The sequence below is a fragment of the Nocardioides sp. NBC_00850 genome (assembly GCF_045207335.1).
In the GTDB taxonomy this organism is placed as follows: domain Bacteria; phylum Actinomycetota; class Actinomycetes; order Propionibacteriales; family Nocardioidaceae; genus Nocardioides.
In genome coordinates, this window is the sequence record NZ_CP108845.1 from 2,703,492 (window position 1) to 2,760,306 (window position 56,815).

Sequence of the window (56,815 nt, forward strand, 5' to 3'; positions counted from 1 at the left end):
CTCCGGCTGCCGTCACTGGCCGATCGGCGCATCGAGGCGGAGGCCGAGGCGAAGGCGAAGATCCCGGCGCTGCCGACGACCCGGGAGGACACCCGGATGTCGAACGACCGCCGCGAGGTCTCCGGCCGGGAGACGACGGTCAGCCGCAGTGGCGAGCGTGGGGGAGAGGCGGCGACCAACGCGCTGAGCGAGGTCGCCACGATCGAGTCGCTGATCGAGCGGCCGACGTCGGTCAGCGGCGGTGCCCAGAAGGCGGTGCTGCGCTACGTACAGGACGACGTCACTGTCTACGCCTCCTACGGAAAGCGCGCCAAGGAGCTCGGCGAGCTGAAGCTCGGGCGCGCGGTCTACTACACCGGCCGCGACGAGGGTGGCCGCCAGGAGATCGTCCTGGAGGGCAACCCGGTGTGGATCCCCGAGGGCAACCTCGGCAAGACCAAGCCTGAACCCCCGCCCGAGCCCACTCCCACGCCGACCCCGACGCCCTCCCCGACGCCGTCGGAGGACGCCCCGGCGGGCCTGGACTTCTCCGCCTGCGGCGACTCCTCGGTCGAGGACGGCCTGGTCTCCGACGCGGTCGACCTCTACCGCGCCGTCTGCAACGCGTTCCCCGCGGTCGCTTCCGGCACCACCTACGGCTACGACCCGCACGGCGAGCACATCAGCGGCAAGGCACTCGACTTCATGACCGACGACAAGGAGCTCGGCGACGCCATCGCCGCCTACGTCCAGGAGCACGCCACAGCGCTGAACATCTACGACATCATCTGGTACCAGCGCATCTGGACCCCGGTCCGAGCCGACGAGGGCTGGCGCCCGATGGAGGACCGCGGCGACCCGACGGCCAACCACTACGACCACGTGCACGTGGCCGTCAACTAGATCGCCGAGTCGGCGCGTCTTGACGCGCCGACTCGGCGGGATTTCTGGTCAGGACAAGCCGACTCGGCGGGCTTGGCGGCTCAGAGGACCGCGCCTCGTGGCGCTACTTCCACCGTGGAGATCCCGCGCGCGTACAACAGCAGCAGTCGGTCGCCGTGCCGACAGCGGATGACGCCGGTGTCGCTCGACAGCACGGTGGCGAGGTGGTCGATCGCCTCGGCCTCGCTCGCCGTCTCGACGTCGTCGTAGATGACGTCCATGCTGTCACCGCCGATGAGTCTTACGCGAAGGACGATGCCGGCCATGATGCCCGCCTCTCGACCGGCATAAAGCGGTGTCCGGATGGAGGCCTCAGGTCCGGTCAGTCACCCCAAATCTACGCCGGGCCGCCAAGGCGAGATCAGACCAGCGCGCTCAGAGGGGTGGGCTTGCGGCCACCGACCTGCTCGACGACGTCGGTGACGGTGGCGAGCTTGCCGAGCCGGGTCGCGGTGCCGAACGAGGTGAGCAGCGGGGCGATGAAGTCCGGGAGCCCGGCGGAGACCAGGCCGGCGGTGTAGGCGTCGTCGTCGACCTGGACGACCTCGACCGGCTTGCCGGCCTTCTCGGTGGCGAGCTCGGCCAGATCGGCCGCGGTGTAGGCGTGCGGGCCGGTGACGTCGTACGCCTTGCCCTCGTGTCCCTCGCCCGTCAGGACCCCGGCGGCGACGGCCGCGCAGTCGGCCCGGGTGACGTAGGCCGCGCCGCCGTCGCCGGTGTTGGTGACCAGCTGCCCGGTCGCGGCGGCCTGGGCGACGGAGTCGACCTGCATGTCGGCGTAGAGGTTGTTGCGAAGCATGGTCCAGGCCAGGCCGCTCTCGCGCAGCGCGTCCTCGGTGGCGGCGTGGTCGGCGACGACGCCGGCAGGGTTGTCCGCGGTCGGCCCGGAGACCGAGGTGTAGGCCATGTGGCGCACTCCCGCCTTGACGGCCGCGTCGATCGCGGCGAGGTGTCCCTCGACGCGGGCGCCGACGGCGTCGGTCGAGATCAGCAGTACGCGCTCGACGCCGGCGAAAGCCTCGGCCAGCTCGTCGGGCTTGCTGAAGTCGGCGGCACGGACGTCGGCACCGCGCTCGGCGTAGTCGGCGAGCTTGGCGGGGTCGCGGGTGAGGAGCACGACCTCGGCGGGGTCGACGGTCGTGAGGAGCTGGTCGGCGACGAGGCGGCCGAGCTGGCCGGAGGCACCGGTGATGGCGATGGTCATGGGAGTCCTATCGGTAGTGCCGTAACTGTAGTCACGGCGGTGACGGTTTTATAAATGTAGTCATACCGATGGCAATAAGGCAAGATGGGGGTATGGCCGCCCCGACGAACACCCGTTTCGCGGTGGCCGTCCATGTCCTGACGTACCTCGCCTCGTGCGCTGCCGCCGGCCGCACGACCCCCGTCAGCTCCGACGAGCTCGCCGGCAGCACCGCGGTCAACCCGGTCCATGTGCGCAAGGTGCTCGGTCCGCTGCGTACGGCCGGTCTGGTTCGCTCCCGTCCCGGCGCCCACGGGGGATGGGAGCTGGCGGTCGACCCCAAGACGGTGAACCTCGCCCAGGTGTGGCAGGTGCTGCAGGGCGACGATCAGGTCCTCGGCATCCATGGCCCCAACCCCGCCTGCGCGGTGGGCGCCAACATCCAGGGTGTCCTCGTCGACCTCGACCGCCGAGTGGCCCGCGCCGTCCTCGACGAGCTCTCGGGGATCACGCTCGACGACGTCATGTCGACGGCCGGTTTCAACGCGGAGGACTTCGCGATCCTGCTGCCCTGAGGGCCGTTTTCGCGCTTGACCGCAACGACCACAACGTCCGTTACGACGGCAACGTTGACCTGTGGTGCGCGTCACCCACAGTCTCGGGTGTCACCACGTGACGGTCAGCACACGGCGTAGAGAACCAGGATCGGCAATGCTCGTAGCACTCGGCTTCATGATGGTCGCCCTCTTCATGTTCCTGATCATGTCCAGACGGGCGACCCCGGTCGTCGGCCTCATCGCGGTGCCGGTGGCGTTCGGCATCGCCGCGGGCGCCGGGCTGGGCATCGGCGACATGATCGTCGACGCGGTCAAGGAGCTCGCGCCGACCGCAGCGATGCTGTTCTTCGCGATCATCTTCTTCGGGATCATGATCGACGTCGGCCTGTTCGACCCGCTGGTCAAGCTGATCCTGCGAATGGTCGGCTACGACCCGATGCGTCTGGTCGTCGGGACCGCTGTCCTCGCGATGGTCGTCTCGCTCGACGGCGACGGGTCGACCACGTTCATCATCGTGACCTCCGCGCTGCTCCCGCTCTACCTGAAGCTCGGGGTGAGCCCGGTCGTGCTCACCGTCGTGGCCGGCCTCGCCAACGGCGCGATGAACATCCTTCCGTGGGGCGGTCCGACGGCCCGCGCCGCTGCTTCGCTCGGTGTCTCCCCGTCCGACGTGTTCGTGCCGATGATCCCGTCGATGATCGCGGGTCTGGCTGTCGTGCTGGTCTTCGCCGTGCACCTGGGATACCTCGAGCGCCGCCGGATCGGGTCGCTGGAGCTGACCGAGATGACCCAGACGACCGAGGCGAGCGTGCTGGTCGGCGCCGGTGTCCCCGCCTCGGTCACGGCTGGTGCGGGAGGCGACTCGGGCCGCGGCTCGGGCCACGACGAGGAGAACGAGGACGCGGACTGGTTCGCGGACGGGCTCGACCCGAAGCGCTCGACGCTGCGACCGGGGCTGTTCTGGTTCAACGCGCTCCTGACCGCCACGCTGCTGGTCGTCCTCGTGCTCGACATCCTGCCGATCCTGGTGCTCTTCATGGTCGCCGCGGCCATCGCGCTGGTCGTCAACTTCCCGCAGGTCAAGGAGCAGCAGGAGGCGATCACCCGGCATGCGCCGAGCATCGTGTCCGTGGTGGCGATGGTGTTCGCCGCGGCCGTGCTGACCGGAGTGTTCCAGGGCACCGGCATGGTCGAGGCGATGGCGCGATGGCTGATCGACATCATCCCGCCCGCGCTGGGCCCGCACATGGCGGTGATCGCCGGCGTACTCAGCCTGCCGTTCACCTTCTTCATGAGCAACGACGCCTTCTACTTCGGCGTCCTCCCGGTGCTCTCCGAGGCGGCGTCGACCTACGGCATCGCTCCGGAGGAGATGGCGCGCGCCTCGATCACCGGTCAGACCTTCCACATGCAGAGCCCGCTCGTGCCGGCCATCCTGCTGCTGGTGACCTTGGCGCGGGTGCCCCTCGCCGATCACCACAAGAAGGTGCTGTGGCGCGCAGCCGCGGTGTCGCTCACGATGCTGGCCATCGGGGTGCTGACCACGGCGATCCCGTTGTAGCCGATAGCCTCCTGGATGTGGAGCTATATGGGGCCGCCGACCGCGAGCGGATCGTCGCCGAGCCGCCCAAGCGGGTGGTCGCGCCGGAGCGTACGCAGTTCGAGCGCGACCGCGCCCGCGTGGTGCATGCCGCCTCGACTCGGAGGCTGGCGGCGAAGACTCAGGTCGTGGGCCCGCAGGCCGACGATTTCGTACGCAACCGGCTGACCCACTCGCTCGAGGTGGCCCAGGTCGCGCGGGACTTGTCGCGCGCCCTGAACGGCCCGGACTCGCCGCAGCCCGACATCGCCGAGACCGCGGCCCTCGCGCACGACCTCGGGCACCCGCCGTTCGGGCACAACGGCGAGAACGTGCTCGCCGAGCAGGCGAAGGGGATCGGTGGGTTCGAGGGCAACGCCCAGACGCTGCGCATCCTGACTCGCCTGGAGGCGAAGACCTTCGACGCCGACGGGCGCTCGGTCGGGCTCAACCTGACCCGGGCGACGCTGGACGCGTGCACGAAGTACCCGTGGGGCTTCGGTGAGCGGAAGGGGTCGAAGTTCGGGGTCTACGAGGACGACCTGCCGGTCTTCACCTGGCTGCGCGCCGCGGACGCCGGACAGCGGCAGTGCGTCGAGGCGCAGATCATGGACCTCTCCGACGACGTCGCCTACTCCGTCCATGACGTCGAGGACGGCATCGTCGCCGGCAAGGTCGACCTCGCCCGCCTCGACCTCGACGGCGTCGCCGCGACCGTGGCCGACTGGTACGTCCCGGGCTTCGACCGCGCTGTCGCGGTATCGACCATCGCCGATCTGAGTGCCGCCGGCTGCTGGATCCCCGAGGGCGCCGCGTACGACGCCTCTCGCCGTTCCCGGGCCATGCTCAAGAACCTGACCTCCGACGTCATCGGCCGGTTCTGCGGGGCGGTGCGGGAGGCGACGTACGCCGCCGGCGGCGGTCCCTACGTCCGCTACGGCGCGGACCTGGTGGTGCCGGAGCAGACCCGCCTGGAGATCGCGCTGCTGAAGGGGATCGCGGCGCACTACGTGATGCGCACCGACGAGCGGGCCGTGAAGATGGACCGCCAGCGCAACCTGCTCGGCGAGCTCCTCGAGCACCTCGTCGCCACCGGACCGGACGACCTCGACCGGCAGTTCGCCGACGACTGGCACGACGCGGCCGACGACGCCGCCCGGCTCCGCGTCGTGATCGACCAGGTCGCCTCGCTCACCGACATCACCGCGCTGGCCTGGCACGAACGGCTCTGCCGACGCCCTTGACCACCATTGCGGTCACGTCATTTAAGCGTTACCTTAAATGACGTGACCGATGTCTGGTACGCCGTCTCGGACTCCACCCGCCGCCAGATCCTGGCCCGGGTGGCCGCCGGGCCATGCTCGGTGGGCGAGATCACCGATGCCCTGCCGGTGAGCATGGCCGCGGTGTCCCAGCACCTCAAGATCCTGCGCGAGGCCGGGCTGGTGTCGATCACCCCGGCCGGTCGTCGCCGGATCTACCAGGCCCGGCTCGAGGGCCTGGCCGAGCTGCGCGCCGAGCTGGAGACCTACTGGACCCAGGCGTTGCATTCGTTCAAGCAGGTGGCTGAGGACAGCTACCGGGCAGAGACGACCGGAGCGAGGTCGGGCGGCGAGCTTGCTCGTCCGCACGCGCCGAGCGAGGGAGTCAGCGAGCACAGCGAGCAGAAGGAGCAGCCATGAGCACCACCCGCGACAAGACCTCCGTGGACCTGGAGATCACCGTCGACGTCCCGGTCGAACACGCCTTCAAGGTGTTCACCGAGGACTTCGACCGGATCAAGCCGCGCGAGCACAACATGCTCCCCGTCGAGATCGCCGAGACTGTGCTGGAGCCACGGGTCGGCGGTCGCGTCTACGACCGCGGTGTCGACGGCAGCACTTGTCAGTGGGCGCGCGTCCTCGCCGTCGAACCGCCCCACCGGCTGGTGATCTCCTGGGACATCACCCCCGACTTCCAGCTCGAGCCGGATCCGTCGCGGTGCAGCGAGGTCGAGTTCACCTTCACCTCAGTGGGAGCGGAACAGACCCACGTACGCCTCGAGCACCGGCACCTCGACCGGCACGGCGCCGGGTGGCAGGGCTGGCGTGACCGGGCCGCCGGACCCGACGCCTGGGGGATCTATCTGGAGCGATTCCGGGCTCTCGCGCAGGCGTGATCGGGGTGGACCGCACCGCGCTCGCGACGGCCGAACGGAAGGATCTCGCCGACTTCCTCGAGACGCTCGAGCCGAAGCACTGGGAGCGGCCCTCGCTGTGCAGCGGGTGGACGGTGCGAGACGTCGTCGCGCACCTGATCAGCTACGAGGAGATCGGGCTGGGCGAGTTCGCCGGGCGCTTCCTGCGCGCCGGGTTCCGGTTCGGCCGGATGAACGCCCGCCGGCTCGAGGAGTTCGGTGCCCGGGCTCCGGCCGAGCTGGTCGCCTACGTGCGGGCGCATGCCCGACCGTCCGGACCGACGGCGATGGCCGATGCCAGGATCGGGCTGACCGACGGCCTCATCCATCACCAGGACATCCGCCGGGCGCTCGGGCGGCCGCGCGAGGTGCCGGCCGAACGGCTCGCGCCGGTGCTCGACTTCGCGCTGATGGCCCCGCCGCTGCCGGCCAGGCGCAACGTACGCGGCCTGCGTCTGGTGGCCACCGACCTCGCCTGGTCCCACGGGAGCGGCCAGGCGGTCACCGGGCCGGGCGAGGCGCTGCTGATGGCGGTCTGCGGACGGGCAGACGCACTGCCCGAGCTCGCCGGGCCGGGGCTGGCGACGCTCGAGAGCAGGGTGCGGCGTACCGACTGACCCTGGAGCTAGGGAACGACGATCCAGAGCGCCGACGCGATCACGAAGACCGAGAGGCCGAGGGTGGTCTCCAGGACCGTCCAGGTCTTCAGGGTGGTGATGACGTCCATCCCGAAGAATCGGCTGACCAGCCAGAACCCGGAGTCGTTGACGTGGGAGAGGACGGTCGCGCCGGCCGCGATGGCGAAGACGAGCAGGGCGATGTCGAAGTTGCCCAGCCCCGCAGCAGCGACCTGCGCGGAGATCAGGCCGGCGGTGGTGGTCAGCGCGACGGTCGCGGAGCCCTGGGCGACCCGGAGCAGGGTCGCGATCAGGAACGCCTGCACGATGAGTGACATCCCGAGACCGGAGAGTGAGGTGGACAGCGCCTCGCCGATCCCGCTGATGCGCAGCACGCCGCCGAACATCCCGCCGGCGCCGGTGATCAGGATGATCGCGCAGATCGGGCCGAGCGCCTTGTCGACGATGTCGCTCGCCCGACCGATGGGGAACCGGCCAGGCGCGAGCACGAAGATCGCGACGAGCACGGTGATCAGCAGCGCGATCGGGGTCTGGCCGATGAGGATCAGGGCGCTGGCCCAGGTGGCGTCTTCGCTGACCGTCCCGGCGGCGACCAGCGTGCTGGCGACCGTGTTGAGGCCGATCAGGACGAGGGGCAGCGCCAGGAGGAGCACGACGGTGGCGAACGGCGGGGGAGTGGCGCCGCTCTCCAACACGTCGTCCGTCTCACCGGTCGCGAAGACGTTGGGCGGCTCCGGGTTGTATCGCGCGCCGAGCCTGGTGCCGACGAGGTAGGCGCCGGGGATCCAGGCCAGGACGGCGACCGGCACGCCGATCAGGAGGGTGAGGCCGATGTCGCCGCCGAGCTCCGTGGCGGCGGCGACCGGGCCCGGGTGGGGCGGCACGACCGCGTGCATCGCCGCGAAGGCACCGGCGGTGGGCAGGGCGTAGATGAGGATCGAGCCGCCGAAGCGCCGCGCGACCGCGAAGATGATCGGCAGGAAGACGACCAGGCCGGCGTCGAAGAAGATCGGGAACCCGAAGATCAGTGCGGCGACGCCGAGCGCGAGCGGGGCACGCTTCTCGCCGAACGCGCCGATGAGCGTGTCGGCGAGCACCTGCGCGCCGCCGGTCACCTCCAGCAGCCGTCCGAGCATCACCCCGAACGCCACCAGCAGTGCCACCGAGCCGAGTGTGGCGCTGAAGCCCGTCAGCATCGCCGCGGGCACGTCGGCGACCGGGATGCCGGCCACGACCGCGGTGACCGCGCTGACCAGCACCAGCGAGATGAAGGCGTGCAGCTTGACCTTGACGATCAGGACGAGGAGCACGGCGACGGCGACGGCGGCGATCAGGAGCATCACCCAAGTCGGGTGAGCGGGGGCCAGCGGATCCATGGCGGTCACCCTAGCGACGGGATGTGATTCAGGTCACCCCTACCGGGGTATGGGAGAGTCTCCCGGTGTGAGCGATCCCCTCGTCTGGCTGCCCTTCGACCCATCCGAGCTGGGCGAGGTGCCCGCAGGTCTCCGCTTCGAGCTCTTCGACCACACCCGCTTCACCGGTGGCGAGGTGGAGGTGCCCGACTCGGTCGGTGAGGTGGCCTTCTACCTGCCGCCCTACATGCTCGGCTCGCGCATCTTCGACGTCGTCAGCCAGATGACCTCGCTCCGGGTCGTACAGCTGCTCACCGCGGGGGTCGACGCCGCCCGCGGCCACATCCCCGAAGGCGTGACCCTCTGCAACGGCCGCGGCATCCACGACACCTCGACCGCCGAGCTCGCCGTCACGCTGATCCTGTCGTCGCTGCGGGGCATCCCCGGCCACGTACGCCACCAGGACGAGCACGCCTGGCGGCCGGGCTGGTTCCCGTCGCTGGCCGACAAGAGGGTCCTGATCGTCGGGTACGGCGCGATCGGCCGGGCCATCGAGGCACGGCTGCTTCCGTTCGAGACCGAGGTGGTCGGGGTCGCGCGGACCGCGCGGGAGGGTGTGCACGGCTTCGACGAGCTCGACACGCTCGTGCCCGAGGCCGACGTGATCGTGCTGGCCACGCCGCTCACCGACGAGACCCGCGGTCTCGTCGACCGGAAGTTCCTGGGACAGATGAAGGATGGTGCGCTGCTGGTCAATGTCGCCCGTGGCGGTGTCGTCGTCACCTCCGACCTGGTCGCCGAGCTCGCCACGGAGCGGATCCATGCGGCGATCGACGTCGCCGAGGCCGAACCGCTCCCGGCGGAGAGCCCGCTGTGGAGCTCGCCCAACCTGCTCATCACGCCGCACGTCGGTGGCGCGTCGAGCGCGATGTGGCCCCGTGCCTACCGGGTCGTACGCGAGCAGCTCGAGCGGTTCGCCGCCGGCGAGCCGCTCGCCAACGTGATGTCGGGCGCTTACTGATGCTGCGGATCGCGGTCGTCCAGGAGACGGCGGTGCCGGGCGACGTGGCGGCCAACGTCGCGACGGCCGCGGACCGGGTCCGCGAGGCGGCGGCGAAGGGCGCCCGCCTGGTCGCCCTGCCGGAGACGTTCACGACCTCCTGGGATCTCGACGCCTTCGACGGCCCGCTGCCCTCGCTCGACGACACCGCCTGGCTCGCCCCGGCGCAGGCCGCGGTGGACGAGACCGGCGCGGTGCTTGTCCTCAACTCGCCCCTCGCTCAGACCGGACGACGGGCGATCACCAGCCTGGTCATCGCGCCGGGGGAGGAGCCGGTCGCGGCGTACGACAAACAGCACCTCTACCCGCCGGAGGTCGAGCGCTTCGAGCCCGGCCAGCACGGCACGACGGTCGAGATCGACGGCGTCCGGGTGTCCCTGTCGGTCTGCTACGACGCCAACTTCCCCGAGCACGCCGCCGCGGCGGCCGCCGACGGCGCGATCCTCTACCTCAACACCGGTGCCTACTTCCCCGGCGGAGGTCACCGGCGGGATCTGCACTACGCCGCCCGGGCGCTCGACAACTCGATGTACGTCGCCTTCGCCGGTCTCGTCGGCGGGCCGCTGGGCCTCATCGGCGGCTCCGCGGTCTACGACCCGCTCGGCCGGCCGGTCGAGCGGCTCGACGACGCCACCCCTGGGATGGTCGTCGCCACGATCGACCCGGCCGAGGTCGCGCGCGCCCGGGATGAGCAGCGGATGTGGGCCGACCGCCGAGCCGACCTCGGCCCGCGGCGTACGCTCCGCCTCTAGCCGTCCGTCAGCCGTCCGTCAGCCGGCCGGCTCCTCGGCGACGAGCCTGCCGAAGGCGATCATCCGGTTGTCGGTGTGGAAGAGCTCGGAGCAGGTGGTGAGGGTGATCAGGCGCTGGCCCTCGACCTGCTCGGGCTCCACCCCGCCACGGTCGGGGTTGTCGGGAAGCGGGTCGGTGACCCAGGCGGAGGTGAACGGCACGATCAGGTCGTCGCCGTCGCTGGTGAGGGCATAGACGTACGTCTTCTCCCTGGTCAGCACGCGGATCTCGTCGCCTTCGCGGAGCTCGGGGAGGTCGCGCAGCGGCTCGCCGTGGGTGATCCGGTGGCCGGCGAGCGCGAAGTTGCCGACCTCGCCGGGCCCGGCGGTGCCGGAGAAGTGGCCGAAACCGGCGCCCAGGGCCCGGTCCGAGGTGCCTTCGAGGACTGGGATCCGGTAGTCCTCGCCGAAGCGGGGGATCTCGATGAGCGCCTCGGCCGAACCGAACTCGGTCGTGGCCTCGGCCCTGCCCGAGTCCCACGCCTTCTCGATCGTTGAGGTCGCTTCCTGCTGGCGTTGTTTGCTGACGATCGTGGTGCCGTAGAGCTCCCAGGCGGTGTAGCCGAGGAGCCCCACACCGGCCAGGACCATCACGAGGCCGAGCCAGAAAGTCGCCCGGCGGGCCCGCGTTCGGGCCGGCGGTCGGGCCGGTGTGGTGGTGGACATCAGGTCAAGCATCTCAGGCCGATCCACGGCCCCGTAGGATCAGGCGTTGTGGCGGGCCGCATCAAGGAGACGAGCATCCAAGAGGTGCGCGAGAAGGCGCGCCTGGACGACATCGTCTCCCAGTACGTCACGCTGCGCCGTGCGGGACCGGGGACCTACAAGGGCCTTTGCCCCTTCCACGACGAGAAGTCGCCGTCGTTCAACGTGAACCCGTCGCGGGGCTTCTTCAAGTGCTTCGGTTGCCAGGAGGGCGGCGACGTCATCGACTTCGTGATGAAGCTCGAGGGACTGAGCTTCTTCGAGGCGGTCGAGCGGCTCGGCGACAAGGTCGGCGTGCAGGTCCAGCGCGAGGAGGGCGACGAGGCGCCGGTGCGGCGCGGCCCCGGTCGCGGCAAGCTGGTCGAGGCCCACAAGGTCGCCGCCGAGTTCTACGCCGAGCAGCTGCTGACCCCGGACGCCGTCGTCGCACGGCAGTTCCTCGCCGAGAAGGGCTTCGACCGCGACGCGGCGCTGCACTTCGGCGTCGGCTTCTCGCCGCGCGGGGGAGAGGACCTCTACCGCCACCTGCGTGCGCGCGGGTTCTCGGACGAGGAGGTCGTCACCGGCGGCCTGGTGGCGCACGGGCGGTCGCACTACGACCGGTTCCGCGGTCGGCTGATGTGGCCGATCCGGGAGTCGGGCGGCGACGTGATCGGCTTCGGCGCGCGCCGGCTCTTCGACGACGACCGCATCGAGGCGAAATACCTCAACACGTCCGAGACGCCTCTCTACAAGAAGAGCCATGTTCTATACGGCATCGACCTGGCCCGCAAAGAGATGGCCCGCACCCGCGAGGCGGTCATCGTGGAGGGCTACACCGACGTGATGGCCTGCCACCTCGCCGGGATCACCACCGCCGTGGCGACCTGCGGCACCGCCTTCGGCGACGACCACGCGAAGGTGCTGCGCCGATTCATCTCCGACGACCAGCAGCTGCGCGGCGCGGTCGTATTCACCTTCGACGGCGACGCCGCCGGTCAGGCCGCGGCGCTGAAGGCGTTCAAGGGCGACGGCAACTTCACCTCGCAGACCTACGTCGCCGTCGAGCCCGACGGCCTCGACCCCAACGACCTGCGGATCAAGAAGGGCGACGAGGCGGTCCGCGAGCTTCTCGCCAACCGCGTCCCGCTCTACGAGTTCGTGCTGCGCAACGTCGCTTCGAAGTACGACCTGGACCGTGCCGACGGGCGGGTCGATGCCCTCCGTGAGGCCGCCCCGCTGGTCGCCTCCGTGCGGGACGAGTCCAAGAAGATGGGCTTCACCCGCGACCTGGCTCGCTTCCTCGGCGTCGATCCCGACGAGGCGGCCCGAGAGGTACGCCGCGCCGCGGGCCGTCCCGCTCCTTCGGCTGCTCCACCGCGGCGCGAGGCCGTCGCCGCTTCCGAGGCTCCCGCCGCGCCGCAGCGCCCGCCCATGCCGCACCCGCGCGAGCCGCGCTTCACGGTCGAGCGCGAGACCCTGAAGCTCTTCGTGCAGCACCCCGTCGCGCTGGGACGCACCACCGGCGAGATCACCCCCGAGGCCTTCACCCATCCCCTCTACCGGGCGCTGTGGGAGATCATCGCCGGCCTTGGTGGCCCCGGCGCCGGCACCGGCGACGCCGGGTGGGCCCAGAAGCTCGGTGCCGCCGCCTCGGACCCGCTCGTCAGCCGCATCCTCGCCGAGCTCGCCGTCGAGCCGATCCCCACCGCGAAGGAGCCGGATGCTGCGTACGTTCTGCAGTACGTCGTACGCCTCCTCGAGCTCCTCGACCAGCGCCGCATCGCCGAGGTGAAGAGCCGTCTGCAGCGCTCCGACGCGGCCGCCGACCCCGAGTCCTACAACCGTCTTTTCGCCCAGCTCGCCGCCCTCGAACAGCACCGTCGCGGCCTCCGCAACCTGGTCGCAGAGTGACGGCCTGCCGATTTCCGATCGCCGCCGCCGGGTTGCTAAGGTTTCACCCGCGCCGCAAGGTGCAATTCCCCTGTAGCTCAATTGGCAGAGCATTCGGCTGTTAACCGGAGGGTTGTTGGTTCGAGTCCAACCGGGGGAGCAAGAAACTCCGTCTGACCTGGTCAAACAGGACAGGCGGAGTTCGTTGTTTTGTCTGGTTCAGAGGCTTGGTCACACTTTGCAGCGCTCTTGGGGTCGGCGCGGGGAGCGGGCGCACCGAGTTCCGGGTCTGGGAGCAGGACGTCGTCGACGAGCGGCCGCCGGGCGAACACCGATACGTGACTTCTTCCCACGTACCTGATCGTTGAGATATCGTCGATATGTCATCATCTCTCGACAGATCCGGAGGCCGCTGTGGCACCGCAAGGTGGGGTCGTCTTCGAAGCCCTCGCCGACCCGACGCGCCGCGAGATCCTGCTCGCGCTGGCGGACGGGGAGCTCGCAGTCGGCGACATCGCCGACCGGGTCCAGGGTGTCGGCCGGACGACGGTGTCCAGCCACTTACGCGTGCTCCGCATGGCCGGCCTGGTGACCGAGCGTCGTGAAGGACGCTTCCGCCTCTACAGCATCGACCCGACACCTGCATCGCAGCTGGTGGGGTTCGTCGCCCAGGTCTACCGGGACTCGCTCGACGAGCTGAGGTCCGACGCCAGGGTGGCTCCGCGGAGCGCAAAAGGGCGTTCCACCGCTACCGGCTGACAGGGGTCGCCCATGGGCGAGATCATCCTCGCGGACCGAGAACAACTTCCGTGTCCACCCGAGCAGGCCTTCGATGTGATTGCCGGTGGCGGCCTGCCAGGCTGGCGCCTGCCGAGGCGTCAAGCGCTGCGACTCGGTGTGCCGGTGGCCATCCCGTTGACCCTCCCCGCCACGCTTGGCGGTCAGCGTGTCGAGATTCTCGGTCGCGTCGTCAGCGTTGACCGTCCACGGCGCTTCGTCGTTCACCACGACCTCCCGTGGACCGGGAGCGTGACGGTGAGCGTACGTCCCGATGGCCCTGCGCGTTCCACGGTGCGGGTGGCGGTGCAGTTGGACGAGGAGGTCTTGGGCTGGGCACGGCGGATGGTGGCCGCACCGGCTCCCGCGGCCGGCGACGTGTGGCGCCTCGGCCTGATCTCCAGCGGCACCGGCCCGGCAAGCGTGTTCTCCGTCGCGGCACGGAGCACCGCACGGTTGGCGGTCGAGCAGATCAACGCAGACGGTGGCGTTCTGGGTCGCCCGCTCGAGCTGATGACAGGCGACGACGGCACTCACCCGGGCCTCGGTGCGGCCGAGCTCGTCCGCCTGGCCCACGCCGGGTGCCGGGTGGTGCTGGCCAACGTCACCTCCGCGGTCTTCCAAGCGCTGCGCCCGGTGGCACGCAAGTACGGCGTCTTGATCATCCACACGCCGCTGAACGAGGGCGGTGCCGGCGCGCCAGAGCTCCTCCGTCTCGGCGAGCGCCCCGCCGCCCAGGCGACGGCCGCCATCCCGGCCCTGATGCGTGCGACGAGTGGGTCCCACTTCTACCTGGCGGGCAACGACTACTGCTGGTCCCGCGGCGCCAACCGGGCGGTTCGTAGGGTGGTCGAGCGGTCCGGCGGTTCAGTGGCCGCGGAGGCGTACGCCGAGCTGGGGACGACCGACTTCGCTTCGCTCATCGCCTCCATCCGCCGGAGCGGTGCTGATCTCGTCGTCTCTTCGCTCGTCGGCGCTGACGAGGTCGCGTTCGAGCAGCAGATGCACGCAGCTGGTCTCCGTCAGGAGGTGGCGACGCTGGCGCTCGTCCTGGATGAGTCGACACACGAGTTCATCGGGCCGGATGCCAGCGAGGGGCTTTGGACGGCGTTCTCGTACTTCGAGAGCCTCGACTCCGCGGCCAACAATGCATTCAAGACCGAGTACCACCGCCGGTTCGGGCCAGAGGCAGCGCCCGTGTCGAGTATGACCGAGGGGCTCTACGAGGCGGTGCATCTGGTCACCCGGGCAGCCGCCGACGGCGGGTCCTGGGATCCGGTCGTGGTCGGTGAACGGCTTCGGGTGGGCGTGACGTACGACGGTCCGCGGGGAAGGGTCCGTACGTCATGGCGGGGCCTGCATCAGCCGATCTATCTCGCCACCTCCCGGGGCGGGGCACTCCGCGTGACCGAGCAGCTCACGCATCTGGCGAGGTGAGCCGTACCTGCTTCCGGCGGCGTCGGAAGGGGAGGGTGAGGTGCTGTTCGAGCAGTTTGGGGAGTGGGGCACGCCCCGGCCCTCCCGCATGAACCCACGTGGCGATCGCCGCGTTCTCTTCGGGGCCGAGGATGCGTGCGAACCAGACCGGCCGGGCGCCGGAGCGCCGCGCACCGGCACCCGGTGAGACGACGATGACGTTGGCCGCGCCGCAGACCCACAGGCAGCCGGTCACGCGGAGCGAGGCTCGGCTTCCGAGACGGTCGCCGAGGTCGGTGACGAGCGCTGCGTGGTCCACGTCCGGATGAACCTCGGTGCTGCCGCAGCAGCAGCCACGGCAGACGGTGACGGTGCAGCGGTCACCGCCTGCCGCGGCTCTGGTGTGCATGCCGGTCGGCCGCTCAGACGGCCACAGGGCTGGGGTTTGCGTCTCGGCGCCGGCTTCGGGCGGTGAGCAGCCGGGTGGTGAGCACGCCGTGTGCAAGGCCGAGGACGCCCCACATGGCCGCAAGCTGCCCGAGCGAGGTGAGGCGGAACTCCCAGATGAGCGCTGCCGGGACCTCGTGCGGGATCTCGCTGTCCACCCGTGGGAACAGCGTGAGCAGGGCGACGGCGCCGGCGACGCCGAGTAGGCAGCCGACGACCCAGCGTGCTTCTGGGCTGACGCCGCGCTCGGCCAGCGAACGGGTGAGCGCGAACACTGCGATCGTGAGGAGGATCGTCAGCAGGATGACCAGAAGGTAGCCGGCCGTGCGCTGGTTGACCGTGTCCGGGTCGCCCACCGCAGGCGGGTTGGCAGGTAGGACCAGCGCAGGTGCGAGGGCGAACGCCGTGAAGCCGAGCACGCCGAGTGCGACCGAGCGGCCGACCTCTGACGAGCCGGGCAGGCGGTGTCGCACCCGGGTGTAGACCACGGCGAAGGCGAGCCCGAGCAGCGCGGCGACGATGATGACGGTGACTGCGCCGCCGATCTGCTGTTGCAGCCGGGTCACCAGTTCGCCGTGGTCATGCGCTCCCGCGGTCGCCTCGTGAGAATGGCCACCCGAGGTGCCTTTCTCGATGGCGATCGCTGCGTCGATGCGGGGCTCCACCGCCAGCAGGAGGACCGCTGTGGCCGAGAGGCCGGCAGTAGCGCCCGCGGCCAAGCCGGTGAGCATGCGGGTGCCCCAGCCCGCCTTCGCCGCGGACATCAGTGGCAGGGCACGCCGAGTGCGTGCCGTCCGTCGTGGGTGACCTCGTGGAGCCAGGTGGCGGCGTCAGCGGAGAGGATGGCGCCGTTCTCCTGGACCAGGAAGTACACCGCGAAGAGGGCGATGGCGGCGACCGCCCAGGCCCAGAGGGGGACGCTGGCGGCCTGGGTCGGAGCGAGCGATGTCGTCGAGTTGCTCATGGGATTCTCCTTCGGTGGATGGCTCAGTTGCGAGCTGGGTCGATGGCGATCGGCTCGAGGTGAGCCTCGTGGTGGTTGCGGTTGGCGGGTGTGGCCAGAACCTCTTGGGTGCGCTCCTCGACCGTCGAGGACTCGATGACCCCGGCCTCGCCGAGGACCGTCTCGAGGGCGGTGACCCAGTGCTCGTAGTAGGACCATGACGGGTCCGTGAGGCCCGGGTTCTGGGTCTCCCACTCCTTGATCGAGTCGATGAGTGCTCCCTGGAAGGCGGGCCACCGGTATTCGCCGGCCTTGTGAGCCGCGAGGGCCAGTGCGAACGCCCGGATCTCCCACGGCTGCTCGAAGGACAGCTCGCCGGGGCGACCACCCGGGAGACCACAGACAAGTTGCTCGACTACCTGACGGCGCGCGTCGACGGGGAGTGTGTGGAGGTCGGTCATGGTGGCAGTCATGACGCGGCCTTCACCGGGCCGACGCCGATCATGGAGTCGCGGGTCACGAGCTCGGCGAGCTGGTCCTCGGACCAGTCGTCGGTCCCAGCGGGACGTTGGGGCAGGACCCAGTAGCGCATCTCCGAGCTGGAGTCCCAGATCTGGATCTCGGTGGAGTCGGGGACGACGTACCCGAACTCGTCGGCGAGCACCTTGCGCGGCTCGCGCACGATCCGGGCGCGGTAGGCGGGCTCCTTGTACCAGTTCGGCGGGAGACCGAGCACCGGCCATGGGTAGCAGGAGCAGAGGGTGCACACGATGGCGTGGTGGACGTCGTCGGAGTCCTCCAAGACGACCATGTCCTCGCCCTGAAGGCCGCTGATGCCGAGGTCCTTGCATGCCTCGGTGGCGTTCTCGAGGAGACGGGCCTTGAACTCGGGGTCGCTCCAGGCCTTGGCGACGACCTTGGCGCCGAGCTGAGGGCCGACCTCGTTCTCGTAGATCTCGACCATCCGGTCGACCATCGAGGTCGTGATGACGCCCTGCTCGATGAGCATCGACTCCAGGGCCTTGACGCGCGCGGAGATCTCCTCCTGGCTGGGCACGAGACTGCTCATGCTGCTGCTCCTTCGGTGGTGGTGACGAGGGTGAGGTAGGGGTCCCAGGCGTCGAAGCACACCGTGCCGTTGGCATCGCCATGGACGCCCCACAGCTCGGTGGCGTCGAACTTGATCGTGTAGACGTGCTGGGGGTCCTCGCCGAGGTTGTTCCCGGCGGTGTCGGGGTAGATGAACGAGCCGTGGTGGGCGATGACCGTGCCGACCTTGCCGCGGGTGTAGCCCGCGATCCGGGTGTGGCCGAACGGTACGTCGGTGCTCATTCGGACGGTGTCGCCGACCTTGAAGCGGGGCTCCTTGTCGGTCGGTCGGAGGGCGCTGGCACCTGCGGGCACCACGGCGTTGGCGAAGTCGAGCAGCTCCTGGCTCTGCTCGTGCTCGGGGAGCGGAGCATCCGGGTTCGCCAGATAGTGGGCGGTGCGGCGGTCCAGCTCAGCGATATCGAGGTTGCCGGTCCGGGCGCCGTGGTACTCGAAGCTGGCCAGCCAGTGCTCGTAGTAGGGCGCCTTGAGGTAGACCGCGGGATCCATGTTCTCGATGCCGTGCCGGAACGCGTCCACGCCGAACCAGCCTGCGCGGAAGAGTGCGGCGAACATGGTGAAGATCGGCTTCTCCCACTCGGCGCGGAAGACCGGCTCCTCGGCAGGCGGATCGATCGGACCGATCCCATCGGTGCCGCCGAGATCGAACACTCCGTTCATGCGTTGCTCCTTACAGTGGTCGGCAGCGGGAAGCCCCCGACTGCGGTTTCCAGGGCCTGCGCGACTCGCAGGACAGTGGCGTCGTCGAACAATTTGCCGACGATCATCAGACCGACGGGCAGGCCGTCGGCGAGCCCGGCCGGCACCGAGCACGCGGGATGGCCGGTGACGTCGAACGGGCAGGTGTTGGCGACCATCTCCAGCGCGCGGCCGAGGACTTCCTCCACAGAGGCGTCCGGGCCGGGGATGACGCTGGCGCGGATCGGGACGGTCGGGAGGACGAGGACGTCGTACGTCGCGAGCGCCTCGTCATAGGCCTCGCGGAGTGACGCCTCCAGGGCACGCGCCATCGCGTAGTGACGGCCGTACTCCGTGCCGAGGGCGTGCTTGCCCGCGAGCGCGACGAGCTTGACGGTCTCTGAGAATGCGCCGGGGTGCTCGCGCCACTGGCGCCCGTAGTGAGCGATCAGCTCGGGGTCGTAGTAGCCCTTCCAGTTCATTCCGTAGCCGTTGCCCTCGACCATCTGGAAGGTGGCACCCTCGACGGAGATCACGTCCCAGATCGCGGCTCCGTGCCGGTGCCAGGGGATCGAGACCTCCTCGGCCACCAGGCCGGCACCCTCGAGCGTGGCGATGGCGTCGCGTACGGTGCCATCCACCTCCGGCTCGGAGTTCGCTAACCCGAAGCCCTCGGCAATGACGCCGATGCGCAGGCCCGTGGCCGATTCCTGCAGGGCCGCGACGTAGTCGACCGGGGCAATCGTGTCGGGCTGTCGAGGGTCGAGCCCGTCGGGGCCGGCGAGCACGTTCAGGGCGAGCGCCGCGTCGGCGACGGTGCGGGCGATCGGGCCGAGGTGGTCGATGGACTGTTCGATGGGGAAGGCGCCGGTGTAGGGCACGAGTCCGAAGGTCGGCTTGTGTCCGACCGTGCCGCAGAAGGCCGACGGGATGCGGATCGAGCCGCCCTGGTCGCCGCCGATGGCGAAGTCGACCTCCCCGCTGGCGACCAGCGCACCGCTGCCGCTGGAGGAGCCGCCCGCGGAGCGGGTCGTGTCCCACGGGTTTCGGACCGGGCCGGTCTTCGATGTGTGCGAGCCGCCCGAGAAGCAGAGGTCCTCACACACCGCCTTGCCTGCGATCGTGGCGCCTGCCTCGAGGAGCCTGGCGGCCACGGTGGAATCGGTCGCCGGGACAAAGCCCTCGACGGTCCTCGACCCGTTCATCATCGGGATGCCTGCGACTGCAGTGTTGTCCTTGATCGCCACACGCCGGCCGGCGAGCGGACCATCGGGAGCGCCGGTGATCTCGGTCGTGACGTACCAAGCGCCGAGTGGGTTCTCCTCCTCGGAGGGGCGTCTGCACACCCGCTCGGGGATCACGGGAGCGACCTCGGTATAGAGCTCCTCCACGACATTCCAGGACTGCAGCAGGCCGGTCGCGGCACCGAGATAGGTCGAGAGATCGGCGGGGTCGATGGCGAGCCGGTTGGCCGTCGCGAGGGCTTCGAAGCCCTGTGCATCTGGCTGGTCGATCGGCATGGGATTCCTCCAAAGGGTGATGCGTCGGGTGGCTGGGAACTCACCCGGTTGTTCGGAGACTGTGGCCCTGAACACAACGATATGTCAATGGTTGTCGACGTATTGGGATGAAAAGTCACCTCGACGAAATGCGCAAGCGCCGGGAAGGTGAGGCCTCGCTCAGGCGTCGGCCGGGACCTCGGCGTCGCGCATCATCCCCGTGGCTGGGTGGCAGTTGACGTACTCGAAGAGCTGCTGCCGCCCGTCGGAGACCGACACCTCGTGGTAGAGCCGGAGCTTGTCGAGGCGGGTGGCGACCTTGAAGAACGTGGTGAAGATCCGCAGGTGGGTGGGGTGGGACTCCGCCCATCGCTCGAGCCGGTCCAATGAGGCCCAGTGGCCGATGTTGTAGCTCTCGTCGAGCAGGTTCCCGTCCAGATCGATGCTCTGCACGAAGCGATTGCTGTAGCAGCCGACGTCGGCGCCGTTGTCCCGCAGGAAGTCCATGCCCGCCTGCAGCGTCGGCAGGATCTCGTCGAGATAGAGCGCCCGCTCCTCCGCGCCCGCCTCGATCCAGTCCTGGCCCGAGCGGATGAGGGCGATGTTGTCGTGGCCCTGTACCACCACGCGGCCGCCGGCGTCGGGGTCGCCGGAGACGACCGTCAGTGAACCGCGGCCCTGCATCCAGTCGGTCTGGGAAAGGGGAAAGCGCTCGCGCATCGAACCCCAGTAGCCGTGCTCGTTGATCTCGCCGCTGATCCCGTCCATGACTGCGCCGACGCCGGGCAACTGGTCCTGGAAGGCGTACAGCGTCTCGAACTGGTCAACCCGCGGTGCCACCACCTCACGGAAGTAGCCGAGCCCCTCGGCGAGGCGCTCCTCCGAGCTCCACCAGCCGGCGATCCTGTCGGAGAGCAGCCAGCGGCAGTACGCGGCGGGGTCGTTCCAATAGCCGACGACCATCAGGTTGTGGTGCCCTTGGTTGTCGACGTGGTAGGTGAGATCGTGGTGCGAGGCGCCGTCGGGGCCCTCGAGGCTGTCGACGAGACTGCGCAGTGCTGCGAGGGCGGATGGGCGCTGTTCCTCGTCGCGGAACTGCACACCCAGGTAGGCCATCACGACCTGCTCCACGGTGGCGTCGGCACGCCCGACCCACATCGGGAACGGTGGCTCGTAGCTGTCGGGGACGCGGCGGGACAGGGACCTCGGACAGGTCAGGTGCTGGTCGATCGCGGACTCCATGGCTTCCTCCTGGCGGTGTCGGGTGGGTCGTCGTGACCCCGTGACCGACACTAGGAAGACAGGCGCATGTCAGCGTAGGACGCGGCTATCCAGCCGTTGACGATGGCTGCACATTCGACCCTGGCAACGCCCCTGACGTCCGGCGAAGCTCCCCGGGCGGCAGGTCGAAGCGCGCCTTGAAGAGCCGACTGAAGTGCGATGGATCGACGAGCCCGCACCGATGGCCGACGGCGGCGACCGGCTCGCCCGGGTTGCGACCGCCCGCCAGCTCTTCGTACGCGGCCTGAAGTCGTCGCTCACGCAGGTAGCCGGCCACCGTCCAGCCGTCATCAGCGAAGAGCCGGTGAAGGTAGCTCACCGAGATACTGCAGGCAGCTGCGATGTCGGCAGGGGATAGGTCGGGGTCGCCGAGGTGGTGCTCGATGAAGGATCGGGCAAGCTGGCGATGGACAGCACCCGAAGGGGTCGGGACCGCCTCGGCAGGAAGGAGGGCAGCGAGAAACCCGACCAGCGTGTGCTGGAGCGCGAGTTGTCTTTCGGCCGCGTCGCTGATGGCGTGCCGGGCGAGCGCGCGGACCAAGTCGCGAGCGACAGCAGACAACCCTTCGTCGCCGCTGATGGCGCGGGCCGTGCCGGAACGCACGCTCAGCTCGGACACCGGTAGAAGGCGCTTGGGGAGAAGTGCGATCGTGTAGTCGAGGGCGTTCGGGGTGATGAATCGGAACGGTCGCGAGCTGTCGTAGAAGAGCAGGTCGCCCGGATGCAGTGTCGCGGTGCGTCCATCCTGGTCAACGCGGGTCACGCCACGGTTGAGAACCATGAAGTGGAGAACCTCGGGGTCGCTGCGGCGGATGTCGGCGGGGCGTCGTTCGAATTCGTGGCCGACGGCCCGGATGCGTCGGACGTGCGTCTGCGCCAATGTGGAACCGGTGATCCTCCCGCCGATGTCATCGCCGGCAGGCTGCACCCGCAGGGGGACGAAGGTGTCGCATACGTTCTCGCGCCAGTAGTCGGCACGCTCGGCCGCGGCGACCTGCTGTGTGTCGATCGCGACGAGCTGTTGCGATGGCATGGAAACTCTCCTCCCAGTCTGGGTGCTGGTATATGACCGTTAACCGTGCGCTTCTCCGGTGCTGCTGTCAACGCCCCCTCTGCACTCCTGAGGGAGATTTCACGGTGCCGAAACGTGCGGCGCTCGGGTGATCGGTCGGCCTCAGGCGCCGGCGGGTCGGGACGTGCCCCGCCGGAGGTCACGAGGTGAGGCGCCGAACCGGTTGCGCATGACGCGGCTGAAGTGGGCGGGATCGTCTAGCCCGCATGCGCGGCCGATCGCGGCGACCGACTCGAACCGGTGCGCGGGTGAGGTGAGCCGCTGCAATGCGGCCTGGAGCCGCTCCTCGCGGATGAGCGCTGCGACTGTCTCGTGCTCGCCGGCGAAGAGGCGGTGGAGGTAGCTGACCGAGATACCGCAGGCGGCGGCGACCGTGGTCGGCGAGAGATCCGGGTCAGGGAGGTGTCGCCTGATGTGGGCGCGGGCGATGGCGACCACAGCGTCAGTCGTTGGTGCGATCCCGGTCGTCGGGATCATTGTGGAGACGGCATGTAGGACCGATTCCTGGAGGGCCGGGGCACGGTCTGCGTCGGGTTCTCGTGCGTCGGGCCCGACGAGGGATGCCACCAGATTGCGGGTTGCCGCCCCTCGGGGATCACGGCAAGACTGCGGTCGCACCGTGCAGGTGGCGTACACCTGCTCGGGCAGGGCGAGGAGGTGTTTCGGCATCAGCAGGATCGTGTAGTCGAAGGGGCCGCGGCTGCGGAAGTCGAACGGCCGCGCGCTGTCGTAGAAGAGGAAGTCGCCGGGAGTCAGAATTGCGGTCCGGTCGTCCTGCTCGACCACCGTCGAGCCGCCGTTGAGAAAGACCAGGTTGAGCAGATCGGGCCCGCTGCTGCGGCGGATGTCCTGCTCGCGTCGCTCGAAGCGGTGCTCGGTTCCGGCGATGCGGCGAACCTTCGTCTCGGCGATCTCAGTGCTGCGGATGCGCCCGTGCATATCTCGGCTCGCCGGCGTTGCCAACAGTGGTACGAAGCTGTCGCAGACGCTGTCATGCCAGTAGTCGAGCCGCTCTCGCGCGGGGACGGTCCGGGTGTCGACGTCCATACATCGAGTGAACCACGCCGGGAGGAGGCAGAGGTTTCTTTCGAGTCACGGAACTTGTCGATACGTCGAATCATCATGACTCGTTGCGGGATGAGCCGGACGGTCGGTAGCGAGGCCACCTGAGCAGCGCAACAAGCGATGCCGGGTCGATGAGCGGGGGCGAGGCGTTCGGTCGCGTCTCGGATCTTGTCGATTTGCCTACTGGCATTGACGCATTTCCTCCGCTCTCTGAGAGTCGGATTCGCAGAGATTCTGCACGATCCGGAGGAGAGCTATGACTGAGGCCGAACCTTCAAACGGGGCTGCAAAGTGGCGCGTGGAGGTATCGCGGGCCTGCATCTCGTCGGGCATATGCCTGACGATTGCGCCCAACCATTTCGAGTTCGTCGGAGTCCGTGCAAGGCCGACTACGAGGTTGATCCACAGTGCTGAGGACGCCGAACTCATCAGGGACGCAGGGGATGATTGTCCGGTCGGGGCGATCTCGTTGCTTGACGAATCGGCCCGTTCCTGAGCTGGTCTGGCAGCCCGCTGTGTCGCGGGCTGCCAGTCGGTCACTCAGCTTCAGCACTCTTCGGGGCCGGCCAGTGCACGCCTACGCTTGTCATTCCCTCCATCACGTCCATGTCGGGGTGCTCTTTCAAAACATCCTTGAAGGACGGGCTGCCGACGACTACCGACTTGAACGAGCGAAGAAACTCGTCGATCTCACGAGCCTCCCTCTCCGGCAGGTTGAACTCCGCGTAGGCCGGGGTCACGATCTCGTCGAACAGTGCCGTCCAGTACTCCTCGGTGACGCCCATACCGCGGTGTGCGGTGGCCATGTCGGGACCGGTGTAGGTATGTGGGCCGCCCCAGTGCTCACCAAGGAACTCCACGAAGCCGCTGATCTCCTCTTGGACCTCGGCTTGGGTCTTGTGGTCCCAGATGTGGCCGATCGTCGGGTTGAGCATGGCTCGCTGCACCAGGGTCCGGGCCAGGAACTTGACGGTGTCAAGGCCGCCCAGCCGGTCGTAGAGGGTGGCGTCCTCGGTGGGAGTGGTCTGGTTCTGTGTTTCGGTCATACGTCGACCTTCGGAGCGGCACAGTGTTAGGTCAATGTCTTTAGACATATCGACAAGATCTAGGACGAGACAGTCAGAGTTGTCGCGTGTCACAGGATGCTTGGATGGCTGCCTGCCCGCGCCGCGCCGATGACGGGTCCGATGGCGACGCCAGGATCGGCTGACGCGCCTCTGATGCCGTTGCCTGACACGCCGACACGCGAAGCGGAGGTGCGGGGTCTCCGGAGCAGGTCGCGAGAACGTCAGGTTCTCGCGGAGAGCGCGTACTCGGACGCTCGGCAGCCGAAGCGCCGTCGAAATACCCTGTTGAGGTGGGACAGATCGCTGAACCCCCACTTGGCTGCCAGGTCGGTGAGGGTCAATCCGCCTGGATTCGCGAGGAGGTCTTCGGCACACTGCTCGGCGCGCAGCCTCATCACGGTCTGGCCGAATGTGGCGGGCCTGTCCTCGTACAGGAGGTGAAGTTTGCGGACCGAGATCCCGAAGTGCTGGGCGACCGCGGTCGGAGTGACCTCGCCGTACTGGAGGTGCCTGGCCACGAAGTGCTCGATGTTCTCCCGAAGCACCGTGCCGCCGACCGGGTCGGCGGCGAACTCGGTCGCCGGTGCGTTTCGGAGGAGCGCGGTCGCGAGCGAGACGACGGCGAGGCCTGCGCCATTGGCCTGGTCGTCGTCGAGTGTCGTTCCTGCGCGCCACGCGGCGCGCATGGTGTCAGCAAGGACCGAGGCAAGCCCACGGCTCGTGGCGTGGCGCACGGCGGTATCGGCATCGGCCACGCCATCAGGAACGAGCTCGAGCGGTATCCGGAACGAGATCGCGCGCCAGTCATCGAGGTAGTCAAGGCGGAATGGTCGGGTGGCGTCGACGATGGAGAAGGTGCCGGGACCAGACAGGCACATGGAGCCGCCCTGCGTGACCACGGATCGGCCACGAAGCATCAGGTTGACGAAAGCGACTCCCTCCTCCAACCGGTCGACCTCCGCCTTGCCGTGGTGGATCGTCTGGTCGCAGGTTCCGATCTCGGCGCCGTTCACCGCTCCGAACGGGTGCGTCTCCACCCAGCCGGACAGTCCCTCGCGATCCCAAGAGTCGCGGGCGCCGCGAGCCGTCGGTCGAAGCGGGGTGAACGCCTCGCATACGACTTCGCGCCAGTAGCTGTACTGCTCGGCTTGCGGACGAGTATTCGTCTGCCAACGCATCGAACGCCACCTCCCGCAGTTGATTGAGCCAATCAACGCATGCTCCGCCTACGACGGTGTTACTCCGGACGGCGTCTCGTTGTCAACGGCCCCTCACGGACTCACGCTGCCAGTTTGATGCACCGTGGTTCCGGTTGATGTGCACTCTGGTCCGCGGCAGCGCGCTTCGAAGTGGCAGAACGTTCTCCTATCTGCAGACACCGAACGAAGGAGCACCATGTCGATCGACTTCACCTTGTCTGAGGAGCAGCTCGGCCTGCGTTCCCAGGCCCGCGAGTTCGCCGAGGGTGTGCTCGCGGACGTTGATTCCGTCATCGCACCGATCAGTACGCCGTTGGAACGCTTCCGCGCGCTCAAGCCGTTCTATCAGCAGATGGTCGACGCAGGGTTCATCAAAGGCCTCATTCCCGCCGAGCACGGCGGTCAGCGCTTCACCAATCTCCAGTTCGCGCTGGCGGTCGAGGAACTGGCCCGCGTGGAGATCAACACTCCCACCGCCGTGCTCGGGACCGGTCTGGGCGTCTACCCGATCGTCGTCGCTGGCACGCCGGAGCAGAAGGAACGCTTCTTCCGGCCCTTCCTGGACGGCAGCCCGGCCCTGGGGGCGATCGCATTCACGGAGGCGGCCGGTGGTGCCAACTTCGATCACCCGGACCCCGACTTCGGCGTGCAGACCTTCGCCGTCCAGGACGGGGACGAATGGGTGATCAACGGTCGTAAGGCGTACACCACGAATGCCTCCGGCTGGGACGACGACGGCGCGGACCTCATCAGCGTGGTGTGCCGCATCGACAAGACGAAGGGTCCGGCCGAGTCGCTGGCCATCATCGTCGTCGAGAAGGGCACTCCCGGCGTGCAGATCACCGGAATGATCGACACCTTCGGCCACCTCGCGACGAACTCGCCGATCGTGGAGTTCAAGGACGTCCGGGTGCCGTTGTCGAACCTGATCGGGCAGCCCGGTGACGGCCTCAACCTGACCAAGGCTGCCTTCTCGTGGACCTGTTCGAGCATCGGCGCGGCCGCAGTCGGCAAGATGCGCGCGGCCTTCGAGATCGCCTACGACTTCGTCAAGACGGAGAAGCGATCCGGGCCCGTTCCGATCCTGGAGTACCAGAACGCGGGCTACATGCTCGCCGACATCAAGACGCGCATCGAGGCTGGGCGCTACTTCGCCTGGAAGGCAGCCGATCACTTCGACAAGACAGGAGGGGCGGACCGCGAGCTCTCCAACATGGTCAAGATCTACAACTCCGAACTGTCTGTCCAGACGGTGTACGACGCCATGCGACTGGTCGGCGTCGACTCCTACGGCGACCGGACGCCACTCGGCCGGATCATGCAGGACGTGCTCTGCTTCCCCGTCTACGACGGCGGGAACATGGGTGTTCGACGCCGCCACCTCCACGAGATGTTGCTGAACCCGACCTATGACCCGTTGGCAGTGGGCGAGAACCGCAACTCGGTCACCGTGTAGCGGGCATCGGTTCAACGGTGCGATGTCCAGGGCAGGATGATCTCCCTGGACATCGCAACCAGACCAGTCACGGAGTTGGTCACGGTCTTGGCGGCATCGACCTGCCCAAGTGGGCGTGGCCTGACAAGGTCGTGAGGCGTACGTGACGATCGTGAAGGTCTCAACCAGGCACCGAGCCACCCGACGGGATGACCTTGCCGGGGTTGAGGATGCCGTGCGGATCGAGTGCGGCTTTCACCGCGTGGTGGAGATCCAGTACCTCCGCGGGCAGTTCCTTGGCGAGCCCGTCCATCTTGAGTAGGCCGATACCGTGCTCTCCGGTGACCGTGCCGCCCAGCGCGATTGCTTCCTCGATGATCTCCTGAAAGGCCCGCTGCGCACGTTTTCTGGCCTCGTCGTCGCCACGCGGCGTGATCAGAAGGGGATGTAGGTTGCCGTCTCCGGCGTGGGCGATGTTGGCGATCAGGGTCTCGTGCTTCTTTCCGATCGCCTCGATCCGGGCGAGCATCTCCGGAACCGCCGCCTTGGGCACGCAGACGTCCTCGGTGAGCACGGGCCCCAGACGCTCAAGGGCTGGATACGCCAGGCGCCGCGCTTCGAACAGAGCGTCCGCCTCGGTCTGGTCGGTCGAGCGAGCCGCCCAGGTGGCACCCGCTCGCTCGAAGCAGTCGCGGATCGCGTCCGCCTCCTCGTCGCCTGCCGTCCCCGGGACGTCGCACCGGGCCAACAGGATGACGTCGGCGTCGACAGCCAGGTCCATCTTCTTCCACTGGTCGACGGCCTCGAGGCAGTGCCGGTCGATGAGCTCCAGGGCGGACGGGACGATGCCTGCCGCGCCCACGGCCGTGACAGCACGGCCGGCGTCCACGATGGACGAGAAGTAGCCGGCGACGGTGTGCTCTCTCGGCCGCTGAGGGCGCAGCCTGAGCGTGACCTCGGTGATGACACCCAGTGTCCCCTCGGAGCCGACGAGCAGCCGGGCGAGGTCGTACCCCGCGACGCCCTTGGCTGTACGCCGGCCGAGTCGGACCAGTTCGCCGGTTCCGGTGACGACCTGCAGTCCGAGCACGTAGTCCGCGGTGACGCCGTACTTCACGCAACAGAGGCCACCCGCGTTCGTCGCGACGTTGCCGCCGATCGTCGACCATGGCGCTGAGGCGGGGTCGGGTGGGTACCAGAGACCGTGCTCGGCACACGCGTTCCGAAGGTGGTCGTTGACGACGCCCGGCTGCACCACGGCCAGCCGCTCTACTGGGTCGATCTCGGTGATTGCCGTCATTGCCTCGGTCGACAGGACCACACACCCGTCGACAGCGTTCGCTCCGCCGGACAGACCGGTGCCCGCCCCGCGGGGCACCACGGGCACGTTGTACTCGATGCACGCGCGCACGACCTCTTGGACCTCCTCGGCGGTGCGCGGCCTGATGAGGACGAGCGGTGTCCCGTGGGGCGCCCACTCGGCCTCGTCGTGGGCATAGCTCGCCGTGACCGCGGGATCGAGCTGAATGCGATCAGCTGGGATCCGCTCCCGTAGGTGTTCGATCAGCATCTGAAGCCTCCGTATCGCGTCGCTACTCAACCGAAGCGACGAGGGTGTTGTCAGCACATTCGGCGGTCGGGTACGGGTGTCATCCCAGGACTGTGCCGGTGGTGTTGTTCCGGGGGCGCCGCCGGGAGTATGCGGCGAGGTCGATCTCGAGACCGGTTCGGGGGGCGAAGAAGGTGACCGGGTTGGTGTCGTGGTCCGCGCCGGCCTCGACCTCGCTGATCAGAGCGGCCATGAGTTGGCCGACGACCGGGGCGTTCTTGAACTGGTTGCCGCTGGTGCCGATGGCGACGTAGAACCCGGGCAGGTCGGTGCGGTCGTAGATCGGTGACCAGTCGTCGGCGACGTCGTAGACGCCGACCACACCACTCGGTCGGTTGGGGACGGCCAGCTCGGGAAGTCGGCGCGCGGCACGGAGGACCTGGGGCTCGAACACCGCCATCGTGGGATGAATTGAGACTCCGTCGACAGCGTCAGGATCGAGCCATTCGAGGTCGTCGCACTCGGGCTCGGTTCCGCCGACCAGAAGCCCGCTGCCGACTTCTCCCCGGAAATAGGTCCCGAGATCCAGGTCGGCGATGATCGGGCCGGGGCCGCCATCGAGCCGGAAGTCGTCCGGGGCCGCGACATGCGCCACCTCCTGTCGCATCGGGCGCACCCCGACGGTGAAGTCCGAACCCACCCCGGCGATCTTGTTCAGGGCGCCGGACCACGGTCCGGCCGCGTTCACGACGACGTCGCAGCCGATCCGCGAACCGTCGGACAACACCACTGCGCTCACCCTTCCCCGCTGTTTCTCGACCGCCGTGACCTGACCGCGAAACCGCATGGTGGCTCCATGGGCCTGGGCGGCGGCCGCCAGGTTCGCCGCTGCCAGTGCGGGGTCGGAGACATAACCGGCGTCGGGCGTGAAGACCCCTCCGAGGTCGCCGGTCGCGTCATTCCAGAAGGCCTGGTCGTCGACTCGCTTCGGTGGCCAGTATCGGCCCGTGTCCAGCCCCGACACGCGCCGCGCGAGGTCCGCACTGTCCCACTCCTCGTACGGCACTCCGTAGGTGTCGAAAAGCGGGAGCCACATCTCCCGCGGCGCAGCGTCGACGTCGAGCATGACCAGGCCCGTGGTCACGAAACGAGGCAGCTCGCCGACGTCGACACCCAGGTGAGCGGCCCAGTCCCTCCAGCCGAAGTGTGCCTCCCACGCCAGGGCAACGCCGGCGGCGGAGGTGAAGTTGAACCGAACCACAGCGCTGGACGCCGCGGTCGATCCCTGACCGGGGCCGGATGCCTTGTCCACCACCGTCACGCTATGGCCACCACGCGCCAACTCCAGCGCGATCGACGAGCCGATCACCCCTGCGCCGACGACCACGACATCCGCTCCGACTCCCATGCTGAAACCTTCTTCCGGTGATGCCCCGACTGTGATCCAGGGCTGGCACCGCCCATCCTCAGCCCCAACCCACAGGCAACGCAGTGCTCACCTGTCGCCGACCCGCTGGCGTGCGGACGACAGACGTCGACCGTGGGGCTCGGCGAGACGGTTGTCCATACGGCGTCGCGGGCGACAGGCGATCGCCCTCCTCGATCGACATCGGTAGCGATGGGCGGTCGGGCACGAGACGAATGTCTATTGTCTCCCTCTCGTGCCTCGGTGAGAATGTCGGGATACCAACGCGTGGCGAACAGGACGCGGTCGGCGAAGAGATCTGCCGGTGGAGGGAGCGTGTCGTGCCTGAGGACGAGCTGCAGGCCATCGTGGACGAGCTCGCCGAGCGGCTCCAGCGCTCGGCGGCGATCGATGGCCCCGACATCCGGCTGCTGGCCGCGAGCCGACACTTCGGCGACGAGGATCGGCTGCGCATCGACTCGGTACTCAACCGGTCGGTCCCGCCCGATGTCGTCGAGCTGATCCGCACCCACGGCGTATCGCAGTGGACCAAACCGGGCATACTCGAGCTGGGCGGCATCCTCGACGCGACGCCTCGGCTGTGCGCACCGGTGCGTTGCCATGGACAGCTCCTGGGCTACCTGTGGCTGCTAGACCGCGACGGCACGCTCAGTGACCAGGAAGTTGCAGCCGCCGGCGAGGCCGCCGAGCGCGCCGGCACCGTGCTGTACCGACGCCTATTGGTGCGGCAGCGCTCCCGGGCCCGCCACGAAGCCATCTTGCGGGACCTGGTCTCACCCGACACGATGATCCGGTCCCAGGCCATCGACGACATGCGCGCCGAGGGCCTGTTCCCCGACGGCCCCATGCATTTCACCGTGCTGGCCGTGCAATGCCGGTCCGACGACCCCACCCACACCGAGCGGGAAGTCGAATTGGAGGCCGCCGTCGAGGAAGGAGCCGGCGCGGTCACCGACGACGTCGTCCTGATCGCCACCCATCGGTCGCGGGCCTGGCTCCTCCTCGCTCAACGGCGACCCCCAACTCGCTACCTGGTCGACACCATCGCCGACCGGATCACAACCCGATTCAATGGCCTCACCCGCAGCACGTCGAAACCCGTCTTCGGTCTGGGCCCGACCGTGGACCGGCTCGACCAGGTAGCCGACTCCTACCGCAAGGCGGTGCGAGCCGCACGCACAGCGCTCCTCGTGCCCGGCGTGGGCAACCCCGCACGATGGGGCGAACTCGGACCGTACGAGCTCCTGATCACACTCGCTCCCGACGACCTGGCCGAAGCCTCCCGAACGCCAGACCTGGTCGCACTCGAGAACGCCGACGCCCACGGCGATCTCATCAACACGCTCACGACCTTCTTCGACCACGGCGGAAGCGCCCGACAGGCCGCCGACGCCCTGTGCATCCACCGCGCGACGCTCTACCAACGCCTCAGGCGGATCGAAAAGGTCACCGGCCGCAACCTCCGAAATGGCGATGACCGACTCGCCCTCCACCTCGGCCTCAAACTGCGCTCGCTCGCCATCGCCTTCCGTCTCAACCCGCACACCAACTGATCGTCCGGGCGCCATCGTGCGGCACCGGTGATCGTGCAGCAGTGTCAGGCCCCATGTCACCGCGTGTGGCATGCCTTGAGATAGCTGAGGAACGATGCCTGTACGCCGGTGACATGCGTCTCGCGCAACATTGTGCTGGACACGTGCTGGGACCTTCCTTTGCCCTCCAACTTCTCCATCGCGTCGAGAACGTTGCGTGCAAGTCCGCGATACACCGGGATGTCGCCGAACATCTCTGCTTCGTTGAGCGTTACGTGTAGCAGCCGAGCGTCTGGGGCCTCGCCGGATGCCGGGAGATCGTCGATCATCTCGAAGACTCTGCTGTCAGGACTGACGACTCCGGGACTACCCGCGCAGATACTCGCGAACAGCCCCGGTTCGCGAAGCCATGCGTAGAAGGAGAACAGCCCTCCGTACGAGTAGCCGAAGAGGCCATGGCCGGACTCGCTGACGCGAAACCGCGACTGCAACTGAGGGTGGAGCTCGTCGGTCAGGAAGTCGAGGAAGACGTCTGCATGCGTGTCGGCAAGCTCCAAGAGGTAGGCGTCCACGTGCTCCTGAGTCATTTGGCCCGCGTCGACAGCCCTCGTCAAGGTGGCCACAAGGTCGTCGCTGACCGGTTCCCCTGGCGGAACGAGATCGCGATTGCGAAGTCTCGCCCACTCCTGCGCCTCATCGCCTGCATAACCGACGCTCACCTGGATGTACGGAGCGATCGTCAGGTATGGATCCGACTGAGTCACGATGAGCGGCGCCGTCAGGCCAACGGCGAAGTTGGCATCCGTCACGTAGATCAGTGGCAACGAATCCGTTGATTCTGCATATCCGGGAGGTGTGGTGACCCACACGCCGTAGCTGTGCCCGGACTTTGCCGTGACTTCGAAGTACTCGGTGTCGGAAAGGCAACCGTGCAACATGCTGCTCATGAAATCTCCTCTATGACGAGCCTTCCCTTGACGCCAAGGGAAGGCATTCCTGGATAGGACGCATTGGCGCCCTGGGGTGGACCATGCCGAGCGACTTCGCTGGTCTGCCTGTCTGCTAGTTCAACCGGTTCTTGACGACTTCTCCGGCGCGCATGATCAGGTCCAAATTGCGTCCATCCGCAGCGAGCAGGCCGATGTCCTCCAGTGGGTCGCCGTCGACGACGATCAGATCCGCATGTGCGCCGGGTTCGATGCAGCCGAGCTTCCCCGCCTGCATGAGAATCTCGGCCCCGACAGAGGTTGCCTGACGCAAGATCTCGACCGGCGTGAACACGTCCCGACGGAGCTCGAACTCTCGACACTGCTGGGTGTAGAAACCAGCAAGCAGGTCCGTACCGAAAGCAATTTTGACGCCAGCGCTTCGCATCAGATCCAGAGCGTCGATCGACTCTTCGTAGATCGTGCGAACATCGTCGATGCGGTCAGGAGGAAGACCCATCTCGAGGCCGCTCTCGACAAGTGAGAAAAGGACGGACAGTGTTGGTACGACATAGGCCCCGTGCTCAGCCACGAAGTTCGCGGTCTCGGCATCGATCAGCGCAGCATGTTCGATGCAGCGGACGCCGAACTCGACCGACCTGCGCGTCGATTCGGCCGTCAAGCAGTGCGCAGAGACATAGGTACGCCGCTCGACACACTCTTGGACGATCGCGCGAATCTCATCTTCTCGAAACTGATTCATCCATATCGGATCGCTCGGTGACATGACACCGCCGGACGCGACGATCTTGATGCAGTGTGCGCCGCGGCGCAGCTCTTCGCGTGCCGCCTTGATGCACTCGTCGACACCGTCCGCGATGACGCCTGCCCAGTTCATCGAGGCGCAGGAACAGTACCCATGCGTGTGGTGCTTCTCGTTGGGTGTCCGGTAGTCGACGTGGCCGCCGGTCATCGACAGGATCTTTCCTGCGTAGAAGAAGCGCGGCGCTCTGATCAGCCCGTCCGCGATGGCGGCGGCGAGGGGGTAGTCGCCGCCGCCGATATCGCGCACGGTGGTGAACCCACTGTCAAGCGCATGGCCGAGTTTCTTGATCGCGTAGGCAGTTCGGTAGGGCGCATCTCGGTCGTTGAGAACACGGGGATCGAGATCGGAGAAGTAGGAGTGAACATGCATGTCGATCAGCCCGGGCATAAGAGTCTTGCCTGCGACGTCGATCCTCTGGGCGTCAACCGATTTGATCGGACGATCGGAGACCTCGCGGATCGTTCCATCTTCGACGAGTACCGTCATGCCCTCTGGGCATTCCTCGGACACGCCATCGAAGATTCGGGCGTTCTCCAGAATGAGCTGTGTCATCGTTGCAGCTCCTGCCCAACTTGGGTGGATGCGTGATCGGAATCCGGCTCACGGTACCAAACCACCACGACGGCGAGCGCCAGTACGGCCATCGCTGCGATAAAGGCCGGGAAGGCCAGACGGGAGCCGGTGGCGTCGGTGATCCACACCGCGACAAACGGCATGAATCCGCCGATTATGACGGTGAGATTATAGGCGGCGGTGCCGGCCGTGACGCGAACATTCGCAGGGAAGAGCTCGACGACATTGATGACAGCCGGGGTCAGAAACACCGACAGAGGGATGGCGAAGATCAGAGCTCCCAACAACCCTAGGGCGAAGGTTCCGGTAGAACCCAGCAGGAATGTCGGCACGACCCCCACAGCCATGGCGGTTGCACCACCGATCAGGATCGGCTTCCTTCCGATTCGATCGGCCAGACCGCCCGAGAGCAGGATTCCAGCGATGATCACGAGACCGGCGATGGTGTTGATCGTCAACGCTGCCCTCTCCGAGAAGCCGTTCGAGAGCATGTACGCAAGGTAGGCGGCGACACTGACGTAGACCGCGATCGAGTAGAACGTTCCGAATCCCAGGTACAGAAGGATGGCGCGCCCGTTCTGTCGCATGGTAAGCCAAAGGCTCTCCGAACTCGGTTCGGCCACCGTGGCGTTTCGCTGGGCGTGCATCTGCTGGAATTCGGGAGTCTCCTGGAGGGAGCGCCTGATGTAGAGGCCGACGAAACCGAGGGGGAGAGCGGTAGCGAAGACCACGCGCCACCCCCAAGATTGCATCTCGTCAGCCGGCAGCGCGACCGTGAGCGCGGTCGCCAGTGTCGAGCCGAGAACGATCGAACAGAACGTGCTCACGCCCAAGAAGCTGACCAACCTTGCCCGGCGATGCGCTGGCGCATGCTCGTATAGGAACGCCGCCGCACCAGCCAGCTCGCCGCCTGCAGCGATGCCCTGTGCGATGCGAGCACAGATCAGAAGGATCGGTGCGGCGATCCCAATGGTTGTGTACGAAGGGATCAGTGCGATACAGAATGTCGCGATCGACATCAGCGTGATCGTGACGTAAAGAATGTGACGTCGACCGTAGCGGTCACCGAGGCGTGCCAGGAATACACCGCCGACAGGCCGCACGAGGAACGAGATCCCGTACGCTGCCCATGTGTTCAGCATGGCAGCAGTTGGGTCGTCGGTGGGGAACATCGCCTTCGAGATGTAGGCGGCGACCACACCGTAGACGGCAAACTCGTACCACTCTACGAAGTTCCCGACCGACGCCGCGACAACCGTGCGGCGCAAGCTGGGTTCATTCGCAACACCTTGGGGCAGATCTACTTTCTCAACGCTCACGAGGCTTCCCTTCGCTACGCCACATGGCAATGGCTCGTCTGACCTCACCGGTTTCTGCTCGGTGCCTTGATCGTCGAAGCATGGCCTGTCTCGACCGCGGTGGGCAGTAGCCATGTGTCGTGACTTCAGGTGGGGTCGTTCGACCGATGTTGCGGACCGCCGTTCGTGTCGACCTGGTGGGCCCGGCAGACCCTTGACGACGAGCTGAGAGCCGTTCTACGATCATTCTGATATATGAGTTGTGTATCATTACCGGCAACCAGGAGCCCAGCATGACCATCAGCCCGCCAAGCTCGACCGCCGTTGCGTCCGTGGCGACCGTCCCCACAGCGACGACCAACGTGCTGACGCTGTCCTGTCAGGAGCGCCCGGGGATCATGCAGGCGGTCACGAGCTTCCTGTACGACCGCGGGTTCGACATCCTCGAGCACCAGCAGCACGACGACCGGGTGGGGGAGCTGTTCTTCCTTCGGACCGCGTTCGCGTCCGTTGACGGGGCCGACGTCGATGAGCTCACCGCTGCGTTCGGACCGATCGCGGACCGGTTCGGCATGTCGTACGCGTTCCACGACGAGCGCAAGCCGCGACTGCTGGTGATGGTCTCCAAGTTCGGCCACTGTCTCAACGACCTCATCTTCCGGTGGCGTGGGGGGACTCTGGGAGCCGAGATCGCTGTCGTTGCGTCCAACCACGAGGATCTTCGGCCCATGGCGGAGGCGGCCGGGCTGGAGTTCATCCACATCCCGGTCACGCCCGAGACCAAGCCGCAGGCTGAGCAGCGCATGCTCGACCTGGTCGAGGAGTACGACATCGACCTGGTCGTGCTCGCCCGCTACATGCAGATCCTCTCGGACGGCCTCTGTCGCCAGCTCGAGGGTCGCGCGATCAACATCCACCACTCGTTCCTGCCCGGCTTCAAGGGAGCCAAGCCCTATCACCAGGCGCACGAACGTGGCGTGAAGCTGGTCGGTGCCACCGCTCACTACGTCACCGCTGATCTCGATGAGGGGCCCATCATCGAGCAGGAGGTCAACCGGGTCGACCACACCTACACACCGCAGGCTCTGGCCACCGTCGGTCAGGACGCCGAGTGCCTCGCGCTCTCGCGTGCCGTCCGCTGGCACTGCGAGCACCGCGTCTTCATGCACGGCTCCAGCACCGTCGTGTTCCGCTGACCACCAACCCAGAATCTCAGGAGTTGCTCATGACGTCCTCGCCCCGAACAGTCATCATCGGCGCCGGCATCGTCGGCACGAACCTCGCGGACGAACTCGTGTCGCGCGGGTGGTCCGACATCACGGTCATCGAACAGGGCCCACTCAGCCTGCCTGGTGGCTCGACCTCACACGCACCCGGTCTCGTCTTCCAGATCAACCCGTCGAAGACGATGACCCTGTTCGCCAAGTACACCGTGGAGAAGTTCCTGTCCCTGGAGAAGGACGGGGTGAGCTGCTTCAACCAGGTCGGTGGCCTCGAGGTCGCGACCACCGAGGCCCGCGTCGCTGAGCTCTACCGCAAGCTCGGCTACGCGAAGTCCTGGGGGATCGATGCCCGGGTGATCGGCCCCGCCGAGTGCAAGGACCTCTACCCGCACATCGACGAGTCGCAGGTCCTCGCGGGTCTGCACATCCCGAGCGATGGCCTGGCCCGGGCGGCCCGAGCCGTCGACATCCTCATCGAGCGTACGCAGGCTGCCGGCGTCACCTACCTCGAGCACACCGCTGTGACCGGAGTGCTCCAGGAGGGTGGCCGCGTCACCGGCGTCGAGACCACCGGCGGTGTCGTCGAGGCAGACATCGTCGTCTCGTGTGCCGGGTTCTGGGGTGTCGAGGTCGGCGCGATGGCGGGCACCAAGGTGCCGCTCCTCCCGCTCGCTCACCAGTTCATCAAGACCACTCCCGTCCCGGTCCTGCGTGGCAAGCACAAGGCTGCTGACGGCGCGACCCTGCCGATCCTGCGACACCAGGACCAGGACCTCTACTTCCGGGAGTGGGGGGAGGCCTACGGCATCGGCTCGTATGCCCACAAGCCGATGCCGTACGTCGCCTCCGATCTCGGTCCGACCCCGGAGCACGTCGATCACGAGAACATGCCGTCGCGGCTCGACTTCACCCCCGAGGACTTCGAGGGCCCATGGGACGAGTGTCGCAAGCTGCTCCCGTGCCTGCAGGAGACGGAGATCGCGGAGTCGTCGTTCAACGGCATCTTCTCGTTCACGCCTGACGGCGGTTCGCTCGTCGGTGAGTCCCGCGACGTCGACGGATTCTGGGTTGCCGAGGCGGTCTGGGTCACCCACTCCGCCGGCGTCGCCCGGGCGGTGGCCGAGGTGCTGACCACCGGAAGGTCGCAGTACGACCTCGCCGACCTCGAGCTCAACCGCTTCGAGGAGACCCAGCTGGCTCCGGCGTACGTCAGCGAGACCTCGCAGCAGAACTTCGTCGAGATCTACGACATCCTCCACCCGCTGCAGCCCAAGGACTCGCCCCGCGACATCCGGGTCAGCCCGTTCCACGCCCGCCAGGTCGAGCTCGGCGCCTTCTTCCTCGAGGCCGGAACCTGGGAGCGGCCGCACTGGTACGAGGCCAACGCGGCCCTGCTGGACGAGCTGCCGGAGGAGTGGAAGTCGCCGACGCGCGACGACTGGTCGGCCCGCTACCACTCGCCGATCGCGGCCGTCGAGGCCTGGAAGACCCGCACCGCGGTCGCCATGTACGACATGACGCCGCTGCGCCGCCTCGAGGTATCCGGACCCGGCGCCGAGACCCTGCTGCAGCGGCTCACCACCGGAGACGTCACCAAGAAGCCCGGTGCGGTGACGTACACCCTGTTCCTCGACGAGCAGGGTGGGATCAAGAGCGACATCACCGTCGCCCGACTCGAGGACGAGGTCTACCAGGTCGGTGCCAACGGCACGGTCGACCTGGCGTACCTCCGCCGGGAGGCCCGCAAGCTGCGGGCCGAGGATCCCGCCCTGTCCGCTCACGTCCGAGACATCACCGGTGGCACCTGCTGCATCGGCCTGTGGGGGCCGCTGGCCAGGGACCTGATCGCCAAGGTCAGCAGCGACGACTTCACCAACGACGGTCTGAAGTACTTCCGTGGCAAGCGGGCCACCATCGGCGGGATCCCGGTCACGGCCCTGCGGCTGTCCTACGTCGGCGAGCTCGGCTGGGAGATCTACGCCTCCGCCGAGAACGGCCAGAAGCTGTGGGACGTGCTGTGGAACGCGGGCCAGGAGCACGGTGTCGTCGCCGCCGGCCGGGCCGCCTTCGGCGCGCTCCGGCTGGAGAAGGGCTACCGGTCCTGGGGCGCCGACATGACCACGGAGCACGACCCGTTCGAAGCGGGCGTCGGGTTCGCCGTGAAGCGCGCCAAGGAGGACTTCGTCGGCAAGGCCGCGCTCGAGGGTCGCTCGGTGGAGACCTCGGCTCGCCGGCTTCGCTGCCTCACCGTCGACGACGGCAAGTCCATGGTGCTCGGCAAGGAGCCCGTGCTGTCGGACGAGACCGCGGTCGGGTACGTCACCAGCGCGGCGTACGGGTTCACGATCGGCAAGCCGATCGCCTACGCCTACCTGCCGGCGGAGATCGGAGAGGGCGACCAGGTCGAGATCGAGTACTTCGGCCAGCGGATCCCCGCGACGGTCACCCCTGAGCCGCTCTTCGACCCGGAGATGAGTCGCTTGCGCGGCTGACCGACTGGTCGAGATCGGGCGCCGGCCGGGTGGCCGGCGCCCGATCTCATGTTTAGAGAACGCAGTCAGAGAACGCGGCGGATCTCTGTCGCGAAGCCGTCGATGTGCTCGCGGGTCAGCCGCTCGGCACGTTCGGCGTCGCCGTCGGCGATCGCCTCCAGGAGCGGGGCGTGCTCGGAGATGTGGGACGCCAGGTCCGGGAGCTTGTCCACGACCAGGCACCAGATCCGGGTCGCCAGGTTGTCGTAGCGGACCAGGACGTCCTCGAGGTGTCTGTTGCCCGTGGCGCGGTAGATCATCCGATGCACCGACATGTCGAGCCGCATCAGGGTGGGCCGGTCGTCACCCGACGGATCGAGACCGCGAACCTTCTCGGCCATGGCGCGCAGCTCGGCCCGCATCTGGTCGGTCGCGGCGGTCGCCGCTCGGTTGGCGGCGAACGGCTCGAGCTGCTGGCGCAGGTCGGAGATGGCGCCCAGCTCGGTGACGTCGACCGGCGTCGCGAACGTGCCGCGGCGCGGGTAGGAGACGACCAGATGGTCGGTCTCCAGGCGTTTGAGGGCCTCTCGCACCGGAGTGCGGCCGAATCCGAGGGAGTCCGCGAGCCTGCCGTCGTTGATCGGCTCGCCCGGCCTGATGTCCAGCATGATCAGCCGATCCCGGATGCGCTCGTAGGCCGCGTGCGCCAGCGAGATCGTTGCGCCGATCGCCGGCGGGGCGGGCGCCTGAACGTCGGTCATACCAAGTCACCGCTTTCTGATCTGGGCCGTTGACAGGTGTTCGCTACCCAGCATACTGTTGATCCCGAACTGATATATCAATCGTACTTCAAGAGTTTGGGAGTTCATCGTGGTTGACGTCTTGACCGCCTCGCTCGCAGACCTCGATCCCGAGGTCAGCGAGCAGATCGACGCCGAGCTGAGCCGCCAGCAGACGACGCTGGAGATGATCGCCTCGGAGAACTTCGCTCCCGCCGCCGTGATGGAGGCTCAGGGATCGGTTCTCACCAACAAGTACGCCGAGGGCTACCCCGGCCGCCGCTACTACGGCGGTTGTGAGCATGTCGACGTCATCGAGCAGCTCGCCATCGACCGCCTCAAGGCGCTGTTCTCCGCGGAGTACGCCAACGTGCAGCCGCACTCGGGAGCCCAGGCCAACGCCGCCGCGATGTTCGCTCTCCTCGAGCCCGGCGACACCATCCTCGGCCTCTCGCTGGCCCACGGTGGTCACCTCACCCACGGCATGAAGCTCAACTTCTCCGGGCGCCTCTACCAGGTCGTTCCGTACGAGGTCAGCCGCGAGGACTTCCTGATCGACATGGCCGAGGTCGAGCGCCTCGCCCTCGAGCACCGCCCGAAGCTGATCGTCGCCGGCTGGTCCGCCTACCCCCGGCAGCTGGACTTCGCGGAGTTCCGCCGGATCGCGGACCTGGTCGGCGCCCGGCTCATGGTCGACATGGCGCACTTCGCCGGCCTGGTCGCGACCGGCCTCCATCCGAACCCGGTGCCGTTCGCCGACGTCGTCACCTCGACCACGCACAAGACCCTGGGTGGCCCGCGCGGTGGCGTCATCCTCACCAACGACCCGGCCATCGCCAAGAAGATCAACTCCTCGGTCTTCCCCGGTCAGCAGGGCGGGCCGCTCGAGCATGTCATCGCCGGCAAGGCGGTCGCCTTCAAGGTCGCCGCGGAGCCGGAGTTCCGCGAGCGCCAGGAGCGTACGCTCCGCGGTGCCCGCATCATCGCCGAGCGGCTGCTCGCCGACGACGTCGCAGCTGCGGGAGTCTCGGTGGTCAGCGGTGGCACGGACGTCCATCTCGTGCTGGTCGACCTGCGCGACTCCGAGCTCAACGGCCAGGACGGCGAGGACCGGCTCCACCGCATCGGCATCACCGTCAACCGCAACGCCGTCCCGTTCGACCCGCGTCCGCCGATGGTCTCCTCCGGCCTGCGGATCGGCACGCCCGCTCTGGCCACGCGCGGGTTCGGCGACAGCGACTTCAGCGAGGTGGCCGACATCATCGCGGCAGCGCTGAAGGACGACTTCACCGATGAGACGGCAGATTCGCTGCGCAGCCGGGTCACCGTCCTCGCCGAGAAGCACCCGCTCTACCCCCACCTCCTCGAGTCGAACGGAGCAGAGTGATGGCAGACCTGCTGCCCGAGCACCCCGACTTCCTCTGGCGCAACCCGGAGCCCAAGTCCTCCTACGACGTCGTCATCATCGGCGGCGGCGGACACGGCCTGGCGACGGCCTACTACCTGGCTAAGAACCACGGCATCACGAACGTCGCCGTCCTCGAGCGTGGTTGGCTCGCGGGCGGCAACATGGCGCGGAACACGACGATCATCCGGTCCAACTACCTGTGGGACGAGTCCGCGGCGATCTACGAGCACTCCCTCAAGCAGTGGGAGGTGCTCCCCGAGGAGCTCGACTACGACTTCCTGTTCAGCCAGCGCGGCGTGCTCAACCTCGCCCACACGCTGCAGGACGTACGCGACTCGGTGCGGCGCTGCGAGGCCAACCGCCTCAACGGGATCGACGCGGAGTGGCTCGACGCCGACCGGGTGAAGGAGGTCTGTCCGATCATCAACGTCAGCGACAACATCCGCTATCCGGTCCTCGGTGCGACCTACCAGTCTCGCGCGGGCATCGCCAAGCACGACCATGTCGCTTGGGCGTTCGCGCGCAAGGCCGACGAGCTCGGCGTCGACCTCATCCAGGACTGCGAGGTGACCGGGTTCGTCAAGGACGGCAACCGGGTGGTCGGCGTACAGACGAGCCGCGGCACGATCGCGGCCGGCAAGGTCGCGCTGTGCGCGGCGGGGCACTCCAGCGTCCTCGCCGAGATGGCCGGCTTCGACCTGCCGATCCAGTCCCACCCGCTCCAGGCGCTCGTCTCCGAGCTCCATCAGCCGGTCCACCCCACCGTGGTGATGTCGAACCACGTCCATGTCTACGTCTCCCAGGCCCACAAGGGCGAGCTGGTCATGGGCGCCGGTGTCGATGCGTACAACGGCTACGGCCAGCGTGGCGGGTTCCACGTGATCGAGGAGCAGATGGCGGCGGCCGTCGAGCTGTTCCCGATCTTCGCTCGCGCGCATCTGCTCAGGACCTGGGGTGGCATCGTCGACGTCACGCCGGACGCCTCGCCGGTCGTGAGCAAGACGCCGATCGACCAGCTCTACGTGAACTGTGGCTGGGGCACCGGAGGGTTCAAGGGCACTCCCGGGGCGGGCTGGACGATGGCGCACACGATCGCCCACGACGAGCCCCACGAGTACAACGCACCGTTCGCGCTGGAGCGATTCAGCACCGGTGCCCTCATCGACGAGCACGGCGCAGCCGCCGTGGCCCACTGAAAGGAGCCGACGATGATTCTCATCAGCTGCCCCAACTGCGGGTCCCGCGACGAGACCGAGTTCCACTACGGCGGCCAGGCCCACGTCCCCTACCCGGAGGACCCGAACACCCTCAGTGACGAGGAGTGGGGTCGCTACCTGTTCTACCGCGAGAACACCAAGGGCATCTTCGCCGAGCGCTGGGTCCACAGCTCCGGCTGCCGCAAGTGGTTCAACGTCCTTCGCGACACCGTCACCTACCGCATCGCCGCCGTCTACCGGGCCGGCGAACCGCGTCCCACCCTGGATGGAGGCCCACAGTGAGCACGACGTCGCACCGCCTCGCAGACGGCGGCCGAATCGACCGATCCACCCGTCTCACCTTCAGCGTCGACGGCCAGGAGTACGCCGGCCACGCCGGTGACACCCTCGCCTCGGCACTGATCGCCAACGGCGTGCTCGAGTGTGGCCCCTCGCTGTACCGACAGCGTCCCCGTGGCGTCCTCGCCGCCGGGCTCGAGGAGTCCAACGCGCTGGTCAAGCTGAGGCGTCCCGGCGACTCGGTGACCGAGTCCATGCTTCCCGCCACGACCGTCGAGCTCGTCGACGGGCTCGAGGCCGACTACCTCAGCGGCCTCGGCGAGCTCGACCCCGCCGACGACACCGCGATCTACGACAAGAAGTACGTCCACACCGACGTCCTCGTCATCGGAGCCGGCCCGACCGGGCTCACAGCGGCCCGCACCGCCGCCGCATCCGGAGCCCGGGTGATCCTCATCGATGACCAGCCCGAGCTCGGCGGGTCCCTTCTCTCCACACGCGGTCTCAGCATCGACGGCGTGGACAGCGACACCTGGCTGCGCGGCGCCACCGAGGAGCTCGAGGCTGCCCCCGAGGTCACGGTTCTCAGCCGGACCAACGCCTTCGGCAGCTACGACGCCAACTACGTGATCGCGCTCGAGAGCCGGCTGGACCATCTCGACGCGTCCGCCAAGGAGGCACTCACCGGGCTGTCGCGTCAGCGCCTCTGGCACATCCGGGCACAGCGGGTCATCCTCGCCACCGGCGCTCACGAGCGTCCCCTGGTGTTCGGCAACAACGACCGCCCCGGCGTCATGCTGGCCTCCGCGGTCCGCACCTACCTGAACAGGTACGGCGTGGCCGCAGGCGCACGGGTCCTGCTCGCGACCACGAACGACAGCGCCTACGAGGTCGCTGCCGACCTGACCGGCGCCGGAGTGACCGTGGCGGCCGTCGTCGATGCCCGCACCGAGCAGTCGGAGGCGGCCCGCCGCGCCGATGCCGCCGGCATCGAGGTCGTCCTCGGCTCCGCCGTCCTCGACACCGACGGTGACCCGAGGGTCACCGCCGCCACGGTGTCGGCCGTCGACGCCGACGGCGTCGCGGTCGGAGAACGGCGCGACATCGCCTGCGACGTCGTCGCCGTCGCCGGCGGATGGAGCCCCTTGGTCCACCTGCACAGCCAGCGGCAGGGCAAGGTCCGCTGGGACGAGGACCTGGCCGGGTTCGTCCCGGACGGCGAGGTCGCCGGCCAGCAGATCGTGGGATCGGCCCGGGGCAGCTACACCCTCGATGCGTGTCTCGCCGAGGGGCGGCATGCCGCAGCGATGGCGCTCCTCGCCGCCGGTTTCATCGGCGAGGCCGAGGCCCCGACCGGGCCGCTTCCTGCGGCGACAGGTGACGGCACGACCCGCGCTCTGTGGCTCGCCGCCGAGGCCGGCGTTCCGCTCGACGATCTGGTCGACCACTTCGTCGACTTCCAGCGCGACCAGACGGTGCACGACGTACTGCGTGCGACCGGGGCCGGCATGCGCAGTGTCGAGCACATCAAGCGCTACACCTCCATCAGCACCGCCAACGACCAGGGCAAGACATCCGGAGTCAACGCCATCGGAGTCATCGCCGCCGCGCTCAACGACGGTCTCAGCCCCGGCGAGATCGGCACCACCACGTACCGCGCTCCGTACGCTCCGGTCCCGTTCGTCGCTCTCGCGGGCCGCGAGCGTGGTGACCTGTTCGACCCGGCCCGGCTGACGTCGATCCATCCCTGGCACGTCGCGCACGGCGCCGAGATGGAGATCGTGGGGCAGTGGCTGCGGCCGTGGTACTACCCGCAGAACGGCGAGTCCCTGGACGAGGCCGTTCTCCGCGAGTGCGCCGCCGTCCGCGAGTCCGTCGGCATGATGGACGCGACCACGCTGGGCAAGATCGAGGTGTGGGGGAGTGACGCCGGTGGGTTCCTCAACCGGATCTACACCAACGCCTTCAAGAAGCTCGCCCCCGGCTCCGCGCGCTACGGAGTCATGTGCACTCCCGACGGAATGATCTTCGACGACGGCGTCACGCTCCGCATCGACGAGGGCCGCTACTTCATGACGACGACCACCGGCGGCGCCGCCAAGGTCCTCGACTGGCTCGAGGAGTGGCACCAGACCGAGTGGCCGACCCTGGACGTCAGCTTCACCTCGGTGACCGAGCAGTGGGCCACCGTCGCCGTCGTCGGCCCGAAGTCACGCGAGGTGATCGCCAAGATCGCTCCTGAGCTCGACGTGAGCAACGAGGCGTTCCCGTTCATGACGTTCCGCGAGACGACGCTCGCCTCGGGCATCCCGGCGCGGGTGTGCCGGATCTCGTTCTCCGGAGAGCTCGCCTTCGAGGTCAACGTCGAGACCTGGTTCGGACAGCAGGTGTGGGAGGAGATCCACGCCGCCGGCCAGGAGTGGGCGATCACCCCGTACGGCACCGAGACCATGCACGTGCTCCGCGCGGAGAAGGGCTACCCGATCGTCGGCCAGGACACCGACGGCACGGTCACGCCCCAGGACGCCGGCATGGAGTGGATCGTCTCCAAGGCGAAGGACTTCGTCGGCAAGCGGTCCTACAACCGGGCCGACACCGCACGCACGGACCGGAAGCACCTCGTCTCGGTGCTGCCCGTCGACACGACCTTCAGACTGCCCGAGGGCACCCAGCTGGTCGAGTCCGGTACGCCGATCACCCCCGCCGACGGGCCGGTGCCGATGCTCGGGCACGTGACCTCGAGCTACCACAGTGCCGCGCTCGGGCGCTCGTTCGCCCTGGCGCTCATCAAGGATGGCCGCAACCGCATCGGCCAGACCCTCGTCGCGCCGGTCGGGGACCGACTGGTCGACGTCGTCGTCGCTGAAACCGTCCTCTACGACCCGGAAGGAAGCCGCCGCGATGGTTGAGACCACGATCGAGCCGCTCGACAAGAAGATCTCCGCTCTGCGCGTCAGCCCGGCCCAGCACCTCCACGGCGACTTCGTCGACGCCGGCGTGTCGGGTGCCTTCGGAGTGCGGGTGCGTGAGGAGCAGTACCTCACCATGGTGGGTCTGCGGGTGCCGATCGGCTCGCCCGACCGAACGCGCCTGGCCCAGATCCTCGGCACCGAGCTCCCCGGTCGATGCGGCGAGGTCGCCACCGGCCACGACGTGGTCATCCTGTGGCTCTCGCCCGACGAGTACCTGGTCATCTCGCAGAGCGTGGCCGGGTCCACCCTGGTGTCCTACCTCCGGGCAGGCGTATCAGGAGGCGGTGCCGCGGTCGTCGACCTGTCGGCCAACCGCACCACCTTCCGGCTCGAGGGAGCCTCCGCGCAGGCGGTCCTCGAGAAGGGCTGTCCGCTCGACCTCCACCCGAGGGCGTTCACGACAGGCACGGCGGTCGCCAGCACCATCGGACGTGTCCCGGTGATCCTCTGGAAGGTCGACACAGACTCCTACCGGATCCTGCCGCGTGCCTCGTACGCCGACTACCTGGGCCGCTGGCTGATCGACGCCATGGCCGAGTTCAAGGTGCTGGGATCCGGCTGATGGCACTGAGCGTGTTCGACATGTTCTCCGTCGGCATCGGGCCGTCGTCCTCCCATACGGTCGGCCCGATGCGGGCGGCGGCGCAGTTCATCGATGCCCTGAAGGCGGGCTCGCTGCTCGACGCCGTCGCACGTACCCAGGTGGAGCTGTTCGGTTCCCTCGGTGCCACCGGTCACGGCCACGGCTCCGACAAGGCGGTGATCCTCGGGCTCGAGGGCAACCGGCCCGAGACCGTCGACACCGGCAACGCCGACGCCCGCGTGGCCGAGGTCCGTGCCAATCGGCGCCTGAGGCTCTCCGGCGCCCGGGACATCGAGTTCGACGTCGACGACGTCGTCATGCACCGCACCAAGACCCTCCCCGCGCACCCGAACGGCATGATCTTCCGCGCGTACGACGCCGACACGAAGGTGCTCCTGGAGAGCACCTACTACTCGGTCGGCGGCGGTTTCGTCGTGGACGAGCAGGCGGCCGGCGCCGATCGGATCGTCGAGGACGCGACCCCGATCCCGTACCCGTTCACCACGGGTGCCGAGCTGCTCGCGGTCTGCGCCGAGTCAGGCAAACGGATCAGCGACGTGATGATGGCCAACGAGCTGGCGTGGCGTACCGAGGACGAGGTGCGCGCCGAGCTGTTGCACATCTGGTCGGTGATGCAGGAGTGCGTGCACAACGGCTGCACCCGCACTGAGCCCACGCTGCCCGGCGGGTTGAAGGTTCCCCGACGTGCCCCTGGTCTCTACACCCATCTCCAGGGCTCCACGGACGAGACGGACCCGCTCAGGGCGATGGACTGGGTCAACCTCTTCGCGCTCGCCGTCAACGAGGAGAACGCGTCGGGCGGACGGATCGTGACCGCGCCGACCAACGGCGCGGCGGGCATCGTCCCGGCCGTACTCCACTACTACGAGAAGTTCGTGCCCAGCGCGGACGAGGACGGGATCGTGCGGTTCCTCCTCGCCGCGGCCGCGGTCGGGATCCTGTTCAAGATCAACGCGTCGATCTCCGGCGCCGAGGTCGGCTGCCAGGGCGAGGTCGGCTCGGCCTGCGCCATGGCTGCCGGAGCCCTCTGCGAAGTGCTCGGAGGCACCCCGGAGCAGGTGGAGAACGCGGCCGAGATCGGGATCGAGCACAATCTCGGGCTCACCTGCGACCCCGTCGGCGGCCTGGTGCAGATCCCCTGCATCGAGCGCAACGCCATCGCCAGCAACAAGGCCATCAACGCCGCCCGCATCGCCGCCCGTGGCGACGGCAGCCACCGGGTCTCCCTCGACGCCGCGATCAAGACCATGCGCGAGACCGGGGCCGACATGAAGATCAAGTACAAGGAGACCTCCCGCGGAGGCCTCGCCGTCAACGTCATCGAATGCTGACGTCACGGGTCTCGCGAGAAGGAGAAGTGCATGACCACCGCAGCAAAGATCGACGGCAAGCGCGTCGCTGCTGATCTGAAGACCGCGCTCGCCGTGCGGGTGAAGGCACTGCACGAGGCCGGGATCGACCCCGGCCTGGGCACCATCCTCGTCGGTGACGACCCCGGCTCCCGTTCGTACGTCGCGGGCAAGCACCGCGACTGCGCCGAGGTGGGCATCGCCTCGATCCGGATCGAGCTCCCCGCCAGCGCATCGCAGGCCGAGATCGAGGCAGCGGTGCAACAGCTCAACGACGATCCGACCTGTACCGGTTTCATCGTCCAGCTGCCCCTGCCGCCCCACGTCGACACCCATCGGGTCCTGCAGCTCATCGACCCGGACAAGGATGCCGACGGGCTCCATCCGACGAACCTCGGCAAGCTGGTGCTCGGCACTCCTGCTCCGCTGCCGTGCACGCCGCGCGGGATCATCGAGCTCCTGAGGCAGCACGACGTGCCGATCACCGGGCAGCGGTTCTGTGTCATCGGCTGCGGTCTGACCGTCGGCCGGCCGCTCGGGCTCATGCTCACTCGCCCCACCGAGCACGCCACCGTCACGCTGTGCAACATCGAGACCCGTGACGTCGCCGCCCATGCCCGGGCCTCGGACGTCATCGTCGCGGCGGCGGGTGTGGCCCACCTGGTCAAGCCCGACTGGGTCAGCCCCGGCGCCACGGTCCTGTCCGTCGGGATCACTCGCACCATCGAGGGCATCCTGGGTGACGTCGACCCGAACGTGGACGTCGTCGCGGGCAAGATGAGTGGTGCCACCGGTGGTGTGGGGCCCATGACCCGCGCCATGCTGCTGACCAACATCGTCGAGATCGCCGAACAGCATCTGGCTGCCAGGGAGGCGATCGCCGGGGCTCTGACATGAGCGAGCGTCAGCGAGCGACCACAAGGCTCAGGCCGCCGCGCCCGTATGATGGCGCTTGCGCTACGGGCGTGGCGGCATGAGTGCCACGCAGCTGCTCACCGAGGCAGCTCGGCGTTGTCAGGTGATGGGCATCATCAACGTCACCCCCGACTCGTTCTCCGACGGCGGCCGGTTCCTCGACGTCGACGCCGCCGTACGCAGAGGCCTCGAGCTCATGCGCGACGGCGCCGATCTCCTCGATGTCGGCGGCGAGTCCACCCGGCCCGGGGCCCAGCGGGTCAGCGCGGCCGAGGAGATCGCCCGCGTGATCCCGGTGGTCGAGGCCTTGGCCCGGGAGGGGTTGCCGGTCTCGGTCGACACCATGCGCGCCTCGGTCGCCCAGCGAGCCGTGGAGGCCGGTGCCGTCATCGTGAACGACGTCTCCGGCGGGCTCGCCGATCCCGGGATGCTGCCGTTCCTGGCCGAGGCGGAGGTCACCTGCGTCCTGATGCACTGGCGCGCCCACTCCATGCGGATGGACGACTTCTGCTTCTACGACTCGGTCGTCGACGACGTGTGCGCCGAGCTCCGCGGCCGGGTCGATGCCGCACTCGACGCCGGCGTACGTCCCGAGCGCATCGTCCTCGATCCCGGTCTGGGGTTCGCGAAGAACAGCGCGCAGTCCTGGGAGCTGCTCTCGTCCCTCAGCACGCTGAGAGACCTCGGCTTCCCGCTCCTCGTCGGAGCCTCCCGCAAGCGGTTCCTCACCGAGGTGGCGACGTACGGACGGCGTGATCCGGATGTCCCGGCCGACCGGGACGAGGCGTCGGACGCCGTGGCCGCGATCGCTGCCGCGGGAGGCGCCTGGGGAGTGCGCGTGCATTCGGTGTCCGGTGCCGCTGCCGCCTCCAGGGTGGCCGCACGCCTGCGTGGATCTGCGGTCGCAGCCGACGTGGTCGGTGCCCGGGCAGGGCGGCGATGAGTCGTCGCTCGGCCGCCGTGACCGTACGGAGGCTGCTGCTCGACGCCCGCTACGAGGTCCTGCCCACCGCGACGATCGAAGGGGTCGTCACCAGGTCTCTCCCGGTCGGTCGAACCGTCACGGTGACCGCGTCCCCGGCCAAGGGCCTCGAACGAACCGTGGACCTCTCCATCCGCCTCGCCGGACACGGATACGAGGTCGTACCCCATCTCGCCGCGCGCATGGTCACGGGCCGGGCCGAGCTCGCCGACATCGTCGGTCGCCTGAAGGCGGCCGGCATCGACAAGGTCTTCGTGCCCGCCGGCGACGCCGAGCGACCCGGAGCGTTCCCCAGCGCGCTGGAGCTCCTCGAGGCGCTCGTCGATCTCGGCGACCCGTTCAGTCACGTCGGTGTCGCCGGCTATCCCGAGGACCATCCGACGATCATCCACGACCGCCTGGTCCAGGCGATGTGGGACAAGCGCCATCACGCCACCGAGATCGTCAGCAACCTCACCTTCGACCACCGGGCCCTGACCGACTGGGTACGCCGCGTGCGCGCCCGCGGGGTCACGACGCCGATCATCGTCGGGCTGCCCGGCCCGGTCGAGCGCGCCAAGCTCCTCACCATGGCGACCAAGATCGGGGTGGGGGAGTCGACGCGGTTCCTCGCCAAGAACAGGGGCATGTTCGCGCGCATCGCCGCGCCCGGGGGCTACTCGCCTGAGCGGTTCCTCACCCGTGCGGCGCCGGAGCTGGACAAGCCGGAGGCCGCGATCGCCGGCCTGCATCTGTTCACGTTCAACCAGGTCGCCGAGACCGAGGCTTGGCGCCGCGACCTGCTGGCGCGCCTGGGCGGTGGACCCCAGTGACCGGCACGGGCTTCGACCTCGACGTCGAAGAGGTGGAGCGGCGGCTCCTCGCCCGCTGGCCCGAGACCAGGATCGCTCCGTCGCTCGAGCGCATCCGGGCGGTGACGGACGCGCTCGGCCGGCCACAATGCGATTACCGGTCGATCCACATCACCGGAACCAACGGCAAGACGAGCACCGCGCGGATGGTGGAGGCGATCCTGCTCGAGCTGGGCTCGGCGGTCGGCCGGTTCACCAGCCCCCATCTCGCCGACATCCGGGAACGGATCAGCATCGGCGGCCGGCCGATCCCGCAGGATGGCTTCGTCCGGGCTTACCGCGACGTCCTGCCCGCGGTCGAGGCCGTGGACCGCGAGAGTCCCACTCCGCTGTCTTTCTTCGAGATGACGGTCGCCATGGCCTACCAGGCGTTCTCGACCGCGGCCATCGACGTCGCCGCGGTGGAGGTCGGTATGGGCGGCATGTGGGATGCGACCAACGTCATCGACGCCCCGGTCGCCGCGATCCTCCCCATCGGCCTCGACCATGTCGATCACCTGGGGCCGACGACGCTCGACATCGCGGCCGAGAAGGCCGGGATCATCAAACCAGGTGCGCTGGCCGTCACGGCTCGGCAGACCCCAGATGTCGAGCAGCTCCTCCGAGCCCATGCCGACGCGCATTTCGCGAGGCTCATGGTCGAAGGCCGTCACTTCCGCCTGAGCGGTAGACGAGCGTTCGGCGATGGTCAGATCATCTCGGTCAACGGCCTCGCCGGTCACTATCCCGAGGTCCCGCTGTCACTTCACGGCCGCCACCAGGCGCACAACGCGGTGCTCGCCATCGCGAGCGTCGAAGCCCTCCTGGAAGACGTGATCCCGCTGGACGCACTGCGACGGGCGCTGGGCTCGGCCCGCTCGCCCGGGCGGCTGGAGGTGCTGCCCGGCTCGCCCGCGGTGATCCTCGACGCAGCCCACAACCCTGACGGTGCCCGGGCCCTGGCCAGCGGCCTGTCCGATCTGGGCCCTCGGCCGACGGTCGCCGTGGTCGCCGCGATGGGCGACAAGGACCTCGACGGCATGCTCGCCGAGCTCGAGCCCGTGGTGTCGAGGATGATCTGCACCCGGAACAGCAGCCCGAGGTCGCTGTCGTCCCGCGACACCGCCGCTGCGGCGCGCGGGGTGCTCGGGGCGGATCGGGTCGTGGAGATCGACGACCTCGCCGACGCCCTCCGCGAGGCCACCAGAGCGGCCTCGGCCCTCTCCGAAGAGGGTGGAGAACCGGCTCAGGTGCTGGTCACGGGCTCTGTCGTCACCGTGGGGGACGCGCGCCGCCTGTTGGGTATGTGAGACGGTCCTGCCCCTGACCGGTGTGGCCAGGGGCAGGACCGTCGGGAAGCCCGGTTGCGTCAGCGCACCATGCCGTGCGGGTCGATGACGTACTTGGTGGCCGCGCCCTGGTCGAACGCGGCGTAGCTCTCCGGCGCCTCGTCGAGGCTGATGGCCTTCGCGTTGACGGCGTCGGCGATGTGGGCCTTGTCGGCGAGGATCAGGTTCATGAGCTGGCGGTTGTACTGCTTGACCGGGCACTGGCCGGTCACGAAGGTGTGCGACTTGGCCCAGCCCAGGCCGAGCCGGACGCCGATCTGCCCCTGCTTGGCGGCATCGTCGACGGCGCCGGGGTCGCCGGTGACGTACAGACCGGGGATGCCGAGGGAGGCTCCCGCGCGCGCCACGTCCATGATGTCGTTGAGGACGGTGGCGGGCTGCTCGGCGGCGTCTCGGCCGTGGCCGCGGGCCTCGAACCCGACCGCGTCGATCGCCGCATCCACAACGGGCTCCCCGACGATGTCCGCGATGATGTCCGCCAGGGCGTCACCGGAGGACAGGTCCGCGGTCGCGCAGCCGAAGCTGGCGGCCTGCTTGAGGCGGTCCGCGTTCATGTCGCCGACGATGACCGTGGCGGCACCGAGCAGCTGTGCCGAGTACGCCGCGGCGAGCCCGACCGGGCCTGCGCCTGCCACGTACACCGTCGACCCGGTGGTGACGCCGGCGGTGTAGGCACCGTGGTAGCCGGTCGGGAAGATGTCGGAGAGCATCGTCAGGTCGAGGATCTTCTCCAGGGCCTGGTCCCGGTCGGGGAACTTCAGCAGGTTGAAGTCGGCGAACGGGACCATGACGTACTCCGCCTGGCCACCGATCCAGCCACCCATGTCCACATAGCCGTACGCCGCGCCGGCCCGCGCCGGGTTCACGTTGAGGCAGATGCCGGTCTTGCCCTCGTTGCACATACGACAACGACCGCACGCGATGTTGAACGGGACCGAGCAGATGTCGCCCACCTCGTGGAAGAGGACGTCGTCGCCGATCTCGACGATCTCGCCGGTGATCTCGTGGCCGAGCGTCTGACCCACGGCGGCGGTCGTCCGGCCACGCACCATGTGCTGGTCGCTGCCGCAGATGTTGCTGGTCACGAGCTTGAGGATCACCGCGTGCGGCGCGGCGCGCTTGATGCCCAGGCCGCTCACGACGTCCTGGGGAAGCTCCAGCTTCGGGTACTCGATGGACTCGACGGCCACCTCGCCCGGCCCCTTGTAGACGACGACTCTGTTGTCTGCCATGGCGTCTCTTCTTCCTGCCCCGGATGGGGGCGTCCGGCTTGCTCAGTTACGGGGGATGTTTCTCATAGCGAAACAAGAGCGCTATATGAAACAAACTAGACCGTCGGCGGCGTCGGCATCAAGACCTTGTTTCGACCGATTTCAGGGCTCTTGCGGAGGTGTCTGGTCGCTCGCGCCGCGGCTACCCGGCAGTAGGGGCGAAGAGGAGGATCTGACAAGGAGGCATACTGTTTCAGCATGAGCAACACGAGCGAAACACGGAGCACGACCGTTCACTCAGTGGACCGAGCCATCTCCATCCTCCAGGTGCTCGCCCGTCGGGGGGCTGTCGGAGTCACGCCGATCTCCGAGGAATTGGGCGTGCACAAGTCCACGGTCTTCCGTTTGCTGGCCACCCTCGAGGCGCGCGGGCTGGTGGAGCAGAACGCGAGCCGGGGGCACTATCAACTCGGCTATGGCGTCATCCAGCTGGCCGCCGGCGCGACCCGCAAGCACGACATCTCGGTCACGAGTCGCCCGATCTGTATGGCGCTGGCCGACGCGGTCGGTGAGACCGTCAACATCGTCATCAACGACGGCGAGGAGGCCATCACGATCGACCAGGTGATCGGGAGTGCCGAGATCACGTCGGTGAATTGGGTCGGGCAGCGCAGCCCCCTGCACACCACTGCTTCTGGCAAGGTCTTCCTGGCGACCATGTCGCCGGAGGACCGCCGGGAGATTCTCGAGGGTGGGCTGGAGCGCTATACCGAGGAGACCGTGATCGATCCGGCCAGGCTCGAGGAGCAGCTCGCCGAGGTCAGGAAGCTGGGCTACGCCTACTCCGTCGACGAGCACGAGATCGGCCTCGCCGGCGTGGCCGCGCCGATCCGCTCCCTGGGCGGCGGGGTGATCGCCGCGGTGGTGGCCTCGGGCCCGTCGTTCCGCATCACGTCCGAGAAGGTGCCCGAGCTGGCCGAGCATGTGCTTGCTGCCGCCGCCGCGATCTCCGAGCGGAACGGCTTCCCCAAGGCTGAGTGATCCGCGCCTGCCGAGGCGACGAATCGGCACCCTCGAAGTGGCCCGCATGCCTCGTGCATGCGGGCCACTTCGCGTACGTCGTAAAGCCCGCGTAAATCCTGCGGACGAATCCAGATCGACCCGTTGACAGCGTCTTCTTCGGCGCGGCAGAATCGTTTCACGCTACGCAGTAGTTGTGCAGAGTGAAACAACCGCCGTCTGGCGGACCGCCGTATCTGAACCCGGAATCTGCCCGGTTTGAGCGTGGGAGACATCAACGTGACGCGTATGAGCATCGAAACGACGCCGGTGGAGCTGGCGTCCCTGGCGGACAGGCGAGCATCCGGCTACAGCCTGGAGGCGCCCTTCTACACCAGCTCGGAGATCTACGAGCAGGATCTCGACGTCATCTTCGGTCAGCACTGGATCTTCGCTGTCGCCGAGGCGGAGATCCCGGACCCGGGTGACTACGTCACCATCGATGTCGGCGCCCACTCCGTGATCGTCGTTCGAGACGACGACGAGAACGTTCGCGCCTTCAGGAACGTGTGCCGGCACCGTGGATCACGACTGCTCGAGTCCGCGTGCGGCTCGATCGGCAACATCGTGTGTCCCTACCACCAGTGGACCTACCGGGTCGACGGCAGCCTCATCTTCGCCGAGTCGCAGACGGACACCTTCGAGTACGACAAGTTCGGACTCAAGCCGGTGAACGTCCGAGCGGTCGGCGGCCTGATCTTCCTCTGCCTGGCCGACGAGCCGCCGACCGACTTCGACGAGGTCAGCGAGTTCATCGAGCCCTACCTGAAGCCATACTCGCTCGCCACGGCGAAGGTCGCCCACCAGACCGACATCGTCGAGGAGGGCAACTGGAAGCTGGTGATGGAGAACAACCGGGAGTGCCACCACTGCGACGCCTCCCACCCGGAGCTGGTGACGGCGTACTTCCCGATCAGCCGCTACGAAGCCGCGGACGTGCCGCCGCGCATGCAGTCGGTCTTCGAGCGCTATCAGGAGGCGCAGGCGGAGCTGGAGAAGGCCCGCGAGGCGATCGGCTTCCCGCACGAGGAGCGCTGCGAGCTCGAGGGTCGTACGACGGCGTTCCAGCTCTCGCACCTGCCGCTCGACGGCGCAGGGGCCTCGTTCGGTCCTGACGGGCAGCAGCTCTGCGCGAAGCTGATGGGCTCCATCGAGGACCCCAGGTTCGGAGACCTGTCGCTGCACATGCAGCCCAACTCGTGGTTCCACTTCCTCGGTGACCACGCTGTCGTCTTCTCGGTGATCCCGCTGGCGGTCGACCGGACGCTGGTCCGGACGACCTGGTTGGTGAACCCGGAGGCTGTCGAAGGGGTCGACTACTCGGTCGAGTCGCTCACCTCCGTCTGGCGTGCCACCAACGACCAGGACCGCGTCCTGGTCGAGGGCACGCAGCGAGGAGTGGCGGACCCGGGCTACGTACCTGGTCCGTACTCCGTGGTCGAGGGTGAAGTGGATGCCTTCGTCACCTGGTACGTCCAACGCATCCAAGCCAGTGCCTAGCCGGAGTCCGGGAGGAAACATGACCATCATGGAGACCGACATCCCCAAGGTGTCGGAGCCCAACTCGTTCGGTCTGCAGAACGGCCGTCCGGCGCCAGTGCGCAGTCGGCGGATGCTGGAGCCCTGCTGGGCCGAGAGCGACGTGATGGACCTGGTGTGCAGCCAGGTTTTGGCGGTCACCCATGACGTGAAGACCTTCGTCTTCACGACCCCCGAGCGACGTCCCTTCGACTTCGAGGCGGGCCAGTTCATCACCATCCGGGTCGAGATCGGCGGCGAGCTGATGACCCGTTGCTACACGATCGCCTCGCCGCCGACCAGGCCCGACCGGCTGGCCATCACGGTCAAGCGGGTCCCCGACGGTGTGGTCTCGAACTGGCTCCACGACAACCTCGAGCCCGGGGCATGGATCTCGATGCACGCGCCGGCAGGTGCGTTCGTCCTGCCGGAGGACGACGCACCGAAGTACCTCTTCCTCTCGGCCGGCAGCGGCATCACGCCCGTGCTGTCGATGACGAGGACGCTGTACGACCTCGGCTCCGAGGCGGACATCCTCTTCGTGCACAGTGCGCGTACGCCGGCCGACATCATCTACCGCGGCGAGCTCGAGGCGATGGCACGCCTGATGCCCAACCTGCGAGTGGTGGAGATCTGCGAGGGCGATGCCCCCACCGAGCGTTGGATGGGGCTGCAGGGACGCATCTCCAAGCCTGTCCTCGAGATCCTGGCCCCTGACCTCAACGAGCGTGAGACGTTCATCTGCGGTCCGGCGGGCTACATGGCGGCGGCGAAGTCGCTGCTCGAAGAGCTCGACTACGACATGGAGAAGTACCACGAGGAGAGCTTCGACTTCGGCGCTCCCGCGGTCCCTGCTCCGACGGCGGCACCGCCTGTCGAGCAGAATTCCGAGGAGGAGGCCGGAGCCGGGTTCTCGGTCGAGTTCGCGCGCAGCGGCCGGATGATCACCTGTGGCCCGGACGAGACCATCCTGGAGGCGGCGATGGCGGCCGGCATGCGGCCGATGGCGGCCTGCGGTCAGGGCATGTGCGGGACCTGCAAGGTGTCGATGCTCTCCGGGGAGGTCGACATGCAGCACAACGGCGGCATCCGGCCCAAGGAGATCGCCAACCAGAAGGTGCTGATCTGCTGCTCGAAGCCTCTGGGTGACATCCAGCTGGACTGCTGAGGCGTCAGAGAACCTGGCGGATCTCGCGCTCGAAGCTCCCGATGTGCTCGAGGGTGAGCTTCTCGGCGCGGTCGGCATCACCGTCTGCGACCGCGTTGAGGAGCTGCGCCTGCTCGAGGACGTGGTGGGCCAGGTCGGGCAGGCGGTCGATCACCATCCACCAGATCCGGATGGCGAGGTTGTCGTACCTGATCAGGATGTCCTCGAGGTGGGCGTTGCCGCTCGACTGGTAGATCAGGCCGTGTGCCGCCTTGTCGACGCGCATCAGGGAGGTGCGATCTCCGTCGCCCAGCTTGCCCTTGCCGATCTGGGCCGCGAGGTCGCGCATCTGCTCACGTTGCTGTGTCGTCGCGCGTTCCGCGGCCGCCCGAGCGGCGTACGGGGCGAGCTGGCGCCGGATCTCGGCGATGGCGCTGAGCTCGGTCGCGTCGATGGTCGTGGCGAAGGTGCCGCGGCGCGGAAAGGAGTGGACCAGGTGGTCGGCCTCGAGCCGTTTGATCGCTTCCCGGACAGGTGTACGCCCCA

54 protein-coding genes and 1 tRNA gene (2 of these 55 only partly in view) are annotated in these 56,815 nt (G+C 68.1%); 31 read left to right on the top strand and 24 right to left on the bottom strand.

The features are described from left to right. Nucleotides 1-882, top strand: the 3' portion of a protein-coding gene (locus OH802_RS13240) for a mucin-2 protein (RefSeq protein WP_406028601.1). Its footprint begins 108 nt before the window's first position; only the last 882 of its 990 coding nucleotides appear in the window; its start codon lies off the left edge, out of view; its stop codon occupies nt 880-882. 80 nt (nt 883-962) lie between these two features. Here the strand turns inward: OH802_RS13240 and OH802_RS13245 are convergent, their stop codons facing one another. After that, nucleotides 963-1,187: a hypothetical protein gene (locus OH802_RS13245; protein WP_406028603.1), complete on the bottom strand. Its 225-nt coding sequence runs from the start codon at nt 1,185-1,187 to the stop codon at nt 963-965. A 95-nt stretch (nt 1,188-1,282) separates the two neighbouring features. Next, on the bottom strand, nt 1,283-2,125 hold the full coding sequence (locus OH802_RS13250) for an SDR family oxidoreductase (RefSeq protein ID WP_406028605.1): 843 nt from the start codon (nt 2,123-2,125) through the stop codon (nt 1,283-1,285). 92 nt (nt 2,126-2,217) lie between these two features. Here OH802_RS13250 and OH802_RS13255 point away from each other — a divergent pair, with 92 nt between their 5' ends. The 6 genes from OH802_RS13255 to OH802_RS13280 all read left to right on the top strand — a co-directional run bounded on the left by OH802_RS13255 (nt 2,218) and on the right by OH802_RS13280 (nt 7,033). Then, entirely contained in the window at nt 2,218-2,679 is a 462-nt protein-coding gene (locus tag OH802_RS13255) for an Rrf2 family transcriptional regulator (protein ID WP_160028336.1), read from the top strand. Nucleotides 2,680-2,815: 136 nt separating this feature from the next. Continuing rightward, on the top strand, nt 2,816-4,222 hold the full coding sequence (locus OH802_RS13260; RefSeq protein ID WP_406028607.1) for a CitMHS family transporter: 1,407 nt from the start codon (nt 2,816-2,818) through the stop codon (nt 4,220-4,222). Between the two features lie 17 nt (nt 4,223-4,239). Then, nucleotides 4,240-5,484: a deoxyguanosinetriphosphate triphosphohydrolase gene (locus tag OH802_RS13265; protein WP_406028609.1), complete on the top strand. Its 1,245-nt coding sequence runs from the start codon at nt 4,240-4,242 to the stop codon at nt 5,482-5,484. Between the two features lie 42 nt (nt 5,485-5,526). Further along, nucleotides 5,527-5,922, top strand: coding sequence for an ArsR/SmtB family transcription factor (locus OH802_RS13270; protein ID WP_406028611.1), 396 nt, complete (start codon nt 5,527-5,529; stop codon nt 5,920-5,922). Continuing rightward, a complete protein-coding gene (locus tag OH802_RS13275; protein WP_406028613.1) occupies nt 5,919-6,398 on the top strand; it encodes an SRPBCC family protein in 480 nt (159 codons plus the stop codon). Before OH802_RS13270 ends, OH802_RS13275 begins: the two co-directional genes overlap by 4 nt. A gap of 5 nt (nt 6,399-6,403) precedes the next feature. After that, nucleotides 6,404-7,033 carry a maleylpyruvate isomerase family mycothiol-dependent enzyme gene (locus OH802_RS13280; RefSeq protein WP_406028615.1) on the top strand — a complete coding sequence of 210 codons (630 nt, stop codon included), beginning with the start codon at nt 6,404-6,406 and terminating at the stop codon, nt 7,031-7,033. An 8-nt stretch (nt 7,034-7,041) separates the two neighbouring features. Here OH802_RS13280 and OH802_RS13285 read toward each other — a convergent pair whose 3' ends face one another. After that, nucleotides 7,042-8,430, bottom strand: a complete 1,389-nt coding sequence (locus OH802_RS13285) for a GntP family permease (protein ID WP_406028617.1) — start codon at nt 8,428-8,430, stop codon at nt 7,042-7,044. A gap of 67 nt (nt 8,431-8,497) precedes the next feature. On the opposite strand from OH802_RS13285, the gene OH802_RS13290 reads away from it, so the two are divergent. Both OH802_RS13290 and OH802_RS13295 read left to right on the top strand, forming a co-directional pair. Further along, nucleotides 8,498-9,430, top strand: a complete 933-nt coding sequence (locus OH802_RS13290; protein WP_406028619.1) for a 2-hydroxyacid dehydrogenase — start codon at nt 8,498-8,500, stop codon at nt 9,428-9,430. Beyond that, on the top strand, nt 9,430-10,221 hold the full coding sequence (locus OH802_RS13295) for a carbon-nitrogen hydrolase family protein (protein WP_406028621.1): 792 nt from the start codon (nt 9,430-9,432) through the stop codon (nt 10,219-10,221). Before OH802_RS13290 ends, OH802_RS13295 begins: the two co-directional genes overlap by 1 nt. 18 nt (nt 10,222-10,239) lie before the next feature. Here OH802_RS13295 and OH802_RS13300 read toward each other — a convergent pair whose 3' ends face one another. Continuing rightward, nucleotides 10,240-10,926: a class E sortase gene (locus OH802_RS13300; RefSeq protein ID WP_406028623.1), complete on the bottom strand. Its 687-nt coding sequence runs from the start codon at nt 10,924-10,926 to the stop codon at nt 10,240-10,242. Nucleotides 10,927-10,974: 48 nt separating this feature from the next. Between OH802_RS13300 and dnaG the strand changes: the two genes are divergently transcribed. From dnaG to OH802_RS13320, 4 genes are all read left to right on the top strand, one after another. Continuing rightward, nucleotides 10,975-12,858, top strand: a complete 1,884-nt coding sequence (gene dnaG, locus OH802_RS13305) for a DNA primase (protein WP_406028625.1) — start codon at nt 10,975-10,977, stop codon at nt 12,856-12,858. Nucleotides 12,859-12,924: 66 nt separating this feature from the next. Then, nucleotides 12,925-12,997 (top strand) — tRNA-Asn (locus tag OH802_RS13310). A gap of 254 nt (nt 12,998-13,251) precedes the next feature. Further along, nucleotides 13,252-13,596 (top strand): ArsR/SmtB family transcription factor, encoded by a 345-nt coding sequence (locus tag OH802_RS13315; protein ID WP_406028627.1) that lies wholly within the window; start codon nt 13,252-13,254, stop codon nt 13,594-13,596. A gap of 144 nt (nt 13,597-13,740) precedes the next feature. Continuing rightward, the gene (locus OH802_RS13320) at nt 13,741-15,051 is read left to right on the top strand and encodes a substrate-binding protein (RefSeq protein ID WP_406028629.1); all 1,311 of its coding nucleotides are present in this window, start codon (nt 13,741-13,743) and stop codon (nt 15,049-15,051) included. On the opposite strand, the gene OH802_RS13325 is transcribed toward OH802_RS13320, so the two are convergent. From OH802_RS13325 to OH802_RS13370, 10 genes are all read right to left on the bottom strand, one after another. Continuing rightward, the gene (locus OH802_RS13325; protein ID WP_406028631.1) at nt 15,032-15,439 is read right to left on the bottom strand and encodes a (2Fe-2S) ferredoxin domain-containing protein; all 408 of its coding nucleotides are present in this window, start codon (nt 15,437-15,439) and stop codon (nt 15,032-15,034) included. The genes OH802_RS13320 and OH802_RS13325 overlap by 20 nt on opposite strands. 13 nt (nt 15,440-15,452) lie before the next feature. Beyond that, a complete protein-coding gene (locus tag OH802_RS13330) occupies nt 15,453-16,241 on the bottom strand; it encodes a CbtA family protein (RefSeq protein ID WP_406028633.1) in 789 nt (262 codons plus the stop codon). Further along, complete coding sequence (locus OH802_RS13335; protein WP_406028635.1) at nt 16,241-16,441, bottom strand: CbtB-domain containing protein; 201 nt, start codon at nt 16,439-16,441, stop codon at nt 16,241-16,243. Before OH802_RS13335 ends, OH802_RS13330 begins: the two co-directional genes overlap by 1 nt. A 23-nt stretch (nt 16,442-16,464) precedes the next feature. Beyond that, nucleotides 16,465-16,893, bottom strand: coding sequence for a nitrile hydratase accessory protein (locus tag OH802_RS13340; protein ID WP_406028637.1), 429 nt, complete (start codon nt 16,891-16,893; stop codon nt 16,465-16,467). Continuing rightward, nucleotides 16,890-17,489: a nitrile hydratase subunit alpha gene (gene nthA / locus OH802_RS13345; RefSeq protein ID WP_406028639.1), complete on the bottom strand. Its 600-nt coding sequence runs from the start codon at nt 17,487-17,489 to the stop codon at nt 16,890-16,892. The genes OH802_RS13340 and nthA overlap by 4 nt, the downstream gene beginning before the upstream one ends. Beyond that, a complete protein-coding gene (gene nthB / locus OH802_RS13350) occupies nt 17,486-18,190 on the bottom strand; it encodes a nitrile hydratase subunit beta (RefSeq protein ID WP_378820963.1) in 705 nt (234 codons plus the stop codon). The genes nthA and nthB overlap by 4 nt, the downstream gene beginning before the upstream one ends. After that, a complete protein-coding gene (locus OH802_RS13355; RefSeq protein WP_406028642.1) occupies nt 18,187-19,728 on the bottom strand; it encodes an amidase in 1,542 nt (513 codons plus the stop codon). The genes nthB and OH802_RS13355 overlap by 4 nt, the downstream gene beginning before the upstream one ends. A gap of 159 nt (nt 19,729-19,887) precedes the next feature. Further along, a complete protein-coding gene (locus OH802_RS13360) occupies nt 19,888-20,949 on the bottom strand; it encodes a phenylacetaldoxime dehydratase family protein (RefSeq protein WP_406028643.1) in 1,062 nt (353 codons plus the stop codon). Between the two features lie 85 nt (nt 20,950-21,034). Next, nucleotides 21,035-22,021: a helix-turn-helix domain-containing protein gene (locus OH802_RS13365; protein ID WP_406028645.1), complete on the bottom strand. Its 987-nt coding sequence runs from the start codon at nt 22,019-22,021 to the stop codon at nt 21,035-21,037. A 141-nt stretch (nt 22,022-22,162) separates the two neighbouring features. Beyond that, nucleotides 22,163-23,107 carry a helix-turn-helix domain-containing protein gene (locus tag OH802_RS13370; RefSeq protein WP_406028648.1) on the bottom strand — a complete coding sequence of 315 codons (945 nt, stop codon included), beginning with the start codon at nt 23,105-23,107 and terminating at the stop codon, nt 22,163-22,165. A gap of 274 nt (nt 23,108-23,381) precedes the next feature. Between OH802_RS13370 and OH802_RS13375 the strand changes: the two genes are divergently transcribed. Next, a complete protein-coding gene (locus OH802_RS13375; protein ID WP_406028650.1) occupies nt 23,382-23,621 on the top strand; it encodes a ferredoxin in 240 nt (79 codons plus the stop codon). Nucleotides 23,622-23,661: 40 nt separating this feature from the next. On the opposite strand, the gene OH802_RS13380 is transcribed toward OH802_RS13375, so the two are convergent. Together OH802_RS13380 and OH802_RS13385 are read right to left on the bottom strand one after the other, a co-directional pair. Beyond that, complete coding sequence (locus tag OH802_RS13380; RefSeq protein ID WP_406028652.1) at nt 23,662-24,171, bottom strand: group 1 truncated hemoglobin; 510 nt, start codon at nt 24,169-24,171, stop codon at nt 23,662-23,664. A gap of 242 nt (nt 24,172-24,413) precedes the next feature. Then, a complete protein-coding gene (locus OH802_RS13385) occupies nt 24,414-25,370 on the bottom strand; it encodes a helix-turn-helix domain-containing protein (protein ID WP_406028654.1) in 957 nt (318 codons plus the stop codon). 217 nt (nt 25,371-25,587) lie between these two features. Here OH802_RS13385 and OH802_RS13390 point away from each other — a divergent pair, with 217 nt between their 5' ends. Continuing rightward, a complete protein-coding gene (locus OH802_RS13390) occupies nt 25,588-26,847 on the top strand; it encodes an acyl-CoA dehydrogenase family protein (RefSeq protein WP_406028656.1) in 1,260 nt (419 codons plus the stop codon). A 160-nt stretch (nt 26,848-27,007) separates the two neighbouring features. Here OH802_RS13390 and OH802_RS13395 read toward each other — a convergent pair whose 3' ends face one another. Both OH802_RS13395 and OH802_RS13400 read right to left on the bottom strand, forming a co-directional pair. Beyond that, entirely contained in the window at nt 27,008-28,396 is a 1,389-nt protein-coding gene (locus OH802_RS13395) for an FAD-binding oxidoreductase (protein ID WP_406028658.1), read from the bottom strand. Nucleotides 28,397-28,475: 79 nt separating this feature from the next. After that, entirely contained in the window at nt 28,476-29,783 is a 1,308-nt protein-coding gene (locus tag OH802_RS13400; protein ID WP_406028660.1) for an NAD(P)/FAD-dependent oxidoreductase, read from the bottom strand. A 365-nt stretch (nt 29,784-30,148) separates the two neighbouring features. On the opposite strand from OH802_RS13400, the gene OH802_RS13405 reads away from it, so the two are divergent. Further along, a complete protein-coding gene (locus OH802_RS13405; protein WP_406028662.1) occupies nt 30,149-31,354 on the top strand; it encodes a PucR family transcriptional regulator in 1,206 nt (401 codons plus the stop codon). 56 nt (nt 31,355-31,410) lie between these two features. On the opposite strand, the gene OH802_RS13410 is transcribed toward OH802_RS13405, so the two are convergent. The 3 genes from OH802_RS13410 to OH802_RS13420 all read right to left on the bottom strand — a co-directional run bounded on the left by OH802_RS13410 (nt 31,411) and on the right by OH802_RS13420 (nt 34,977). After that, the gene (locus tag OH802_RS13410; protein WP_406028664.1) at nt 31,411-32,280 is read right to left on the bottom strand and encodes an alpha/beta hydrolase; all 870 of its coding nucleotides are present in this window, start codon (nt 32,278-32,280) and stop codon (nt 31,411-31,413) included. A gap of 115 nt (nt 32,281-32,395) precedes the next feature. Continuing rightward, the gene (locus OH802_RS13415) at nt 32,396-33,637 is read right to left on the bottom strand and encodes an amidohydrolase family protein (protein WP_406028666.1); all 1,242 of its coding nucleotides are present in this window, start codon (nt 33,635-33,637) and stop codon (nt 32,396-32,398) included. Continuing rightward, complete coding sequence (locus tag OH802_RS13420; RefSeq protein WP_406028668.1) at nt 33,634-34,977, bottom strand: MFS transporter; 1,344 nt, start codon at nt 34,975-34,977, stop codon at nt 33,634-33,636. The genes OH802_RS13415 and OH802_RS13420 overlap by 4 nt, the downstream gene beginning before the upstream one ends. Before the next feature lie 272 nt (nt 34,978-35,249). On the opposite strand from OH802_RS13420, the gene purU reads away from it, so the two are divergent. Then, nucleotides 35,250-36,152, top strand: a complete 903-nt coding sequence (gene purU, locus OH802_RS13425; protein ID WP_406028670.1) for a formyltetrahydrofolate deformylase — start codon at nt 35,250-35,252, stop codon at nt 36,150-36,152. A 29-nt stretch (nt 36,153-36,181) separates the two neighbouring features. Then, nucleotides 36,182-38,671, top strand: a complete 2,490-nt coding sequence (locus OH802_RS13430; RefSeq protein WP_406028672.1) for an FAD-dependent oxidoreductase — start codon at nt 36,182-36,184, stop codon at nt 38,669-38,671. Between the two features lie 65 nt (nt 38,672-38,736). On the opposite strand, the gene OH802_RS13435 is transcribed toward OH802_RS13430, so the two are convergent. Continuing rightward, on the bottom strand, nt 38,737-39,411 hold the full coding sequence (locus tag OH802_RS13435; RefSeq protein WP_406028674.1) for a GntR family transcriptional regulator: 675 nt from the start codon (nt 39,409-39,411) through the stop codon (nt 38,737-38,739). Between the two features lie 109 nt (nt 39,412-39,520). On the opposite strand from OH802_RS13435, the gene glyA reads away from it, so the two are divergent. The 10 genes from glyA to OH802_RS13485 all read left to right on the top strand — a co-directional run bounded on the left by glyA (nt 39,521) and on the right by OH802_RS13485 (nt 51,295). After that, nucleotides 39,521-40,816, top strand: a complete 1,296-nt coding sequence (gene glyA, locus OH802_RS13440) for a serine hydroxymethyltransferase (protein WP_406028676.1) — start codon at nt 39,521-39,523, stop codon at nt 40,814-40,816. Then, nucleotides 40,816-42,033, top strand: a complete 1,218-nt coding sequence (locus OH802_RS13445; protein ID WP_406028678.1) for a sarcosine oxidase subunit beta family protein — start codon at nt 40,816-40,818, stop codon at nt 42,031-42,033. Before glyA ends, OH802_RS13445 begins: the two co-directional genes overlap by 1 nt. Nucleotides 42,034-42,045: 12 nt before the next feature. After that, a complete protein-coding gene (locus tag OH802_RS13450; RefSeq protein ID WP_355230401.1) occupies nt 42,046-42,336 on the top strand; it encodes a sarcosine oxidase subunit delta in 291 nt (96 codons plus the stop codon). After that, nucleotides 42,333-45,242, top strand: coding sequence for a sarcosine oxidase subunit alpha family protein (locus tag OH802_RS13455; protein ID WP_406028681.1), 2,910 nt, complete (start codon nt 42,333-42,335; stop codon nt 45,240-45,242). The genes OH802_RS13450 and OH802_RS13455 overlap by 4 nt, the downstream gene beginning before the upstream one ends. Further along, nucleotides 45,235-45,867 carry a sarcosine oxidase subunit gamma gene (locus OH802_RS13460; protein ID WP_406028683.1) on the top strand — a complete coding sequence of 211 codons (633 nt, stop codon included), beginning with the start codon at nt 45,235-45,237 and terminating at the stop codon, nt 45,865-45,867. The genes OH802_RS13455 and OH802_RS13460 overlap by 8 nt, the downstream gene beginning before the upstream one ends. Then, on the top strand, nt 45,867-47,240 hold the full coding sequence (locus OH802_RS13465) for an L-serine ammonia-lyase (protein ID WP_406028685.1): 1,374 nt from the start codon (nt 45,867-45,869) through the stop codon (nt 47,238-47,240). Before OH802_RS13460 ends, OH802_RS13465 begins: the two co-directional genes overlap by 1 nt. 30 nt (nt 47,241-47,270) lie before the next feature. Continuing rightward, complete coding sequence (locus tag OH802_RS13470; protein ID WP_406028687.1) at nt 47,271-48,155, top strand: bifunctional methylenetetrahydrofolate dehydrogenase/methenyltetrahydrofolate cyclohydrolase; 885 nt, start codon at nt 47,271-47,273, stop codon at nt 48,153-48,155. Nucleotides 48,156-48,231: 76 nt separating this feature from the next. Further along, nucleotides 48,232-49,116 (top strand): dihydropteroate synthase, encoded by an 885-nt coding sequence (folP, locus tag OH802_RS13475; protein WP_406028689.1) that lies wholly within the window; start codon nt 48,232-48,234, stop codon nt 49,114-49,116. Then, the gene (locus tag OH802_RS13480; protein WP_406028691.1) at nt 49,113-49,967 is read left to right on the top strand and encodes a methylenetetrahydrofolate reductase; all 855 of its coding nucleotides are present in this window, start codon (nt 49,113-49,115) and stop codon (nt 49,965-49,967) included. Before folP ends, OH802_RS13480 begins: the two co-directional genes overlap by 4 nt. Then, the gene (locus OH802_RS13485) at nt 49,964-51,295 is read left to right on the top strand and encodes a bifunctional folylpolyglutamate synthase/dihydrofolate synthase (RefSeq protein ID WP_406028693.1); all 1,332 of its coding nucleotides are present in this window, start codon (nt 49,964-49,966) and stop codon (nt 51,293-51,295) included. The genes OH802_RS13480 and OH802_RS13485 overlap by 4 nt, the downstream gene beginning before the upstream one ends. Before the next feature lie 59 nt (nt 51,296-51,354). Here OH802_RS13485 and fdhA read toward each other — a convergent pair whose 3' ends face one another. Then, a complete protein-coding gene (fdhA, locus tag OH802_RS13490; protein WP_406028695.1) occupies nt 51,355-52,566 on the bottom strand; it encodes a formaldehyde dehydrogenase, glutathione-independent in 1,212 nt (403 codons plus the stop codon). Nucleotides 52,567-52,845: 279 nt separating this feature from the next. Between fdhA and OH802_RS13495 the strand changes: the two genes are divergently transcribed. The 3 genes from OH802_RS13495 to OH802_RS13505 all read left to right on the top strand — a co-directional run bounded on the left by OH802_RS13495 (nt 52,846) and on the right by OH802_RS13505 (nt 56,290). Further along, the gene (locus OH802_RS13495) at nt 52,846-53,586 is read left to right on the top strand and encodes an IclR family transcriptional regulator (RefSeq protein WP_406028698.1); all 741 of its coding nucleotides are present in this window, start codon (nt 52,846-52,848) and stop codon (nt 53,584-53,586) included. Between the two features lie 267 nt (nt 53,587-53,853). Then, nucleotides 53,854-55,104, top strand: a complete 1,251-nt coding sequence (locus tag OH802_RS13500; protein WP_406028700.1) for an SRPBCC family protein — start codon at nt 53,854-53,856, stop codon at nt 55,102-55,104. Between the two features lie 19 nt (nt 55,105-55,123). Next, complete coding sequence (locus OH802_RS13505; protein ID WP_406028702.1) at nt 55,124-56,290, top strand: FAD-binding oxidoreductase; 1,167 nt, start codon at nt 55,124-55,126, stop codon at nt 56,288-56,290. A gap of 4 nt (nt 56,291-56,294) precedes the next feature. Here OH802_RS13505 and OH802_RS13510 read toward each other — a convergent pair whose 3' ends face one another. Further along, on the bottom strand, nt 56,295-56,815 hold the 3' portion of the coding sequence (locus OH802_RS13510) for a GntR family transcriptional regulator (protein ID WP_406028704.1). The gene runs 154 nt beyond the window's last position; the window shows 521 of its 675 coding nt (coding positions 155-675); the start codon falls outside the window, past its right edge; the stop codon is at nt 56,295-56,297.

Coding starts and splice junctions, on each gene's coding strand:
- OH802_RS13360 (WP_406028643.1), bottom strand. CDS start 20,949: ATGGAGTCCGCGATCGACCAGCACCTGACCTGTCCGAGGTCCCTGTCC.
- OH802_RS13415 (WP_406028666.1), bottom strand. CDS start 33,637: ATGACACAGCTCATTCTGGAGAACGCCCGAATCTTCGATGGCGTGTCC.
- OH802_RS13480 (WP_406028691.1), top strand. CDS start 49,113: ATGAGTCGTCGCTCGGCCGCCGTGACCGTACGGAGGCTGCTGCTCGAC.
- OH802_RS13445 (WP_406028678.1), top strand. CDS start 40,816: ATGGCAGACCTGCTGCCCGAGCACCCCGACTTCCTCTGGCGCAACCCG.
- OH802_RS13410 (WP_406028664.1), bottom strand. CDS start 32,280: ATGAGCAGCATGTTGCACGGTTGCCTTTCCGACACCGAGTACTTCGAA.
- fdhA (WP_406028695.1), bottom strand. CDS start 52,566: ATGGCAGACAACAGAGTCGTCGTCTACAAGGGGCCGGGCGAGGTGGCC.
- OH802_RS13390 (WP_406028656.1), top strand. CDS start 25,588: ATGTCGATCGACTTCACCTTGTCTGAGGAGCAGCTCGGCCTGCGTTCC.
- OH802_RS13285 (WP_406028617.1), bottom strand. CDS start 8,430: ATGGATCCGCTGGCCCCCGCTCACCCGACTTGGGTGATGCTCCTGATC.
- OH802_RS13375 (WP_406028650.1), top strand. CDS start 23,382: ATGACTGAGGCCGAACCTTCAAACGGGGCTGCAAAGTGGCGCGTGGAG.
- OH802_RS13500 (WP_406028700.1), top strand. CDS start 53,854: ATGAGCATCGAAACGACGCCGGTGGAGCTGGCGTCCCTGGCGGACAGG.
- OH802_RS13325 (WP_406028631.1), bottom strand. CDS start 15,439: ATGCACACCAGAGCCGCGGCAGGCGGTGACCGCTGCACCGTCACCGTC.
- OH802_RS13300 (WP_406028623.1), bottom strand. CDS start 10,926: ATGTCCACCACCACACCGGCCCGACCGCCGGCCCGAACGCGGGCCCGC.
- OH802_RS13470 (WP_406028687.1), top strand. CDS start 47,271: ATGACCACCGCAGCAAAGATCGACGGCAAGCGCGTCGCTGCTGATCTG.
- OH802_RS13465 (WP_406028685.1), top strand. CDS start 45,867: ATGGCACTGAGCGTGTTCGACATGTTCTCCGTCGGCATCGGGCCGTCG.
- OH802_RS13295 (WP_406028621.1), top strand. CDS start 9,430: ATGCTGCGGATCGCGGTCGTCCAGGAGACGGCGGTGCCGGGCGACGTG.
- OH802_RS13505 (WP_406028702.1), top strand. CDS start 55,124: ATGACCATCATGGAGACCGACATCCCCAAGGTGTCGGAGCCCAACTCG.
- purU (WP_406028670.1), top strand. CDS start 35,250: ATGACCATCAGCCCGCCAAGCTCGACCGCCGTTGCGTCCGTGGCGACC.
- OH802_RS13335 (WP_406028635.1), bottom strand. CDS start 16,441: ATGAGCAACTCGACGACATCGCTCGCTCCGACCCAGGCCGCCAGCGTC.
- OH802_RS13255 (WP_160028336.1), top strand. CDS start 2,218: ATGGCCGCCCCGACGAACACCCGTTTCGCGGTGGCCGTCCATGTCCTG.
- OH802_RS13275 (WP_406028613.1), top strand. CDS start 5,919: ATGAGCACCACCCGCGACAAGACCTCCGTGGACCTGGAGATCACCGTC.
- OH802_RS13430 (WP_406028672.1), top strand. CDS start 36,182: ATGACGTCCTCGCCCCGAACAGTCATCATCGGCGCCGGCATCGTCGGC.
- OH802_RS13355 (WP_406028642.1), bottom strand. CDS start 19,728: ATGCCGATCGACCAGCCAGATGCACAGGGCTTCGAAGCCCTCGCGACG.
- OH802_RS13395 (WP_406028658.1), bottom strand. CDS start 28,396: ATGCTGATCGAACACCTACGGGAGCGGATCCCAGCTGATCGCATTCAG.
- OH802_RS13340 (WP_406028637.1), bottom strand. CDS start 16,893: ATGACTGCCACCATGACCGACCTCCACACACTCCCCGTCGACGCGCGC.
- OH802_RS13380 (WP_406028652.1), bottom strand. CDS start 24,171: ATGACCGAAACACAGAACCAGACCACTCCCACCGAGGACGCCACCCTC.
- OH802_RS13260 (WP_406028607.1), top strand. CDS start 2,816: ATGCTCGTAGCACTCGGCTTCATGATGGTCGCCCTCTTCATGTTCCTG.
- OH802_RS13435 (WP_406028674.1), bottom strand. CDS start 39,411: ATGACCGACGTTCAGGCGCCCGCCCCGCCGGCGATCGGCGCAACGATC.
- nthB (WP_378820963.1), bottom strand. CDS start 18,190: ATGAACGGAGTGTTCGATCTCGGCGGCACCGATGGGATCGGTCCGATC.
- OH802_RS13460 (WP_406028683.1), top strand. CDS start 45,235: ATGGTTGAGACCACGATCGAGCCGCTCGACAAGAAGATCTCCGCTCTG.
- folP (WP_406028689.1), top strand. CDS start 48,232: ATGAGTGCCACGCAGCTGCTCACCGAGGCAGCTCGGCGTTGTCAGGTG.
- nthA (WP_406028639.1), bottom strand. CDS start 17,489: ATGAGCAGTCTCGTGCCCAGCCAGGAGGAGATCTCCGCGCGCGTCAAG.
- OH802_RS13400 (WP_406028660.1), bottom strand. CDS start 29,783: ATGGGAGTCGGAGCGGATGTCGTGGTCGTCGGCGCAGGGGTGATCGGC.
- OH802_RS13330 (WP_406028633.1), bottom strand. CDS start 16,241: ATGTCCGCGGCGAAGGCGGGCTGGGGCACCCGCATGCTCACCGGCTTG.
- OH802_RS13245 (WP_406028603.1), bottom strand. CDS start 1,187: ATGGCCGGCATCGTCCTTCGCGTAAGACTCATCGGCGGTGACAGCATG.
- OH802_RS13370 (WP_406028648.1), bottom strand. CDS start 23,107: ATGGACGTCGACACCCGGACCGTCCCCGCGCGAGAGCGGCTCGACTAC.
- OH802_RS13365 (WP_406028645.1), bottom strand. CDS start 22,021: ATGCCATCGCAACAGCTCGTCGCGATCGACACACAGCAGGTCGCCGCG.
- OH802_RS13450 (WP_355230401.1), top strand. CDS start 42,046: ATGATTCTCATCAGCTGCCCCAACTGCGGGTCCCGCGACGAGACCGAG.
- OH802_RS13385 (WP_406028654.1), bottom strand. CDS start 25,370: ATGCGTTGGCAGACGAATACTCGTCCGCAAGCCGAGCAGTACAGCTAC.
- OH802_RS13250 (WP_406028605.1), bottom strand. CDS start 2,125: ATGACCATCGCCATCACCGGTGCCTCCGGCCAGCTCGGCCGCCTCGTC.